The 57,671-nt window shown below is 61.1% G+C and carries 37 protein-coding genes, 1 tRNA gene and 2 pseudogenes (2 of these 40 cut by a window edge); 23 read left to right on the top strand and 17 right to left on the bottom strand.

Features of this window, described 5'->3' with window-relative positions:
- The 6 genes from NMG46_RS06950 to NMG46_RS06925 form a co-directional block, all read right to left on the bottom strand.
- On the bottom strand, positions 1-1,642 hold the 5' portion of the coding sequence (locus NMG46_RS06950; RefSeq protein WP_254816953.1) for a GspE/PulE family protein. It extends 2 nt beyond the left edge of the window; only the first 1,642 of its 1,644 coding nucleotides appear in the window; it begins with the start codon at positions 1,640-1,642; its stop codon straddles the left edge of the window (only 1 of its three bases is visible, at position 1).
- Positions 1,639-2,550, bottom strand: a complete 912-nt coding sequence (locus NMG46_RS06945; RefSeq protein ID WP_254816952.1) for a general secretion pathway protein GspK — start codon at positions 2,548-2,550, stop codon at positions 1,639-1,641. The genes NMG46_RS06950 and NMG46_RS06945 overlap by 4 nt, the downstream gene beginning before the upstream one ends.
- A complete protein-coding gene (locus NMG46_RS06940; protein ID WP_254816951.1) occupies positions 2,547-3,074 on the bottom strand; it encodes a hypothetical protein in 528 nt (175 codons plus the stop codon). Before NMG46_RS06940 ends, NMG46_RS06945 begins: the two co-directional genes overlap by 4 nt.
- 17 nt (positions 3,075-3,091) lie before the next feature.
- Positions 3,092-3,697, bottom strand: a complete 606-nt coding sequence (gene gspM, locus NMG46_RS06935) for a type II secretion system protein GspM (RefSeq protein ID WP_254816950.1) — start codon at positions 3,695-3,697, stop codon at positions 3,092-3,094.
- 2 nt (positions 3,698-3,699) lie between these two features.
- Positions 3,700-4,749, bottom strand: a complete 1,050-nt coding sequence (locus NMG46_RS06930; RefSeq protein ID WP_254816949.1) for a PilN domain-containing protein — start codon at positions 4,747-4,749, stop codon at positions 3,700-3,702.
- Between the two features lie 616 nt (positions 4,750-5,365).
- A complete protein-coding gene (locus NMG46_RS06925) occupies positions 5,366-11,524 on the bottom strand; it encodes an RHS repeat-associated core domain-containing protein (RefSeq protein ID WP_254816948.1) in 6,159 nt (2,052 codons plus the stop codon).
- Positions 11,525-11,855: 331 nt separating this feature from the next.
- Between NMG46_RS06925 and NMG46_RS06920 the strand changes: the two are divergent.
- The 4 genes and pseudogenes from NMG46_RS06920 to NMG46_RS06905 all read left to right on the top strand — a co-directional run.
- Positions 11,856-12,263, top strand: a pseudogene (locus NMG46_RS06920) (IS21 family transposase); the annotation flags it as partial.
- 16 nt (positions 12,264-12,279) lie between these two features.
- Positions 12,280-13,020, top strand: a pseudogene (gene istB, locus NMG46_RS29855) (IS21-like element helper ATPase IstB).
- A gap of 575 nt (positions 13,021-13,595) precedes the next feature.
- Positions 13,596-15,017 carry a hypothetical protein gene (locus NMG46_RS06910; protein ID WP_254816947.1) on the top strand — a complete coding sequence of 474 codons (1,422 nt, stop codon included), beginning with the start codon at positions 13,596-13,598 and terminating at the stop codon, positions 15,015-15,017.
- 55 nt (positions 15,018-15,072) lie between these two features.
- Positions 15,073-15,945 (top strand): DNA adenine methylase, encoded by an 873-nt coding sequence (locus tag NMG46_RS06905; protein ID WP_254816946.1) that lies wholly within the window; start codon positions 15,073-15,075, stop codon positions 15,943-15,945.
- A 2,221-nt stretch (positions 15,946-18,166) separates the two neighbouring features.
- Here the strand turns inward: NMG46_RS06905 and NMG46_RS06900 are convergent.
- Positions 18,167-18,466 (bottom strand): DUF1236 domain-containing protein, encoded by a 300-nt coding sequence (locus tag NMG46_RS06900; RefSeq protein ID WP_254816945.1) that lies wholly within the window; start codon positions 18,464-18,466, stop codon positions 18,167-18,169.
- 457 nt (positions 18,467-18,923) lie between these two features.
- Entirely contained in the window at positions 18,924-20,513 is a 1,590-nt protein-coding gene (locus NMG46_RS06895) for a DUF262 domain-containing protein (protein WP_254816944.1), read from the bottom strand.
- 130 nt (positions 20,514-20,643) lie between these two features.
- Here NMG46_RS06895 and NMG46_RS29850 point away from each other — a divergent pair, with 130 nt between their 5' ends.
- Positions 20,644-21,501 (top strand): RelA/SpoT domain-containing protein, encoded by an 858-nt coding sequence (locus NMG46_RS29850; RefSeq protein ID WP_368389278.1) that lies wholly within the window; start codon positions 20,644-20,646, stop codon positions 21,499-21,501.
- Between the two features lie 635 nt (positions 21,502-22,136).
- On the opposite strand, the gene NMG46_RS06890 is transcribed toward NMG46_RS29850, so the two are convergent.
- The 3 genes from NMG46_RS06890 to NMG46_RS06880 form a co-directional block, all read right to left on the bottom strand.
- Positions 22,137-22,210 (bottom strand) — tRNA-Gln (locus NMG46_RS06890).
- 83 nt (positions 22,211-22,293) lie between these two features.
- The gene (locus NMG46_RS06885; RefSeq protein WP_254816943.1) at positions 22,294-24,138 is read right to left on the bottom strand and encodes a DUF882 domain-containing protein; all 1,845 of its coding nucleotides are present in this window, start codon (positions 24,136-24,138) and stop codon (positions 22,294-22,296) included.
- A 359-nt stretch (positions 24,139-24,497) separates the two neighbouring features.
- Complete coding sequence (locus tag NMG46_RS06880) at positions 24,498-26,060, bottom strand: sigma-54 dependent transcriptional regulator (RefSeq protein ID WP_254816942.1); 1,563 nt, start codon at positions 26,058-26,060, stop codon at positions 24,498-24,500.
- A gap of 152 nt (positions 26,061-26,212) precedes the next feature.
- Between NMG46_RS06880 and NMG46_RS06875 the strand changes: the two genes are divergently transcribed.
- The 6 genes from NMG46_RS06875 to NMG46_RS06850 all read left to right on the top strand — a co-directional run bounded on the left by NMG46_RS06875 (position 26,213) and on the right by NMG46_RS06850 (position 32,380).
- Positions 26,213-28,048 carry a M3 family oligoendopeptidase gene (locus tag NMG46_RS06875; protein WP_254816941.1) on the top strand — a complete coding sequence of 612 codons (1,836 nt, stop codon included), beginning with the start codon at positions 26,213-26,215 and terminating at the stop codon, positions 28,046-28,048.
- Between the two features lie 391 nt (positions 28,049-28,439).
- On the top strand, positions 28,440-29,228 hold the full coding sequence (locus tag NMG46_RS06870; protein WP_254816940.1) for a proton-conducting membrane transporter: 789 nt from the start codon (positions 28,440-28,442) through the stop codon (positions 29,226-29,228).
- Positions 29,229-29,384: 156 nt separating this feature from the next.
- Entirely contained in the window at positions 29,385-30,530 is a 1,146-nt protein-coding gene (locus tag NMG46_RS06865; RefSeq protein ID WP_254816939.1) for an aminodeoxychorismate synthase component I, read from the top strand.
- Positions 30,479-31,141 (top strand): aminotransferase class IV family protein, encoded by a 663-nt coding sequence (locus NMG46_RS06860; protein ID WP_254816938.1) that lies wholly within the window; start codon positions 30,479-30,481, stop codon positions 31,139-31,141. Before NMG46_RS06865 ends, NMG46_RS06860 begins: the two co-directional genes overlap by 52 nt.
- Positions 31,142-31,157: 16 nt before the next feature.
- Positions 31,158-31,445, top strand: coding sequence for a YciI family protein (locus NMG46_RS06855; RefSeq protein WP_254816937.1), 288 nt, complete (start codon positions 31,158-31,160; stop codon positions 31,443-31,445).
- Positions 31,442-32,380: a DUF3445 domain-containing protein gene (locus NMG46_RS06850; RefSeq protein WP_254816936.1), complete on the top strand. Its 939-nt coding sequence runs from the start codon at positions 31,442-31,444 to the stop codon at positions 32,378-32,380. Before NMG46_RS06855 ends, NMG46_RS06850 begins: the two co-directional genes overlap by 4 nt.
- Positions 32,381-32,502: 122 nt before the next feature.
- Here NMG46_RS06850 and NMG46_RS06845 read toward each other — a convergent pair whose 3' ends face one another.
- Positions 32,503-32,946 carry a DUF6640 family protein gene (locus tag NMG46_RS06845; protein ID WP_254816935.1) on the bottom strand — a complete coding sequence of 148 codons (444 nt, stop codon included), beginning with the start codon at positions 32,944-32,946 and terminating at the stop codon, positions 32,503-32,505.
- Positions 32,947-32,960: 14 nt separating this feature from the next.
- A complete protein-coding gene (locus NMG46_RS06840) occupies positions 32,961-33,287 on the bottom strand; it encodes a hypothetical protein (RefSeq protein ID WP_254816934.1) in 327 nt (108 codons plus the stop codon).
- A gap of 193 nt (positions 33,288-33,480) precedes the next feature.
- On the opposite strand from NMG46_RS06840, the gene NMG46_RS06835 reads away from it, so the two are divergent.
- The 8 genes from NMG46_RS06835 to NMG46_RS06800 all read left to right on the top strand — a co-directional run bounded on the left by NMG46_RS06835 (position 33,481) and on the right by NMG46_RS06800 (position 43,236).
- Positions 33,481-34,530: a LacI family DNA-binding transcriptional regulator gene (locus NMG46_RS06835; protein ID WP_254816933.1), complete on the top strand. Its 1,050-nt coding sequence runs from the start codon at positions 33,481-33,483 to the stop codon at positions 34,528-34,530.
- A gap of 156 nt (positions 34,531-34,686) precedes the next feature.
- Positions 34,687-35,925, top strand: coding sequence for a hypothetical protein (locus NMG46_RS06830; protein WP_254816932.1), 1,239 nt, complete (start codon positions 34,687-34,689; stop codon positions 35,923-35,925).
- Between the two features lie 122 nt (positions 35,926-36,047).
- On the top strand, positions 36,048-37,493 hold the full coding sequence (locus tag NMG46_RS06825) for a homospermidine synthase (RefSeq protein ID WP_254816931.1): 1,446 nt from the start codon (positions 36,048-36,050) through the stop codon (positions 37,491-37,493).
- Positions 37,494-37,680: 187 nt separating this feature from the next.
- Entirely contained in the window at positions 37,681-38,055 is a 375-nt protein-coding gene (locus tag NMG46_RS06820) for a hypothetical protein (protein ID WP_254817073.1), read from the top strand.
- A gap of 291 nt (positions 38,056-38,346) precedes the next feature.
- Complete coding sequence (locus NMG46_RS06815; protein ID WP_254816930.1) at positions 38,347-40,473, top strand: 5'-nucleotidase C-terminal domain-containing protein; 2,127 nt, start codon at positions 38,347-38,349, stop codon at positions 40,471-40,473.
- A 150-nt stretch (positions 40,474-40,623) separates the two neighbouring features.
- On the top strand, positions 40,624-41,688 hold the full coding sequence (gene hemH, locus NMG46_RS06810; RefSeq protein WP_254816929.1) for a ferrochelatase: 1,065 nt from the start codon (positions 40,624-40,626) through the stop codon (positions 41,686-41,688).
- Positions 41,689-41,819: 131 nt separating this feature from the next.
- A complete protein-coding gene (locus tag NMG46_RS06805) occupies positions 41,820-42,767 on the top strand; it encodes an SPFH domain-containing protein (protein WP_254816928.1) in 948 nt (315 codons plus the stop codon).
- 4 nt (positions 42,768-42,771) lie between these two features.
- Positions 42,772-43,236 carry an NfeD family protein gene (locus NMG46_RS06800; protein ID WP_254816927.1) on the top strand — a complete coding sequence of 155 codons (465 nt, stop codon included), beginning with the start codon at positions 42,772-42,774 and terminating at the stop codon, positions 43,234-43,236.
- 13 nt (positions 43,237-43,249) lie between these two features.
- Here the strand turns inward: NMG46_RS06800 and NMG46_RS06795 are convergent, their stop codons facing one another.
- A complete protein-coding gene (locus tag NMG46_RS06795; protein ID WP_254817072.1) occupies positions 43,250-44,251 on the bottom strand; it encodes an SIS domain-containing protein in 1,002 nt (333 codons plus the stop codon).
- Between the two features lie 150 nt (positions 44,252-44,401).
- On the opposite strand from NMG46_RS06795, the gene NMG46_RS06790 reads away from it, so the two are divergent.
- Positions 44,402-46,159 (top strand): outer membrane beta-barrel protein, encoded by a 1,758-nt coding sequence (locus NMG46_RS06790; protein ID WP_254816926.1) that lies wholly within the window; start codon positions 44,402-44,404, stop codon positions 46,157-46,159.
- Positions 46,160-46,291: 132 nt separating this feature from the next.
- Here NMG46_RS06790 and galU read toward each other — a convergent pair whose 3' ends face one another.
- Positions 46,292-47,200 (bottom strand): UTP--glucose-1-phosphate uridylyltransferase GalU, encoded by a 909-nt coding sequence (gene galU / locus NMG46_RS06785; protein ID WP_254816925.1) that lies wholly within the window; start codon positions 47,198-47,200, stop codon positions 46,292-46,294.
- A 207-nt stretch (positions 47,201-47,407) separates the two neighbouring features.
- Between galU and NMG46_RS06780 the strand changes: the two genes are divergently transcribed.
- Both NMG46_RS06780 and NMG46_RS06775 read left to right on the top strand, forming a co-directional pair.
- Positions 47,408-48,634 (top strand): lytic murein transglycosylase, encoded by a 1,227-nt coding sequence (locus tag NMG46_RS06780; RefSeq protein ID WP_254816924.1) that lies wholly within the window; start codon positions 47,408-47,410, stop codon positions 48,632-48,634.
- A gap of 26 nt (positions 48,635-48,660) precedes the next feature.
- A complete protein-coding gene (locus NMG46_RS06775) occupies positions 48,661-49,908 on the top strand; it encodes a DUF459 domain-containing protein (RefSeq protein WP_254816923.1) in 1,248 nt (415 codons plus the stop codon).
- Positions 49,909-49,944: 36 nt separating this feature from the next.
- Here NMG46_RS06775 and NMG46_RS06770 read toward each other — a convergent pair whose 3' ends face one another.
- Both NMG46_RS06770 and gltB read right to left on the bottom strand, forming a co-directional pair.
- On the bottom strand, positions 49,945-51,399 hold the full coding sequence (locus NMG46_RS06770) for a glutamate synthase subunit beta (RefSeq protein ID WP_254816922.1): 1,455 nt from the start codon (positions 51,397-51,399) through the stop codon (positions 49,945-49,947).
- 143 nt (positions 51,400-51,542) lie between these two features.
- Positions 51,543-56,273 carry a glutamate synthase large subunit gene (gene gltB / locus NMG46_RS06765; RefSeq protein WP_254816921.1) on the bottom strand — a complete coding sequence of 1,577 codons (4,731 nt, stop codon included), beginning with the start codon at positions 56,271-56,273 and terminating at the stop codon, positions 51,543-51,545.
- A gap of 477 nt (positions 56,274-56,750) precedes the next feature.
- On the opposite strand from gltB, the gene NMG46_RS06760 reads away from it, so the two are divergent.
- Positions 56,751-57,671: the 5' portion of a low specificity L-threonine aldolase gene (locus NMG46_RS06760; RefSeq protein WP_254816920.1), read on the top strand. 132 nt of this gene lie beyond the right edge of the window; 921 of the gene's 1,053 nt are visible here — the first part of the coding sequence; it begins with the start codon at positions 56,751-56,753; its stop codon lies beyond the right edge, outside the window.

The following is a 57,671-nucleotide window of genomic DNA, read 5'->3' as shown; positions in this document are numbered from 1 at the left end:
AACCGCCTCCGTTGAGGTCGATGACGCGCCGGACTTCTTCCATTGTCGTCACCCGCGATTGCGCAAGCGCCTTTGCATGGACCGCCATCGGAATGAGATCGTCTTCCCCTGCAGCTCTGCCGATTTCCATTTCGCCGGCACCCTGGTCGATAAGCTCGGCGATACGCGGCGACACCTGCAGCATTTCGTAGGTGACGGTGCGCCCGCTATAGCCGGAACCATTGCAGCCTCGGCAGATCGAACCTGTCTGATCAGTCTCACGGCAAGCAGGACAGACGCGGCGCAGCAATCTTTGCGCGATAACCCCTCGGACCGTCGCCCCGAGCAGATAGCCGTCGATGCCCATGTCGCGAAGACGCGTCAGCGCGCCGGCCGCACTGTTCGTGTGAAGCGTTGAAAACACCAGATGGCCGGTCAAAGCGGCCTGGACCGCGACTTGCGCCGTCTCCCTGTCGCGGATTTCGCCAAGCAGGATGATGTCGGGATCCTGCCGCAGGATCGAACGAAGGGCTGCGGCAAAATCGAGGTCGATCGCCGGATTGACCTGCAGCTGCGTAATGCCAGCCATGCGGTATTCGACCGGGTCCTCGACCGTGAAAATCTTGACGTCCGGCCGGGAGCGTTCGGCGAGGATCGAATAGAGCGTCGTCGTCTTGCCACTGCCGGTCGGCCCGGTGATCAGCACGATGCCGTTGGCGGCTTGCGACATGCTTCTGATCTTGGCTTGCGCGGCATCGTCGAAGCCGAGTTTTCCCAGCCGCAATTCGACGCCGGCGCGGTCGAGAATTCGGAGCACGATGGCCTCGCCGTGAATGGAGGGAATGACCGAGACGCGAAGGTCGATGTCCCGGCCACGCACCGCAATTCGCATCCTTCCATCCTGCGGCAGCCGCCGCTCGGCGATATTGAGCCGCGACAGGATTTTTATGCGCGTCGAAATGCCGGACAGCATCGCGGTCGGTGCGGTATCGACGGTGGACAGCATGCCGTCGTGCCTGAACCGGATACGCACATGATCCTCGAGCGGTTCGATGTGGATGTCGGTTGCTCTCGCGTCGACCGCCTTGTGGATGGTGTCGGCGACAAAGCGGACGATCGGCGCCTCGCGGGCAAAATCCTTCAAACGTTCCAGGTCGTCGGGGCCGAAATCCGAGGAGACTGCACTGTCTGCATCCGGTGAAACAGATTCCTTGGCTGACTGCTCGATCCGGTCGATGCATTCGGTAATCATGCGCCTCGGCAGTATTCTGAGCGCCGGCGTCCGCTCATAGTGAAAGGCCAGCGCGTCGATCGTCGCCGTAGAAAACGGATCGGCCACGGCGACAACCAGTTGCTGTGCGTCCATCTCGAGGGGCAGGATCGCGTTTTCGCGCAAGTAGATCAGCGGAACGCTTGAAAACAGCTCGGGATTGAACTGCTCCGGAATGTCGACAGGCGACGGCAGATTCATGAAGCAGCTGAGGCCGTCGGCAAGCTCCTGTTCGCCAATCAGCCCGAGTTCGGTCATCACCGTGTCGAACGGATGCCCCGATGTCTTCGACGCCCCAAAAGCGCGTTGGGCCGCGTGGGCCGTGAGCACTTTCTCGCCCTCGAGAAAAGCGAGAAATGCCTCGACACCGGAGGTCCGGGCGGTCGCGTTCATGACGCCCATCCCCTCAGGATCTGCGCTGCCTCAGTCCCGAAAAGCGCGTCGCAATTTCCAGAGGATGTCGTCGCTGCCAAGTCCGGGATTTCCGCGGCGGGACTTCGTGAAAGACGCCGGAACCCTGCCGCGCTGGCCGGGAATTTCTCGATGACAAAACCCGCATGACCGGCAATTCCCGATCCATCCCGCTTTGCTGCTATTTCGACCGTATAGGCCGAAGCCTCGGTAGCCCCTTGCGTGGTCGAAGCGCCCCGCTCCGCTGCACCGGCGAGGACGGTTCGCAAGCGGCTCGGGGCGTGATCCAGGCTGAGCGTGCCGCGCTTCGAATTGACCGTGAAAACGGCGTAGAGATCATACAGCGGCGTCGAGGCAAGCGCCGAAAATTCCTGCAACTCTGACACCGATTCGAACGGCGCCTGCTTGTCCTGCGGCGGCCCAACTGAGCTTGCAGACTCCTCCTGCGCGGCGAAGGCATTGGTGCTGCCCCGAAACCGGATAGCAGCTTCAGCCAGTTCTTCGGAGATCTGCCGATTGAAACCGAGCGATGCAAAACCCAGCGACAGCAGATGAACGTCCGCGGCGTTGAGATCGATCAGACCGCTATGGTCCTGTATTCGCACATCGAAGGTGAATTTTCCCGACCGGCAGGCTGTCGGCGAGAAATCCAGCGGCAGCTTTTCTGTCCCCGAGCCATTCGCCAATTCGCTCGAAGCCACATTGGCCAGGCCTTCGGCAAGCAGCGACAGCCGCTCCTGCTCGACCTCGTTGTTGGCGATCATCAACCGTGTCTTTGCCGTGATGGCAAAGGGAACGACAATCGCCGAGACGATCAGCATGAAGACCAGGACCGCGACGAGCGAAAATCCCGCGCTTCCCCTTTCGTCGTCATCGCGCATCCGGATCATTGGCCGACACTTCCAATGGATGCTGCATCCTGGCTCGCTGGGTAAAGCGAGATGCGCGCGACTTTGCCATTCCGCTCCAGCACGGCTTGATTTTTGTCGATCGTCGAAACGGTCCAGCCATCGACTGTCTCGCCATTGCCGTACCAGAAGGCATTGTCGGCTCCCGCGATCCGCAGCAAGGCCTTTGCCGCTCCACCATGGATGCTGATCCCCAGAAGCGAGGGTGCAACTGCTGGTGCGGCATTCTGCGGCGGTGCCGGTTGCTCGACCGCCACGGCGGCCACTTCCACTGGCTGCGGCTCGATCGGTTCGGGGACGAATTTTCTGCGAGTCGGGCTGAACAACGGGCGTTCGAACGTTTCGCTGAAATCGCCCAAATCCGGAATCTCAAGCGACCCCCCGGGGGCCGACGTCATTCCTCCGTCTCGCCCCTTTGCCGAAGCGATCGGTGCAATATCGACCGGCGTATCGTAGAGCGCGACATTGACCGCGACGAGGCCGGCAATTATCGCCGCCAGGGCCAATGCCGCGAATTTACCGGTCATGGTTTCGCTCCACCGGAAGGGGGCGTCGCCTTGGTTTGCAAAGGGCCGTAAAAAACGATCTCGGCGGAAAGCTCCGGATCTCCTGTTCGGCCAGCCGCTGGTCCGATATCAGTCGCTCGCAAGGTGGCTTCGCGAATAAACAGCACCGGAAGCGAGGTTTCGATGGCGAGAATGGCGTTGTGCACGCCTTTCAGAGAGCCTGAGAAGTTTGTCCGCAACCCGATGAAATCCACGCCTGCTTCGTTCAATGCTGGCGCGTTGCCGGCCGACAGCACCGTCACCCCGTTCGCTGCCGCAATCGCATTCAACCGGGTCTGCAGCCCGCCGCGAATGACCGCTTCGCTTTCCCCGGTCAGAAATTCAGAATTTGTCGCTGCCGTCGGGTCTGACGCCGCCACACTGTCAAGGCGTTTGGCGAGTGCTACCACGGCTTGCAACTGGCCGAGCATCTCTCGTTTCTCCTCGATCCCGGCTTTGGCCGAGGCGACGCTCTCAAATGCCATGAACAACATCCAGCCAGCGATGCAGGTCACCGCTGCCGCGATGGTTAGGGCGATCAGGCGACGCACCATTGGGCGTGCATTGAGAATGCTGGAGAACATCGTCAAAGCGTTCCGATCTTTGCAGTGATGGTGAAGCGCTCGCCATCCTGACCTGGAATCTTGACGACGGGCGCAGCGAATTCAGGCGCCGCAAATAGGGGCGAACCGTCCAGCGGTTCGATCAGTTCGGCGGCGGATGTCGAAAACCCGGTGATGGTCAGATCTTCGCCTTTGGCCGACAGGTCGGTCAGCCAGGCCGTGTCGGGTAGTAGGTGCGTCAGTTCGGCCCAGACGCGAACCAGCGAGGCGGATGTCTTTTTCTCGTTACGGATCCTTTCGACCTGTTCGATATTTGCCTGGCGTTTCTGCAGCGACGATCGCGCCGCCTTCGCCTGCACCTGAGCATCGGCGATTTGCGCGTCCAGCTCAGTGCCCGCCTGCCAATACCGCCATTGCGCATGGCCGAAGGTGAAAACTGCTGTGCCAAACAAGGCCGAACACGCCACTATCCAGGCGGTCCTTTTGCGACGGTCGCGTTTTGTCGGTGGCCAAATAGCAGCCAAGCTTAACCGATCAGCCTGTCGCGTTCGGTTTCCATCCGTCACAGATAGGCTGCCAACCGTCCCGCCGAAGCGACGAACGGCTTCCAGAACGGCCGCTAGTGTCTTGGTTTTCACGACGTGGTAGGAACAGTCCTGCTCCGAGTGTTCCGCAAAGACAATATGCACCTGCGCCGGGTCGATTGGTGTCGAGGCCAGCAGGTCGAGTTCGGCCATGCTTCTCGCTTGCCGAAGCGGCAGTCTCCTCTTCGCCAGTTGCCGTGTCAGAAACAACCCCGGTTGGATCTGAATTTCGAACGTCGGCTGTTTGCGCCGAGGTCCGGTCTGGAGCAGCGCGGAGATCATCACATCCGCCGACGCGTTGAGTGCCAAAGAGCTGGATTGAAATTCGGGCGCATTTGCTTCGCGAACGCGAATGCCGTCGTCCGCTACGTTGATGCTCCAGTCACTGTAAGATCGCTTCTGCTTAGGACTACAATGTGTCCAGGTCCCTCGTAGCTCATCGAGCCACCAGTCGAAGAAATCCAGAAATTGCTCGTTGAAAGTTGCCAAGACCAGTCGCCCGCCACCCCCGCTGATTCTCGGCCGAGGTTTCAGTCGAAGATTACAGTTGCTGGTGTGACGCGGATATCAGGGAGAGCGCAGAACGTCGGTTGGCCACAGCTTTTGTCGTCTAAATATCGGTACTGGTCCAGGCATCACGCGAGATGCGGAGATCGGTGCGCAAACATAGCGAGGTCAGGATCGGGGGCCGACAGCGGGTATCCGCCCGCAATCTTTTGTTTTAAGTTAAACTATCCGATATTCTGACACCGTCGGGGCCGATTAGTTAATCCCCTTCTTCTATAGCATTGTCTACTATGATTATGTTGTCCGCGCCATCATAGACAAAGCTCTCCGGAGAAGGGCCGTGCTCAACTACTCTTGATATGCGAATTTCAGATCTGTCAGAGAATATAATGGAAACCCACTGGGGGTCGGTAACAACGTCAATAATATTGATAGACTCCGTGTATGCTCGGATAGAGCATGAAATTTTGGTGTTTACTGCGATGGAACCTCTCTCAAATGCGATCATGATACTGCCGTTTTGGTACTTAATGGATCGAAATTCTTTTCCGATGAGATTTTCCTTTAGGTAATTCATATGACCTTTACTTTCTCGCGTTCAGTTTTGAATATGCGCAAATGGATGTTCCCTTGAACTCGTCCCCCCGGAAGGTACCGAAAGTGGTCCCGCGGTGTAAGGGTTCAGAGATTGTCTGGTAGGACTTGAATAGACGTTGTACCCATTCGGATACCCTGGACTTGCGCTATTCGGGTTTGTCGCGTTCATCATTCTCAGATTCATGGGAACGTTTTGTGGAGCCGGACCAAACCCGCAAAACGCGACACCTGTCTGCTGCCCCGCAGGGTTCGTCACTGGCGTAGGGGTAGTAGACGCACCCCTCGGAACCGGCATTGCAACGCCGCGAGAGTTTACCACAAAATCTGGCGCTTTGGTACGCTCAAGCTCGCGCAATCGTGCGATGAGGTAGTCTCGAGCTAGCGGAGAGATTGACCCTCCAAGAGGATCTAAGAACGTTTCCCGTGGGTTAATTTCGTGTATCCGTCCTTGTAAGTTGGTAATTTGGTCGGCCATAGATTCTTCAGCAGGCGTTCGTGCTGGAAGTCCCCCTCGTTGTACTCCCCGCGTTTGCCCCTCTTGAATACACCCATCGCACCTTCTTTTGTCCTTCATCCCAAGCTTTGCAAGATCCTTGGCAGCTTGGTCTGCGGCCGTCTGAAGCTCCTTGGAATTGACGCTGTCGTCCGCTGCCTTGGTACCGCCTCCGTCCTCCCCTAGCGGATCCTTGCCGGCATTTGGATCGACTGCATGCCCGTTTGGATCACTTTTATTAATCGGATCGTTCTGGGCATAGGCGTATCGGTTGGTGCCGACGCCGGGCAGTGTCGGATCCCAATCATCGGGCGAGATGAACCTGCCGAGCACCGGATCCATGTACCTGGCGTTGAGGTAGAGCAGCCCGGTCTCGGGATCGAAGCGCTCGCCGATGTAGCTCTTTTGCGTCTGGAAGCCGGTGTTGAGGCGTTCTCCGTAACTGGCATAGTTGGTCTGCTCGGCGATGGCGCCTGAGGCATCGGTGACCATGCGCACCGAGGCCAGGTGGTCGCGGTGCAGGAAGGCCTTTGTGGCGCCGGTCACCTTGACGTCGGGATGGGGATAGCGGGTGTAGATCTCCGCGCCAGGCGTCGCCGGATCGATCTCGACGGAGGCATCGGGATAGAGCGTGGTGGCGAAGGAGGAGGTCTTTTTGCTGCGCGTGCCGTCGGGGCCGTAGAACAGCGAGACGGTGTTGGCGCCTAGCGTGACGGTCTTCAGCCGGTTGGCCTCGTCCCAGGCGAGCGTCCTGGTGCCGTCGGCGGTCATGTTGCCGTTGGCATCATAGGTGAGCGTCTTGGCGCCGACCGCCGTCGGGGCATGCGGACGCGGTGATGTGGCTGCGGGATAGACATAGGTGCCGGCAACGCGCGTGCGCGAGGTCAGATTGTCGTTGGCGGCATAGACGAAGGTCTCGTCGAGCGTATTGTTGCCAAGATTGTCGGAAGAAGTCAGCCGGTCGGCCTTGTCGTAGCCATAGGTCCAGCTGTCGGAAGCCGTCAGCCCGGTCGTGCCGGTGATGCGGCCGAGGAGATCGCGGGCATATTGGTCGTCGAGCAGGATCGTGGCGCCCTTGGCCGTGGTGACGCGGGTGACCCAGCGGCGGGTTGGTGAATAGATGAAGCTTGTCGTGACCCCGTTCGAATAAGCGATCGATTTGGTCTGGCCATCGGCCTCATACACAGTCGAGGTGATGAAGCCGGAGGCCGAGAGCAGCTTGTTGCCGGCGGTGTATTGCAGCGGGGCGGCCGCCGTGCCGAAGTCGAGCTGCACCGGCAGATATTGGGTGCGCAGCGTCTGGCCGGAAGCATCGCGCACGCTGGTCGTGGTGTGGGTCAGCGTCCCGATCGTGACGTCCTGGCGGGCGAGCTTGCCAAAGCCATCATATTTGATGGCTTGCGTTGCGGCAGGGTTGGTGGAGGTGGTCAGCTGGCCGACATTGTAGAAGCCGGCAGCTGCCTGGTCGTAGGTGTTTTGCGTCAGCGTCACCGCGCTGCCGCCCGACGCCATTGCCGTCTTCAAGGTCAGCCGGTCCATCTGATCATAGGCGAGAGCTGTGACGGTGGCGCGGGCATCGGTCTGGCTGGTCAGCCGGTTGGCGCCGTCATAGACATAGGACCAGGTGCCGAGATCGGGATCGGTGGCAGAAAGCCGGTTGCCGACCATGTCATAGCTGTAGTTCCAGCTCGAGCCGCCGGCATCGCTGACCCCGATCAGCCGGCCAAGCACATCGTAAGTACGGCCCTCCGTCAGATTAAGCCCGCCGAGATCGCGCACGATCTGCACGACATCGCCGCGCGTCGAGGACACGCTCTTCGACTGGCGTGTGGTCGTCGCATTGATCTGGTCGGTCTGGGTGACCGCGTAAAGCCGCGGATTGGCCCCCAGGCCGCTGTCGAGGCTGTGGGCAAAGATCGTCTGGCTGGCATCGGCATAGACGGTCTTCACCAGCCGGTCGGCCCAGTCATAGGAGTTGGTCGTCCATTGCGCGGTCTCGCCGACAAAGCGTGGGAAGGCGGCGCGCAGGACATTGCCGCGCAGGTCGTAGTCGGTGTCGGCAATACGTTTTGCACCGGCAGCCGTCTCGCCGGGCGTTTCCACCCGGTAGACACGGCCAAGTCCGTCATAATAGGAGCGGACAAAATCCTCGCCCGCCCCATTGGGCAGCGGCGTCAGCTTGGCCAGCGCCTGTGTTGCCGGATTGCCCTCGTTCTCGAAGCGCGTCTTGGCATAGGCGCCGGTGATGCTCTGCGAGACCTGGTAGGGCCGGCAGAACGGATCGTAGGTGAAGGTCTTGACCAGGCCGCTGACGTCGGTCTTCGTCGCCGGCTGCCCGCAGACGGCATTGTAGGTGGCGCTCGAGACGAAGCGGGTGTCGGCGCTCTGGCCGCCGGTGGCAAAATAGCGGGGGCTGCGCTGCGTTACGGGAAAGAGGTGATAGGTCGCGTCATAATCCCACTCGGTCTTGTGGCCGAGCCCGTTGGTCGCCGAGACCTTGTTGCCGTAGAGGTCATAGGCAAAATACTGGTTCACCTCCTTTTGCGGCGCCGAGTAGTAATCTGAGAAGCTGCGCTTGCGGGTGACGTTGCCCTTGGCCGGCGGCGTATTGTTGGCGCCGGCGTTGCCGTCATAATAGGTCTCGTCATAGCCGATATAAGGGAAGCTGGTGTCCAGCCCCGCGCGCACCGCCTGGCTGCTCGACAGCGAGACGATGTAGGCGCTGGTGTTGGGCGCAAAGCTTGCCACCGTCCAGGTCTCGTCGCCGCTGACGTCGGTGCGGCCGTAGTCCTTGATGCTGGTGACGTTGCTATAGGCGTCGAACGTGCGCTCGACCCTGAGGGTGCGCGAAAGATTCTCGGTCAGCGTCGTGTCGGTCGCGGTGTTCTGCACGGTATAAGGTTTGGTCGCGGTATTGACCGCGTAGGTCTCGGCCACCTGCTTGTGCAGGGTGCCTGCGCCGTCCTTCCACACCGTCAGCGACGGCAGGCCGTAGCTCGCCAGATCCTGCCGGTAGGTGGTCTCGACCTTGGAGGCCGCCGTCTCGCCATTCCCTAGCGGTTTTGTCTCGACGATAGAGGCAAAGCCCAAAAACTTGCGCGACGCCGGGTCGTATTTGCCACCGGCATAGGCGTAGGTGCTCACGGCAGTCTGGCCGCGGCCGTCGCCGACCGAAAGTTTTGTCACTGCATGCACCACCTGCGGCAGGTAGGTATTCACCCAGGTCGAGGACGGCGCATACTCGACAGCTACCGTTCCGCCCAGCTCCGTCATGACATTGCGAAGCAGGTTCGGATTGCCCGCGCCCGGAGTGGAGATGAACATGTGGTCTTTGTAATCGGTAAAATCGGGCAGGCCATCACCGTTGAAGTCGCCGATCACGGTGCCGGCGTCCATCGAAGCAGGAAGATAAAACCGTACTGGATTGAAGTCAGTCGACGAGGGCTGCAGGAAGAAGACTTTGATCTCGGCTGTGCCGTAGGGTCCAAGATTGGTGCCGTCCACCGTGATGAGGTCCACCCGGCCGTCATTGTCGAAGTCCCGCAATATCCCCATTCCGGCCGCGCTGTGATCGCCGTATCCCTTGAAGCCGACCCCGGTCGACAGGAAGACCCGGATCTTGTCACCACTGACGTAACGAACAATGTCACTCGCGCCGTCGCCGTTCACATCGGCCAGAACACAGGCGCCGCCCGCGCCGGAAACCGTCGCGCAACCGGTCGAAAACGAGGGGTCGGCCAGCTCCCATGCGCCGTTTGACAGGACACCTTTTTTGACGTCTCCGCCCAATAACCCCACGCCAAATAATGGCTGCTGGTGCCCGTTGCCGAGGAAATCGCCAACACCAATGACCTTGTTCAAATCACCGTTTGCATTGACATTGAGATTGTCGAGGCCATCGCCATCAGGATCGGCGACAAATGTCGGGGCGTCAGGACGCGTGGCAAAATTGGTTCCATACGGCAACGTACTGCAGACGGTTTGATAGCCGGTTGGCGCCGTCGGATTGCAGTCGGATTTGGTCATGCCCAGTTGAGCATCGGTCAGAAGAAGCGCGCCTTGGGAATACCATGCTGGCTGAGGGGGGAACCCGCTGCTGCCGGGGCCATTCGTATAATACACGAAGTCCATCGTGTTCTTGGTGGAGAGAAAGCGGCCTGGATCCGAGAAAAAGATCGGTTTGGGTGGAGGCGGTGGTGGATTTGGGTCGTTTGGGTCCGGTGGTGGCGGGGACTCTGAGGGCGACTTGACACGCAGAAATACGGTCTTGTTGTCAGCCGGAATTCCGCCGGTACCAAACTTGATGACACGCTTATAGACGTTGGTGATTATCGTCTGTCCGGACATCGCCGTTTCGGTATAGTCGCCGAAGACCTCATCGCGGCCATCGAAGTCAAGGTCGCCGACCTCGTGCGGATTGCCATAGCTCGGCGGAAAAACGCTGATCTGCGTATGTTCGTAGAGCGGTGCATTGACGGTGCTGTAGCTTCCTTCGGTGTTCTGATAGGTCATCTGGCCGAGCAGCTTTGCGGTGCCGCCCGTGATGGTGCCGTCGGTGGCAACCGTCGCATCGGTGCCGTAGCGGGTGACGGCGGTGAGACGTGAGGCGTTGGAGAACGGCGCCTGGTCATAGGTCAACTTGTAAGCGCTGCGCAGGGTGCCGCTGACCTTGACCGAGATCGTCTTGATGCGCTGGCTGGTCTCGGAGATGTCGCGGCCATTGCCCATCAGGATCAGGTCGGGCCGTGTCTCCAGATAGAATTTTACCACCGTGCCGTCGTAGCTGATCGTATCGGGGTAGCAGACCGGGCTCGCCGGACAGGTGTAGGTGTAGGCAACGCTGTTGCCGTTGGTGTCGGTGACCGAGGTCAGCAGCCAGCGATAGCTTTGGGCCAGATCATAGGCCGGCGTGCCGACAGGTGGGTTCAGGTTGGCGACGGCCGCCACCGAGCGGAACGTCGAGACGGTGCCGTCGCGATCCGTCACCTTCCATTCATTGGTGGTGCCGTTGAGCGCAACGCGGCGATAGGATTCGTTCTCCGTCGCATGGGTGCCGCCGGTCGAGCAGGACGGCGATACCATGCCGGCCACGCAGGCGACCATCGCCTGGCCGTCGAGCAAATAAATATCGCCCGCGGTGAAGGCCGGCATGCCATAGCCGGGGCTTGCCCGCTCGATGACATCGAAACCATCAAGGCCCCAGGCATAGCCAAGCCAGCCCTGGTAGAGGCCGCCCGTCTTGGTCTTGCGCGAGGAATTGTAGTTGAGTGCGATCGACGGCTCGATGCCATGGAAGTCCGAAACGTCGATGCCGATGGCATAGCCCAGATTGCCGTTGCCTGAACTCTTTGGCAGATCTACCTTCGGCGTGCCGATCGCGTCCGGATCACTGCTCTCAGTCGTCGTGGTCGTTTCTGTGTTTGCCGCTGCCGCCGATTCTTCCGGTGTCGCTTCGCTGTCGGTCGGTTGATCCGCCGTGCCGGCCGCGGCCGGTTCGGTGCCGACCGTCGCCGCCGCGTCCGGACTGTCGGCTGAAGGCGCACTGCCGGAAGCGGGCTGGTCCGATGATGAGCCATCGCTGCCGATAGAGGCACCGCCATTGCCGAAGCCGTCACTCGCGCCAGCATCTGGCGAAGTTCCTTGCGCCTCTTGCGCAAGAGCCGCCATTCCTGCGGAGTTTCTAATATAAGAAACGAAAGATGTATCCGCACCAACGACACCCGCGGCAAGAAAAGCCGCGCCAAGCAGCAACTTGTTCATGAAACCCCCGAATCCCAGTTGCTTACTTCTACTCAGCCGCCGCCAAACGAATACGACAGCGGATCGTCACGGTGGGAATATCCACAGATAATTTTACGAGGCGACCGTTATTACTCAGACCGCAAATTCGCCCAATCGAAAATACGGCCCCTTCGGCGGCGAACCTGATCGTTGAGCCGCGTCGCGGCACGCGGGGGCCAAGCAGGATGCGGCGTGTCACGTGTGGGACGTCACCCGCCAGCGTGTCGCCAGCCATGTCCGTCGCTCGCAGCGTTCCGGCCATGTCACCGTCAACGAACACATGCCCAAGGCGCACCAGCGCTACGCCAACACCACGCCGGCCAGCCTGATCAGCCGGGCGGCCAGGATCGGCCCCAATGCCGCCATCCTGGTCGAGCGCATGATGCACGACCGGCCACATCCGGAGCAGGGATACCGCTCGGCCATGGGCATCCTGTCCCTGGCGCCGCGCTATGGGCCGGAGCGTCTCGATGCCGCCTGCGAGCGGGCGCTACTGATCAACGCGATTGCCTACTCCTCCGTCACCGCCATCCTCAAAGCCGGCCTCGACCGAGCCAACTCCGCAGAACCGGCAAAGCCGACACCCCAGCACGCCAACATCCGCGGCTCCACCTATTACCAGTGAAGGAAAGGAAGAAAGAATGCTGACGAACCCCACCCTCGACCAGATGCAGGCCCTCGGTCTGGCCGGCATGGCCACCGCCTGGCGCGAACTGGCCGAACAGAACAACGCCAACGAGCTCAGCCGCGACGAGTGGCTCGGCCTGATGCTCGACCGCGAGGTCGCCATTCGGGCCGACAAGCGCGTCCGGAACCGGCTCGCCTCAGCCAGGCTGCGCTTTCCCGAAGCCTGTATCGAGGACATCGACTTTGCCGCGCCGCGCGGCTCGACCGGCGCAGCACCATGGCGCTCGCCCAGGGCGAATGGCTGAAAGCGCATGAGAACCTGATCGTCACCGGCCAGACCGGAACCGGCAAGTCGTGGCTGGCCTGCGCCTTCGGCCGGCAAGCAGCACGGCTCGATCATTCCGTGCTCTATGTGCGCGTGCCGCGCCTGTTCGAGGATTTGGCGCTCGCCTGTCTCGATGGTCGCTTCCCACGCCTCATCGACAAACTCACCCGCGCGCAACTGCTCATCCTCGATGACTTCGGAACCCACTCCCTTACCGACCAACAGCGTTTCCATCTGTTCGAAATCGTCGAGGAACGCTATCGCCGCAAATCCACCCTGATCACCACCCAGGTCCCGGTGGCCAGATGGCATGGACCTGATCGCGGACCCCACCGTCGCCGACGCCATTCTCGACAGGATCGTGCACAACGCCCACCGCATCGTGCTCCAGGGCGACAGCATGCGAAAGCAAAAGGCCGCACCCTCTTGACCGGCGTCGAAAACGGCGAAATCAATCATCCATAAACGCAACAAGGCACCCGAGGACCGTCGCCGCCAAACTGTCCCGACATTAGCGAAACCACTGTCCGGGAATTGGCGGAACCCCTGCCCGGCTTTTGCGAAATGCGCACCCGAGCAAGGACTTACGCACGGTGCGGGGAAAATTAGCCCCCTTGCTACTGCTTGGAAATTCCCTTCGGCGCCCGCACCTCATCCATGCCCCTTTTCCGCAGTGAAGGTGCCTAGGTGTTTGACGCGCGGACGGGCTCGAACCCCGCGACCTCCGGCCTGACAGGCCAGTGAAATACCGAAAAGTTTCAATGACAGTTTCGAATCCTAGTCGCCCCGAATTCAACGGAACGTGAAAAGTTGAAACCGAAAACCATGCCCTCTGAGTGGTAACGGGAGTCCGTTTCCTCGCGCCTCCCATTCCAAGTCCCTTTGTGTGGACTGAATATCCCGCGGGGGGCGAGGACGCCGTTTGTTCGCGGCACGAATTGCAACGGGTGGTCATTGGCGTGGCTTTGAACTTGCAGTACAGATTTCCCGCGGCAGGGGGAAACCATGAAAATTGATATCGCAGCTATTTCACTGGACGTGAAGAACTTCCGCCACGCCGAAGTATCAGATGAGCGGGACGCTCTGCGTATTCTGATCGGCGATGAGAGGTCCCACAAAATATCCAGGCTGGCGCAAGACATTGTCGAGCAAGGAATGCTTGATCCATCATCGCTTCTGATTGTCACAGAGGACACTGCGCATCCCGGCAAATATATCGCTCTGGAGGGCAATCGGCGCATTACCGCACTAAAGACGCTTGCCTCCCCTGAACTATCACAAGGCTTTGTATCATATCCGATTTTCAAAATGCTCAGCGGCAGGTTCTTATCCCAAGGTATAACGCAGATCGATTGCGTTGTGCTTTCCAGGAAGGAGGCTGCAGTCTGGATAAAGCGGAAGCACTATAAGGGCGTCGGTGGTGAAGGTGTCATCCAGTGGGACGCCGTGGCGACGGCGCGTAGCGATGCCGCTGAAGGCAAATACACTCGTTGGATGACCGCCTTGGCGTTCTTGGAGGAGAACGGCGTGGATGCCGAGGATATCCGCGATCGGATCCGCAGCAAGACCACAACCGTAGAGCGGGTTCTTACCTCAAGCGCGATGTCGAGCGTCTTGGGCGTAACCTTCAAGAAAAACGCCATCTCGGCCGAGACTGGGGATACCAAGGGCCTGGTATCTTTGCTTGGCGACATCATGGAGGCCATGGCCGATACTTCGTTTAAGGAACCGTTGGTCAGCACTGTTGCGCAGCAGGAGGCCTGGCTAAATGGCTTTGCTGCTGGGGGTTTGAAAAAGCCGGCCCAAACGCCTTCTCCCAGCGGTACGCCAGCAAACCCATCCACTCCCCAGTCGGGACAGGGTGCGGCTGCCGGAAAATCGACATCCGCCCAACCGCAGACCGCACAACCTCAGGGCACGACGTCATCCACCGGCAGCTCGAAGAGGCCCTCGGTGGGGAAGCCACGGCAGTACCTGGCCAAAAAAGGTTTGCGAATCCGGAACGCGAACCTCAACAAGCTGTATCAGGAGCTGGCGAAGCTTAAGGTCGACACACATCCGTTCGCCGCCGCATCGATGATCAGAGTCTTCCTCGAAAAGGCAACCGTTGTATTCCTCGAGGATATGAATGTACCGACTCTCAGCGGTCAGCAGGGTGCATGGCATAACGACTTCAGTGTGAAGCTGCGGTCAAAAGTGGAAGCCGCCCTCAAACAGATCGATCCGTCAGCGGCGGATGCCCGTCTGCAGTATGCCAGGCAGGTCGCGAAAGGCACCGCTGACGCGCTCCATGGCCTCGATCAGCTTAACCGCGCAATACATGACAACACTGCCCTGCCAGCTCCCAGTGAATCCATCCTGATATGGGACCGATATCACGATTATTTCGCAGCGATGTTCGATGTGCTTGAAAACGCAGGCAAATAATGCTGGCCGAGAGTGGTACTCTAAGGTATGCAACCTCCATGCAATGGAGGTAGCGATGTCGAGTTTTTCGCCTTTAAGGTACCCGGGTGGCAAAGGGACGCTTGCCCCATATGTCCGGGAGTTGCTTCATCTAAATGGCCTGGCTGGCGGCGAGTACGCCGAGCCTTTTGCTGGCGGCGCTGGCGTAGCCCTAGATTTGCTCTACTCCGGATACATCTGCCACATCCACATCAACGATATAGATCCCTTCATTCACGCCTTTTGGCACGCAGCGATCTATGAGACGGAACGCTTCGTTGAGAGAATTCGATCCGTCGAGTTGAGTGTCGAGACGTGGCTGGAGGCCCGAGAAAAAAAGCGGTTCCCAGACCTTCACGAAACATTCGAACTCGGCTTTGCAGCCTTCTTGATGAATCGCACGAACCGTTCCGGTATTTTGAACGGCGGACTGATCGGGGGACTTGCGCAATCCGGGGCGTGGAAACTCGACTGCCGGTTCAATCGCGATGACCTCGCCGACCGAGTTCAGCGTCTGGGCTTCTTCCGATCTTGCATCTCCTTGTCAAGGCAGGACGCAATCGAGTTTCTCTTAGAAAAATCCGCAGCTTTAGGGTCGCGCGCGCTGTTTTACATCGATCCCCCGTATTACGTGAAAGGTGCCTATCTCTACGAGAACCACTATTCGCATCATGATCACGTCGCTCTTTCGAAGGTGATCGCTGAGATCCGACAACCTTGGCTTGTCAGCTACGACAACGCACCGCAGATACGCAACATTTACCGCGGCATGCGGCAGGAACAATTTGATATAGGCTATAGCGCCCGCAACCACGGTCTTGGCGCCGAAGTAATGGTTTTCTCCCCTGGTTTGGAAACCCCCGCTCGCGTCTATTCCAGCCTCAAAAAGAAAAGGGAGCTAGCCGCGTAGCTCCGCAGCAGGTTGAAAAACCATCGGCATTGTCAGCTTGGGAAGCTGACAAGCTACCATTACATCATACCCGCATAGCGCAACATACTGTCCCGCTATCAGCCTCAAAGCCTTGCGCAGCAAGGGATCAAGGGTGCATAGTTATTCACAGACGCGCACCCAAGCACATAAGAAAGGGGTGCAATTTCTGTGAAAAAAATGTTCACCGACTTAGCCGTGCGCTCTCTTCCCCGAAGGGACGTACTTTGACACAAAGACACTCGGCTTCGCCATCCGGGTGGGAACGAACCGCAAAACGTAGCTGGTAGTCAAGGGGCCGCGTGAGAAACGCGTACAGGAGATTATCGGCAATTACCCCGACCTTGGCCTCGCAGACGCCCGTAAGAAGGCGCCGGTGGCCCTGGGAAGCCCGCCGGCACCCAAAGAAGCCCCGACGTTCCCCGAAGCCCTCAAGAGCTTCCTAGCGGCCGGCAAATGGCGACCGCGCACCAAGATCGTGATGGAGAGTATCCGTCACTTCTCCTGGACCAGAGCGATCGACAAAATCACTGAGAACGCCCTTGCTGCAATTGAGGCACCGAGCGCCAGGGCTCACACACTCAAAGACCTCGCGCGTTCTTCAACTGGACAGTACCGGCTATCTCAAATTCTCGCCTTGCCAGGGAATGAAAACTAGGCGGCCCGCGCGAGTCCTGTGCGTGTGCGGTGTTTGCAACGATCTCCACGCTGAACAGCGAGGCGGCCATGGTAAGCACAAGAAACTCGTCAATTAACATGAAGTTGAGAATCCCCAGTCAAATTGACTGGGGATTCTTATGGCGTAGTCTAATCAGTTCCACCCAATTCCTCTCTAGCAAATGCTATCGAAAGCTTCTTATTGGGAGTGAGGTCTAACACGCCCTCATTGTTGCTGTAGACTCGCATAAATCCCACGCCGACCATGTCATCAACGTGCTGCCCTGATACCTCCAAACGAGCGTCCGGCTCATTGCCTGTCAGGAAAATGTATGCGACAAACTTGTTAGGTCCTCCTGACACACGTAGCGCCGTCTCAATCTCTCCCACAAACCAGGGACCCCGAATTTCCATCGTTATTAGCTCCTAGCCCAGTTGACTAAGTAATTTTGCATACTTTACTTGAGACCGCAAGACTGTCCACTCAAAAAGAATTGAACTATTAAAGACACAAGCGGCCACCTTTTCTTGCAAGCAGAAACCCCGACGCGGGGGGGGGCATGCTATGCTTTTAATGTTATCTTTCACCAACAGTCTGCAAGCTCTGCGGCGTCGAGATCGTATTGATCTATGAACACGGTGGCATTCTTTAGCTCGCATTCATTCTTCAGATGATAGCGGGCTGACTTGTTTGGTTGTGAAGTAGGCTTCCGCCTCGAGTCACCCCCCAGGTGTAGTGAAACCTTTTCATATTTCGATGTACGCGCTCTGTCGGGACTAATCGACCTCCGCTACTAAATGAATTTGCTTGACACGCTGTAGAGCAGCTAATCGGCTGACATTTGACAGAACGTGGCGAAATATTCGGCCGTGTTGAGCCATAAACAACGTTTGCGTTCAGCTTGGGAATCTAGCCCTTTCGGGCCGATTCCAATGACTTGCCCCGTAAAACAAGCGAAAAGTCGCTTGTATGATGTCAAAGGGTTACGGTCGAATTGTAAAACCGTCGCGGCATCACCACAGGTACTTTTCAGTCTCGGCAATGAACCGCGTGAACTCACGTTCGAGCTCAAAGACCGCCTCGCCTCTCGTGCCGGCCGTTCCTTGCTGCCCGCCGTGAAGGCGTAAGCGCGGATCGGAGGTCGAGATCGACCACGACCAGGTTCCTTCGCGAGAACCCCACTGGTTCTTCAAGATGCGCCCGACGGAAGACTGCAGAAAACTCGCGGTAAAGTCGTATGGCGCCGTTTCCCCGCCTATGACGGTTCGGTCCCAATCCAACCAGACACGAGCGCCTCGCTCTCGGATGAATTTGAACGCCTCGACAGGGTCCTCGAAAGTAGCAAGCTCAGTGTTGCCGTCGACCACTTCGAATTGTGGGAAGCCAGCCCGGCGAATGCCCTAATCTTCGGCGAGTTCCAATCGCCCGACCTGGCGGCACGGTGCTGCTTGATCGAACCATGGTCGCAGGCGAGTGTTCCACCAAGAACAACAAAAAAGCCCGCCGCACCTCTCGGTGCGGCGGGCTTCGCGTGCAGAGTTCGTGTCAGTCGTAGACCTTGACGATCTTGCGCGTACCCGGATCGACCAAGACGGTTCGTCCGTCGACGACGACATAGCGGTATTTGACGTTGGGGACTTCATGAAGCTCGACTGTGTCCGGAAGGGGCGAGCCGATGTTGAGCTCCACTCCAGGAATCTTCACCGAAGCGAGCGGCTGCTTCTTCACGTATTCCTTGATGACCGTTTCCTGCTGCGGTTCGATGATCACGTCCTGCGCGGCAGCGGCACCGATGCCGGCCAGCAGCAGAAATCCCGCGGCTGCGGTGGAAAGATGCATTCTCATAGCCGTCTCCTTGTTGAGATTTTGCCAGGACGCAGCTTCATCGCGCCAAGCTCACCTAAACGCGAGCCAACCAAGGAACGTTCCTCGATGCGGCTTAGACAACTAGACCGTCAGACTTAAGTCTGGCCTGCCTGCGCAATGGTCCGGTGCACAGGACGCGGCGGGAACAGCCGCAGCCTCTTTGTAGTTGGTAGCGTCATCTCCGGGAGGAGATTCGGCGCATAAATAGTCCCTTCATGCGCTGAAAGGGTCCGCTGGCCATTGCTGGATTTGGCAGGCGGACCCTTAGTTTCCCGAACGCTCCGGATCGTCGCCGAAGCCCAGCAGTGGGAGTACATAGGAGATTAAGCTGGGCGTCCTGCTATGGCTCAAATTACTTCGATCGACGAGGGAGCCTTGACTTGGTGGCCCATGGGAGCGGCTGGGAGAAGTAACGGAAGACAAAAAAGGGCGTAGGTTAGCTTTTGACAGAGTCGCATATCGGGTGGGCAATTTGGGCATTATCAAATGCATTGCCTCCGCCCTCACGAACCCGGTGCTTATGGTCAATGTGCATTGAGTTTCTGTGAACCATCGCACCACACAGCCCGCACTTCGGCGCGCCGGCGACGGCGGTATTGATGAACGCGGCCGATTTGGTGCCCTTGTTGAAACCGCTCTTTTTCTCCGACGCTTCGTTTGGGCCTCGAAGCAATGGCGGCTTGGCCGGTAGCACGTACTGAAAGTTCGGGTCTTCCGAAAACTGGGCAAGGATCTCCTCCCCGGTTTTCCCGGTCTGAAAGGCAAGCAGTACGGTCGACAAGTAGAGCACCAGCTGCGGGACGCTTCGCTCACCGGCACCGAACTTGTGAACGGTAAGACTGACGTGCTCCTTGTGGTGAAGCAGGAAAGCTTCGAACTTGGCCCGCGAAGCTAGGAATTCCCGAACCCTCCCCGAGCTAATGATGCCGTCGATGAAGCGAGACGTTGCGAAGAACGCAGACGGTTGAAAGGCGCCGGTGCGGGTGTAGAAATAAACGACCGGGTGGAGCCCGTAAGAGCTGGACTGGTCGCCAGTGATCCGCTCGATGAGCTTATTGGTTTTCTCCAGGTAATGAATGGTCTCGGCCCCGTCCGTCTCTTCTGGTAAGCTGGGCTCGGATTTCCGTTTCCCATCTGGGACTGCGACCTTGTTGACCTGGTTGATGAGGTCAAAAACGAACGGCAAGGCGTTGTAGCCCTTCCCTGCCACTGGCAAATCCAGCGTCCGTACCGGGCCTTCATCGATTGGCGGCTCATACAACGCTTGATAGATGCTCTTCCCCAGCTCCTTGATACGGGTTTGCTTAATTGGATTGAATGGCGACCAATACTGATGCCCAGTGCCGGCACGAGTCACTGCTCTTGCCGCGATGGCGCTGGCCGATTTTCTTGACCGGAGTATCCTTTTCTCAGTCGGATTAATGGGTGTTGCCGCCTCATTGATTTTGAAGAACGATTTTTCGGCCACCTCGCGATCGACAGTGGGCACCCACTGCGCGGTGACATATTGTTTGGCGAGGTTGTTGTAACGGATTTGCATAGGTGGTGGCAGGGCGCCGGGGTTGTTCCGCGCGCCGACGTACTCGCCATAGCTGCCCACAGAAGCCTTGACGAGCTTGCGGGTGCGGTCGGCAATGCGCCTTTGGTCGTCCGAAACACGTCCGCCGAAGTAATCAAGCGATTTGCGGCTATCGCCGTAATCATCCAACACCCAAGCAAGAAGGGCGCTCAGACGATGAGCGCCATCGATCACAAATGAAAAGTTTCCCGCCGACCACAGGATGACCGCAGGAATCAGCTCGGCGTCTACGAATGACCTGATGAGGTCGACAACCTTGTCCGGCGTCCAGTCCGCCGTCTCCCGCTGGAAGTCAGGTTTCCGGAGCCGCGTGGCAAAAAAGTGGTTGTCGAGGTGGTGGATGTCGATGCGTTCCTGGCCACTTCCTCCGGGTCGATCGCCGCCACCTTCAATGAAAAAGTCCTCGCGCGGAATAAGTGCGTCGAGATTTACTACGTTCGTGGCCATCGTTCCCCCGGTAGGCCTCTTCTGGCGCCTATGCTGTCCTCATATCATAAATACCTGCCGTGTCTTTGCTTTCCGCCAGCTTTTTGAAACGCTAAAGGACGCCACCGCCGGCTCAATGTGATTCGCTTTGATGGCCTATGAAAAACCGCTCCATTCACTAAATCGTGTCGACAAGGCCGGCAGGAGTCTGACCTCGGGTTTTTCAGGGGCAACAGACGACCTGGCAGCCGCTGTAGGTGAATCGTTTTCAGTAATGCTGAACCATCGAGCTTCCCACAGCTATCCGCTGAACGCACTTCACATGACGCTCCGCAACCGTGCTCGCTCGATAGATCCAGTCGCATCGACGGGCCAGAGGCTTAAACGGCTCGACTCGATACTTCGGAAGTTGCGAAGAAATTCGTCTATGCAACTCTCTCAAATGCAGGATGTCGGCGGTTGCCGTGCAATTGTCGACAGCATCGAAAGCCTTCACGATCTGGTGGATCATTATGGCCGGAACCCACTACAGCACGAGCTAAGCCACTCAAAGAATTATGTTGATTTGCCAAAGGGGGACGGCTACCGCGGAGTGCACCTTATGTATCGCTACCATGGCAGGGCATCTTCATCGCCCTGGGATAAGCTGCGAATTGAGTTGCAGCTGCGAACCAGGCTTCAGCACGCTTGGGCGACTGCCGTCGAAACTGTCGACGCATTCACGGGCGAGATGTTAAAGTTTGGAGGCGGACGAGAAAACTGGCGCCGCTTCTTTCTCCTCGCGCGTCAGCGTCACACTCGTTTCTTGAGGGTACCCCGCTACCAACAAACGTCTCCCACGACCTATTTACGATTCGCGACGAGCTCAAGTCTCTCGCGAAGTCGCTGGATGTGGTCGCGAAGCTACAATCGTTTTCGCGTGTTACAAGCTACCTGCAAGGAGATCAACACGGTGAGAACCTTTGGTACGTACTCGAACTCAAGCCCGACAATGCAGAAGTGGTCGTAACCACCTTCGAGCGGGAGAACTTCGCCGAGGCGAGACGAATTGTAGCCAGTCGTGAAAGAGAATTTGAGAATACCAATAACCAGGTGGTGCTGGTGTCGGCGTACTCAGTTTCGGAGTTGCACAAAGCCTACCCGAACTATTTTGCGGACACACGGTTTTTCTTACGACACCTTGAGAGGTTCACAGCGGAGGCGTCCGACCGCAGGAAGCCGGCTACTTGGACGACTGGGTCGTAGGCGTACTCGTCCCGACCCCACACCCGCCACTTTTAGCCCCAGCAACGCAACCATACCCCAGGCGGTGATCTCGACCAGCCGGCGCCTGACGCTCTTCCCTGGCTCCGCACTGATGTCAATCGACGGGACATGCTTCAGATAGAGGTTCGCTTCCGGCGCGGTGTCCTCCGGACCAGGATCAATTCCGCTCGCCTCCATCATGCGCCGCATGAGCGCGCGGCCCGCGGCGTTCTCGTCCAGACCAGCATGGTATTTCTTCCTCAGGGGTGTCGACTCAAGCAGCGGACGCATTGCCAGTCGCGCGACGGAACAACCGCCTGTATTTAAGGTAATGTTATGTTGAAGTTGGACGGCGGAAATTGGCAGACATGTAAGATTTTGATTCTAAACGGTAATTTCTGGTTCCCGCTCATGGGCTCGAACCACGATTCACGCCTTCAAAGGGCGCTGTCCTACCATTAGACGAAGCGGGAGAACGCTGACCGCTGGTTAGCATCCCGGGATGAAGGAAGCCAGTGTCGGCGTGGAGGCAGCCGCGCGAGGTGCCGAGCGCGGCCTACTCGGTCTTGAAGCGTGCCACCGACATGAACTTGACGGCCTTGCCGGTGAACCGGTTGGCGTCGGCCATCTCGTTGCCCGGCTGGAAGCCTACCGTATAGACCTCGCTTGGCGCCGTACGGACGAAGTCGTAGGCGTAGCGCGGCGCCGTTGTCGCATCTGAAACGGTTGCTACATACTCACCGCTGTGCAGCGCCCAACGGGCGGCCTGCGGCGCGGCGGCGACCACCACCGGCTTGGGGCCGGGTTTCAGGTCGCGGGCGGTTGCCCTGGGTTCCTTGCGTGTGGTCTTCACGCCTGCACCGATGACGGCAGCCGGATCGGAGCCGGCCGGGCGGGCAACGATGGCCTCGCGCGGCGATGCCCCGTCGTTCGATGCCCGGTCGTCGCTAGCCGGTTCCTCGAACACCGATGCTTGCTCGGAAAGCGATGCGACCTTGTATTCGTCGGTCGCGCTGACCCTTTCCAGAACGGCCTTGACCTCGTCGGGCTGGGAAGTGTCGGGCCGCGCCGACGGCAATACCGAGAATGCGTCGGTGGCGGTGTTGCTCCGCTCTGCCGCACTCGCCAGCGCCAGCAACACTTGCTTGTCCTGCGGCGCAAGACCCGCCGGCGACAGGTCGGCCGGCAGCGAATGATCGGGCCGCCAGCTCGGCACGGGAATGTTGTTTGCCGCGACCTGCACCGAGCCGGCCGCAGCAGACGCGTCTGCCATGCCGAACGGAACATTTGCCGGCGCCACGCTTGCCGGCGCTTGCGCGGTCGCCACCGCCTGTTCAGTCGATCCAGCCGCATCCGCCACGCCGAACGGAACGTTTTCGGGCGGCTGAGCGCCGACGTCGGTCTTCGGACGCGGAGCAAAATCCGGCAGCGGAATGCTGCGCGCCGGCAATGCCGCGATGATCGTCTCCGGCGTGTCGTTCTCCGGTTCAGGCGCCGGAGCATCGGCGACTTCCGGAATCTCGGCGCGCTTGGCATCCTGAGGCGCCACGATGGCAATACCAGGCAGGTTGCTGCTCTTGGCGGACGGCGCCGGCTTCACGTTACGGGGCTTTGGTGCCGGCTCGGCCATCGCCACATCGGCGCTGTCGTCCGCCTCGTCGTCGCCACCGCCGAACAAGGCTGCCAGGAACCCGTGGGATTTTTTGCCGCCGCTTGCGCTGGCCAGTTCAATGGCAGGCGCGCCGGCGCCCTTGCGGGCTTTGTAGGAGGCGAGCGCCTGTTGATAACCCGGCAGCGGCTTGCCGTCGCTCGGCACATGCAGCGTCTTGCCGTTGGGGAACACGCGCGCCAGTTCCTGGCGGCTGATGCCGGGCCAGTGGCGCACATTGCCGACATCCATATGCACGAAGGGCGAGCCGGAGCTGGGATAGTAGCCGACGCCGCCGCCCTGCATCCTGAGGCCGATATCACGCAGCTTCTTCAATGGGACACCGGGAATGTAGAAATCCATCGCCCTGCCGAGCATGTGCTGGCTCTTCTCGGCGACGCCCCTGCTGCGGCTGCGCAGCATCGAATTCGTGGCCGGCGAACGATAGCCGCAGACGACCTGGATGTAATCGGTGGCGCCGCTCTCCCGGTACGCTTCCCAGACCAGATCCAGCAGGCGCGGATCCATCTTGGTCGGCTCGTTGCGACGCCAGTCGCGCAGGATGATGTTGATCTTTCGCAAGCCCGCCTGATCGTAGCGGCCGTTGCGCTTGTAGACGATCTCCGCCTTTTCATGCGTGTGGAGATGATAGAGCTTCAGCGAACGTGTCTCGGCGCTGGCGCCGGTTGCCGCCGCTGCAAGGAACCCCACGGCAACAATCACCGCTGCCAGCCATCTCGGCCAGACGCTCATGTGATAATGCCGCCCGTTTTCGTGTCGTTCGATTCTGTTCAAATCAAAAGGCCTTGCAGGCTGCCGTTTTGTCCCCGGATTTGACCAAACGGATGCGTGGTGTGTGCATCCGAATATCGATCCTAATGGTTAATCATCGCTTATTGAAGCCGAAATGCGGTAACACGGTGGCGATATCCCGCCAAAAATATTGCGCCGGATATCTTGGTAAACCGCTGGTTTAGATCATGTTTTGGCGCCAGCTCGAAACACGATCTGTTACCGTCCGCCTTAATACGTGAACACTGTGGCGAACACATCATTTCGAGGCGCAGTTGCGTGGAATGATGTCCGGATGCGAACCGGCTTGGCCCTGTAACTCACGAAGCGAGCCGTTCGACGCGGCCGGTTTCCGGGTCGATGCCGTATTCCTTGAGCTTGCGGTAGAGCGTCGACCGACCGATGCCGAGGCGGCGGGCGACTTCGCTCATCTGGCCGTTGTAGTGATCGATGGCGAGCTTGATCATTTCGAGTTCGACGTCGGCCAGCGCACGCACATTGCCGCGCTCGTCGAGCGCCCGCAGCGTGCCGAAACGAGGCTCGGCCGGTGCATCGGCGTCGGCGGCTGCGATGCCGCCAGCGGCCGATATGTTATCACGCGGCAGGCTTCCCGAAGCCAACCCGGAAACTGGCCACCCTGAAGCTGGCCCCACTGAATTGGGCAAGGCGATACCCGAATCGAGATTGACCGTGCCCTCGACCTGCGCCCGGATCTGCGGGAATTCCTCTTCGGTCAGCATGTCGCCGTCGGCGAGCACCGAGGCCCGGAAGACGGCGTTTTCGAGCTGCCTTATGTTGCCCGGCCAGTCATAGGCCTGCAGCATGGCAAGCGCCGCAGCCGAGATGCCTCGCAGGCGGCGGCGCGGATCGGCGGGCGCCACCTTCTCCATGAAGTGCTCCACCAGATAGGGGATGTCGTCGCGACGGTCGCGCAATGGCGGCACGAAGATTGGATAGACGTTCAGCCGATAGAATAGGTCCTCGCGGAACTTGCCGTCCTTGACCTGCTGCAGCAGGTTGCGATGGGTTGCCGAGATCAGCCTGATGTCGACCCTGACGGTCGCGCGCCCGCCAACCGGATCGACCTCGCCGTCCTGTACCGCGCGCAACAGCTTGACCTGCACGTCGAGCGGCAGGTCGCCGATTTCGTCAAGGAACAGCGTGCCGGTGTGCGCTTCGACGAACTTGCCGGTATGTTTTTCGGTGGCGCCGGTGAACGAACCCTTCTCGTGCCCGAACAGAATCGATTCGACCAGATTGTCGGGGATGGCGCCGCAATTGACGGTGACGAAAGGTTTCGAGCGGCGGTCGCCGCTGCCCTGGATGGCGCGCGCCACCAGTTCCTTGCCGACGCCGGATTCACCTTCGATCAGGATCGGAATGTTGGACGCCGCCGCCTTGCGGCCGAGCCGAATCACCCGATCCATCGCCGGACTGTGGGTGATCATGTCCTTGAACGTCAGATGGCCGCCGCGATGTCGTGACGAGCGCTTCACCTCGCCTTCGAGCGCTTCGACCTTGAGGGCGTTGCCGATCGACGCCTGCAGCCTGTCGGGGGAGGCCGGCTTGACGACGAAGTCGAAGGCGCCGTGACGCATTGCCGAAACGACGGTTTCGATGCCGCCCTGCGCGGTCTGCACGATGACGGGGATGTGGATGCCGCGCTCGCGCATCGCCTTCAGCACGCCGATGCCGTCGAGCCCGGGCATCATCAGGTCGAGGATGACCACCGACACGTCGCGCGCATTGGGTCCGTCGACAAACTCGAGACCCGCCTCGCCGCCATCGGCGACGATCGCGGTGTGGCCGAATTTCGTCACCGCCGCCTCGAGCAGCCTGCGCTGCACGGGATCGTCATCGACTATGAGTATGGAAGCTGCCATGACTGATCCGACCGTGCCCGCCCGAGAATGCGCCCTATGGATCATCTTGGCACAGGGTTCTAAATAAGCTTTCAAAAAACCCGGTGAATGAATTCCTTAGGATTTGACCGGCTTCTCGTTTCCTCGAATTTTTGTGTCTGGAAGGATCGGCAATGCGCATGGTTTTTGCTCGAAAGCTGGCGGCGGCGCCCGGTCAGGGCGTGGCGGAGCTTGGCGATCTGCCGGAATGGAATCTGGCCGATCTCTATTCGGGCATGGAAGCGCCCGAGTTGAAGCGCGACATCGCCAAGGCCGCCGCCGATGCCGTCGCCTTCGAGAGTCGTTGGAAAGGCACGCTCGCCGCCGAGGCCGGGCGTGGCAGCGCCGGCAGGCTTGGCGCGGCGCTTCAGGCCTATGAAGCGCTGGAGGAGCTGATCGGCCGCATCGTCTCCTATGCCGGGCTTGTCTATGCCGGCGACACGTCGGATCCGCAGCGCGCTAAGCTCTATGGCGACATCCAGGAAAAGATGACCGATGCCAGCGCCCACCTGCTGTTTTTCGCGCTCGAGCTGAACCTCATCGACGATGGCGCGATCGAAAACGCCCTCGCCACCGATCCGGCCTTCGCCCATTACCGGCCCTGGGTGGTCGATCTGCGCAAGGACAAGCCCTATCAGCTCGAAGACCGCATCGAGCAGCTCTTCCATGAAAAATCGATCACCGGGCGCGGGGCCTGGAACCGCCTGTTCGACGAGACGATGACCGATTTGCGCTTCGACGTCGACGGCGAGGAGCTGACGCTGGAGCCGGCGCTCAATCGCCTGCAGGACGCGGACAGCGAGGTGCGCCGCCGGGCGTCCGAGGCGCTGGCCACTACCTTCCGCAAGAATTTGCGCGTTTTCACGCTGGTCACCAATACGCTGGCCAAGGACAAGGAGATCTCCGACCGCTGGCGCGGCTTCGAGGATATTGCCGATTCCCGCCATCTCGCCAACCGAGTCGAACGCAGCGTGGTGGATGCACTCGCCGCCGCGGTTCGCGACGCCTATCCGCGCCTGTCGCATCGCTATTATGCGATGAAGGCGCGCTGGCTCGGCATGGAGGTGATGAACCACTGGGACCGCAATGCGCCCCTGCCGGAGACCCCGCAGGCGGTCATCGGCTGGGACGAGGCCAAGAACACCGTGCTTTCCGCCTACCAGCGCTTTTCGCCCGACATGGCGGAGATCGCCAGAACTTTCTTCGACCGCAACTGGATCGATGCACCGGTGAGACCCGGCAAGTCGCCTGGCGCCTTCGCGCATCCGACCGTGCCTTCGGCGCATCCCTATGTGCTGCTCAACTACATGGGCAAGCCGCGCGACGTGATGACGCTGGCGCACGAGCTCGGCCACGGCGTGCACCAGGTGCTGGCCGGCGGCCAGGGCGCCTTGATGGCGTCGACGCCGCTGACGCTGGCCGAAACGGCATCGGTGTTCGGCGAGATGCTGACCTTCCGCTCGCTGCTCGAGCAGACCACCGACAAGCGCGAACGCAAGGCCATGCTCGCCCAGAAGGTCGAGGACATGATCAACACCGTCGTGCGCCAGATCGCCTTCTACGAGTTCGAGCGCAAGGTGCATGCCGAGCGCAAGAGCGGCGAATTGACCTCCGACAAGCTCGGCCAGTTCTGGCTGGAAGTGCAGGCGGAAAGCCTCGGGCCGGCGATCAAGCTGCGCGAGGGGTACGAAGTTTTCTGGACCTATATTCCGCATTTCATCCACTCGCCTTTCTACGTCTATGCCTATGCATTCGGCGATTGCCTGGTGAACTCGCTCTACGCGGTCTACCAGAACGCCGAGCGCGGTTTTCAGGAGAAATATTTTGCCATGCTGCGCGCCGGCGGCACCAAGCATCATTCCGAGCTTCTGGCGCCGTTCGGCCTCGACGCGGCCGACCCTGCCTTCTGGCAAATCGGGCTTGGCGTGATCAGCGGACTGATCGACGAGCTGGAAGCACTGGACAATTGATGCGCAACACCGGGTGATGCGCAACACCGGATGACCGGGTTTTCCAGAACAGTTTAGCTGCAATGCATATTGGCGGTGGTTCTATTCTTGTCTTGGTTATTTGTTCTTAAATAACTTTCCATGGAAGTTTTCCGTTAGATTCCCGTAAGCTGTATGATAGCGTCCGCCCTCAAGCTCAGCCGGGCACGAATGGGCCTGGTCGGAAAGTCCCGACCGGTCATGGCGTGTCGGCGGATGCGACAATGGCTGTTGGCCAGGGGCAAACCGGTCGCCGACAGCTCGATCGAAGCCGGCTGTTCTGCAAATTGCGGAACCACCATCGAATGGTCCTTCGCCGAGGTCATGGCTCTACAGGCCAGGGCGGACGGATGGGACTGGAGAGAGAAAGACAATGGGCACTTTTTTCTACATGCTCCTGGCGTTCCTGGTAGGTGTGTTGGTTGGCTGGTTCATTTGGGGACGCCTGCGTGGCGAGCTCGACAGTTTGCGCGGCGATCTAGACCGCACGCGCAGCGAACGTGACAGATTGCGGGCCGATAGCGACCGTCTGACCGGTGAGTTGGATGCATGCGGCCGCGCCCGCGCCGATCTCGAACGCCGGCTGGGCGAGGCGAAAACCACCCAGGCGCCAACCGCGAAGGCGGCAACAGCCAAGGCGCCAGCCGCCAAGACCGGCGCGACCAAAGCCGCGATGCAGGCGCCGTCAACCCTGATGTCGACATCCGCACCGGCCAAACCGGCGCCGAAGAAATCTGCAACGGCGAAGGCCGCCACCGCGCCACGCGCAAGTGCCGCGAAAACGGCAACGCAGAAACCGCCTGTATCGAAGGCGAGCGCCGCGCCCAGGACCGCGCCGGCGGCAAGCAAGGCTGCGCCAATTGCAAAGAAAGCCGCGACCGGCAAGGCAACAGCCACCGCGGCAGGCAAAGCCAACGATCTGCGTCGCCTGATCGGCATCGGCCCGACCAACGAGCGGCTGCTCAAAGGGCTTGGCGTCACGACCTATGCCCAGATCGCCGCCTGGACGCCCGACGATGTCAAGCGGATCGAGGCGACGTTGAATTTCGACGGCCGCATCGAACGTGAACGCTGGATCGAGCAGGCGAAACTGCTTGCCGCCGGTGACGAGAAGGAATTTGCGCGCCGCTTCCCGACCGCGGGGGAAGCCAGCAACACCTGACCCATCGCGAGGTGGCATTTTGGAACAAGGCGGCGCCCACTGGCGCCGCATTTGTTTTTGCCTCGCGCCTTTGCGTCTTGAGACGCCGCTCCCTCGATTGCACACGGTCGAGCCCCCATATAGATCGATCGCTGGTGACCGCAGCATTCGAGCCTTATGCCCCTGCCCTTTGCAATTTTCCGGAACGACGAGACCGCGCGTCAGCTCGTTTTCGACCGGCCGGCCGAGATAATCGCAGCGCATGGCGAGGCGGACTTTTTGCCGGCCCTGGAAGCCGCGCAGGCAGCACATGACGGCGGCAAATGGCTGGCCGGCTATTTCTCCTACGAGGCCGGTTACCTGCTCGAACCCAAGCTCGTTCCGCTGCTGCCGGCCGGCCGCCGCGCCCCGCTTTTCTGCCTCGGCGTGTTCGACGCGCCAGTCGAAGAGACGGTCGCGCCAGGCGATCTGCCGGTTAGCAACGGCCCAATCTTTGACGCCAAGGCAGCCTGGTCTTCGGACGACTACGCCAAACGCTTTGCCAGGCTGCATGACCATATCCGCAAGGGCGACTGCTACCAGGGCAATCTGACCTTTCCGGTCCACGCACAATGGTCGGGCGATCCACTGGTCGCCTTCAACGCGCTGACCGAACGCCAGCCGGTGAAGTATGGGGCGCTGGTCGCGCTCGGCGATCCGATCGTCTTGTCGCGTTCGCCCGAACTGTTCTTCGAGGTGGACGCGGAAGGCATGATCGAGACGCATCCGATGAAGGGCACCGCGCCGCGCGGCGCAACAAAAGCCGAGGACGATCGCCTGAAAGCATTCTTGCGCAACGACGAGAAGAACCAGGCCGAGAACCGGATGATTGTCGATCTCCTGCGCAACGACATCTCACTGATCAGCGAGGTTGGCACGCTCGATGTGCCGGAGCTTTTCCGCATCGAGAGCTACCCGACCGTCCACCAGATGGTGAGCCGCGTGCGGGCGAAACTCTTGCCCGGCCTCACCATCCGCCAGATTTTCGCCGCGCTGTTCCCCTGCGGCTCGATTACCGGCGCACCGAAGATCCGCGCCATGGAGATCCTGCGCGAGCTGGAAGGTGGCCCGCGCGATGTCTACTGCGGCGCCATAGGCTGGATCGCGCCCGGCGGCCGGATGCGCTTTTCGGTGGCGATCCGCACCATCTCGCTCTTTGCCAATGGCGAGGCGGTCTACAATGTCGGCGGTGGCGTCGTCTTCGATTCGACAGCCGAAGAGGAGTACCAGGAGTGTCTGCTGAAAGCCCGTTTCGCGACGGGAACACTGCCGATTTCGAACTGATCGAAACAATGCGCTGGGAACCCGGCCCAGGTTTCCTCCGTTTAGACCGCCATCTCGCGCGGCTCTACGGCTCGGCAAACGAACTCGGCTTCGCCTGCGATCCGCAACGGGTCGGCGAAGCGCTGATGAATGCGGTCGGCCGCCACCACATCGCGTTGCGCACCCGCCTCGTCCTGTCGCGCAATGGCGAAGCAGCGGTTTCGGTGCAGCCCTACGAGCCGCTCGCCGCAGACAAGGTCTGGACCCTGCAGCTGGCACGGGTGCGGCTTGATTCGAGCGACACGCTGCTGCGTCACAAGACCAGCCGCCGACAAACCTATACGCGCGCCCGCGCCGAATATCTGGCCGGCCGGGCCGACGAGGTGCTGCTCGCCAATGAGCGCGGCGAAATCTGCGAGGGCACGATCACCAACGTCTTTGCCGATTTCGGCGACGGCGTGCTGGCCACGCCGCGGCTCGATTGCGGCCTGCTGGCTGGCGTCCTGCGCGGCGAACTGCTGGATCAAGGCCGCGCCGGTGAAGCGGTCTACACGTGGAACGAACTGAAATCGGCCAAGGCGCTGTTCGTCGGCAACTCGCTGCGCGGATTGATCCCGGCGCGGCTGGGCTGAAGCATCGGAGACAACAATGTTCGTGGTTTCGCTGAACTACAAGGTGCCGCTGACCGAGATCGACCGCCTGCAGCAAGCGCATGTCGAGTGGCTGAAGGCCTGCTATACGCAAGGTATCTTTCTCGCCTCCGGGCCAAAGCGGCCAAGGACCGGCGGCATCATCATTGCGCGCGGTTCACGCGAAGTGCTCGATGCCAGACTGGCGGACGATCCCTTCGCCAAGGCAGGTGCCGCCGATTATGAAATCACCGAATTCACGGCGAGAATGGCCGCTGCCGCACTGGAAGCCTACAAAGAAGCATGAGTTTCCGCCCACCGACTCACACACCCTATGACGGCTCCTCGAAATTGTTCACCATCGGGTTGAAGCCGCTCAGTCTCGATAGATGGATCGAGGTCGACGAATATCTGCTGCCCTATCTTGCCGAGAAACGCCGGCTTTACACGGAAATTCCAGACAAGGTTTTTGTCGAGGAGCAAGCAACGCGCGACGCCCAGCGCGAAGTGCTCGATCTGCTCGGTGTGCATCTGGCGGCGAACTTTCCTGAGACCCACAGGCGTGCCGACAATGCGATCGAGGTGATCGGCAGCACCGACAATCTCGAAGGCTCGGGCGCCGCAGCTTCTTGCAGCGATGCGCCGCTTGTCGCGGCCTCGTTGCTCGTCCAGGAGGATTTGATCCTGATGCGCCGCGACGAGAGCGGCTGGCGTCTGGCGGCCGGCTCGCTCTGCTTCCCGTCGTCATGGTCGCTGATCGAAAAATTCGGCAAGCCGCTGCAGCAGATCCACGCGCCGGTACCGGGTTTCGGTCCAGGCACACGCCCGGCCGATCTCATCAACCGCATGTTCGATGGCCTCCAGGGCCAAGCCGTCGAGCGCTACAACTGGTCGATCCAGGCGGGCGACGCACTCTACCATCCGCTCTCCAACATCGAACGCATCGACCGCGCCAGCAATCGCCCGTCGAGATTCCCGGACGGCGACATCGACGCTCATGCTTTCATCCGCGTCGAGCGTCAGACGCTGAGAAAGCTCCCGGTCTCGGGCGACATACTCTTCACCATCCGCATTCATCTCGACCCGTTCGCCGTGCTGGAGCGCCACCGCGACCGCGTGGCGCTCGCAGCGTCCTTTGCCGAACAACTTCTGGCGCTGGACGAGGCACAGCTCGACTACAAGGGGATGACCACCGACCGTGACAGGTTGGTCGAGCGGCTCGGGGCGCTGGCGCTGTCCTAGTACTACAGTTGCTAGAGCAGTTCGTCGTTTCACGGAAGCGCCGAACCGCTCTATCTCTTTGTCCTTGCTTGTTCTTGCGCAATTCCGGACGGAAAACCGTTTCACACTTTTCCTGGGATTCCCTAAATCGCAGCCACGCCCAGCAGCAGGATCGCGGACATCGCGGTAAAGACGGTGACGTTGACATCCCACCGCCAGCCCGCCGGTCCAAACGGCGGCCGGAACGGCAGATAGCCGTTCTCATCATACAGCACGCCGCCATACATCGGCCGCGAGAGCATGGCCGCGAAGAATGCTCCATACATGGCCGCGGCCAATCCGCCCGCGAGATAGAGCCGCTCGGCTTCGAGTTGCCCCTTGATCCAGATAAGTCCGAGCGCAATCAGCGCCACTCCGGTATAGCTCAACACCTGCCAGACGACGTGAAACCGGGCGTGGGGAGTCCAGAGCGGATTGGTGGCGTGGGTGGCGTTCAAGTCGGCTTTGATCGTCACCACACCGTAGCCCACGGTCGCGACGCTCAGCAGAATTCGAGCAAGCAAATGACTGTCGTAAGCGAGTTCCATCGCATTTTCCTCCCTTATGCAGGAACGACTTGAATGGCGCCCTGGGCACAGAAGAGCTGCCCATCGGCCAGCCGCGCATAATTATGAACGATCCCCTCCTCGTGGTCCTGCAACTGCACAATGAAGTTGCCGCTCTGCTCCGTCCAGCTCGCGAGCACGAGATTCGGGCGCACGCTGATCAGGCCGACGTTGACCACCTCATCGATTTCGGTGGTCCCGATCGACGCCTGGATATGCAATTCCTGAGGCGAGAGAAACGTCAACCGCGGTACGAAGGGGCCGAAAACGCAGTCGAAAGTCTTGCCGACGAGCGAGGCTGGAAAACCATCCGTTTCTGCCATCATCCTCTCCTTGGGCATGGCCGCTGCGGCCACGCCATTTGACGATCTTCAATGTCTAGTCGCAAAAATCCTCAGAATAAATGTTCTTGGAGCGCTCCAAGAGACACGATCCGCCAATTCCGATTTTGAGTCAATAAAATTCTTGGAGCGCTCCAAAAAATGGTCTACCTCAGGGAAAACGAGTGAATCGCCAATGCCCACCCTAGCCGATGTCGGCAAGGCTGCCGGAGTTTCCCGGGGGACTGTCTCCAACGTCTTCAACCGGCCGGAGCTGGTCAGGCCTGAATTGCGCGAGCGCGTCGAAGCGGCCGCGCGAGCGCTCGGGTTTGGCGGCCCCGATCCGAAAGGACGATTGCTGCGGGACGGCAAGTTCAATGCCATCGGGTTCATGCCGCCTGGCGCCTATGCCATCTCCGAAGTGATGAGAAGTCCATACGGCCGCGAGCTGGTGCTCGGCGTTTCGCTCGCCTGCGACGAGGCTGGAACGACGCTCAGCCTTGTAAACGGCACCGACAACACGCGCTTCGCCAGCATCCGCGATGCCCTGGTTGACGGCTTTATCCTTGGTCACAGCGCCGACATTGGTCTCATAGTTTCGGTCCAGAGACGCCGTCTGCCCTTCGTCATTCTCGAAAGCGACGCAGGTCCCGATATCAACTCGATAAAGATCGACGGCCGGAGCGGCGCGGTTGCTGCAGTCCGGCATTTGACCGGGCTGGGGCACCGGCATTTTGCCATCCTTTCGGTGCGCCGGACTCCCGGCCCCCCGATTGTCCACATGCCAGGCCAGGCAACGCGCCGGCTTCTGGCCGGCTTCCCGCTCGACGATGAAAGGCTCGACGGTTTCAAACAGGGTTTGGCGGAGGCGAATTTGTCAATCGATAATGTCCCGATCATCGAGACGATCCCAGGCGAGCCATCTGCCGGAGCAGTGGTGTTCGACAGGGTGCCTGAAGCAACCGCGATCCTGACCATGTCGGATTGGCAGGCGATCACGATATTGGACGAGGCGGTTCGCCGCGGCATAGACGTGCCGGGCCACGTATCGGTCGTCGGCTTTGACGGCACCGCTGAATCCGCACGCACCACGCCTCCGATGACTACTGTCGCGCAAGACGTGATCGGAAAAGGCAGGCTTGCCGCCCGAATGGTTCTTGACAATGAAGCCCCCCGCCAGGTCGTTCTGCCGGTAGAACTGGTGGTTCGAGCCTCCACAGCCGCGCCGAGGACAAAAATCCGCTGAAACGGGCGGATGCGGCATCCGCACCAGGGGCGGCGTCGCAGCTTTTTTTCGCTGAGCAGCGTCTGGTGCTGGACGAGGCACAACTTGACTAAAAGGGCCTGACAGCCGACCGTGACTGCTGGCGGACGACAACTCTAACTTGTGGCTTGGGGAGCAATGATCCAGCATCTTAGCAGGCCGGTCACGTTCATGGCCGCGATCCTGGTACTGTCGACAGCAGCCGAGGCAGAGCCGGTGACTTATGCCGGCAAGCTTGGAAAGAGCGATATCGTCGTCGAATTCACCGACGACCCCGCGGCGCCCGGCAGCCCGCTGGCCGGCCGCTATTTCTACCGCTCGAAGGGCGTCGACATCCCGCTGCAGGCCCGGTCCCAAAAGGGCAGCAGGTTCGAACTGGCCGAGGAGGAGGCATGCGGCGCCGATAATTGCAATGGCGGAAAGGCCGCGCCGATCGCCGCCGTGTGGCGCCTGGCCTCATCCAGTAACGGCAAGACACTTGAAGGCAGCTGGAACGGAAAGAGGGCGCTGCCGCTCAGATTGGAGCGGGTCGCAAGTCGGCAGGTGACCGGGAACGAGCCCGGCAGCCCGCTCGATCTCTACGATTTCAGCTTCATGAAGTTCTTCGCCAATGACACGCCGATCACCATGGAGACGTCCCCGTATGACTATCTGCGGCTGAACACTCAGCTTGATAACGGCAAGACGACTGGCTGGCCGGACGCCACCTACCGTTATGTCGTCGACCCCCCCACCAAATTCGCCACGCCGCGCATTGTCGAACTGTCCGGCAACGTTCCGATCGAGGCCGCGAATGCTCTGCTGCAAGACAGGCACTGGCGCGCAAACATCGGCGCACTGGGCTGCGTGGCGGCGCAATATGCCGGTTTCAACGAAGGCGGGCCGATTGACGGCGTGAACGACGGCACGCTCGGAGGCTATGCGGACAGCACATTCGAAGTGAGCTCGCTGACGCCGCTGCTGATGAGCTGGCGGGAGTCCGGCAGCATCTTCTGCGGCGGAGCGCATCCGACCAACTATTCGGACGCCTACATCATGGATGTGCGGCGCGGCGTCCTGCTTGGCCTTCAGGACATTTTCTCGGATACGGTGGATGGCAAGCCCGGTCCTTCCCTCGTCTCCTTGGTCAAGCAGCGGCGCAAGAAACCGACCGACCAGACCGATATTGATCACGAAGCCGAATGCGGTATGGACGATCTCATCGGCGAATATTTGACGGTCAGCCTCTGGCGTGAGGGCGACAAGCAGGTTCTAGTGTTCGGGCTCCAGACCCTGCCGCATGCCATCCAGGCCTGCGCCGACGATCTGCTGGAACTGCCGGTCTCCGAGGCACATGCCCTCTTCAAGCCTGAATTCGCAAGACTGGTCGAGCCGTAGCCGGGATGGCGCGGCGTGAGGCCGGCCGTCCGCTTTTCGCTTTATTGTGACAATGATCTATGGTTTGTCGCGCCGCGGCCAAGCCGCTGTTCCGAAGCGTTTTTTGAGGGAGTAATCGATAAATGGCGAATGAAAACTGGCCCGTTTACGGTGAGATCACCGGCCCTGTCGTGATGATCGGCTTCGGCTCGATCGGACGGGGAACGCTGCCGCTGATCGAGCGCCATTTCAAATTCGACAAGTCGCGCATGACCGTCATCGACCCGCGCGACGCCGACCGCAAATTGCTCGACGAGCGCGGCATCACTTTCATGCAGGATGCAGTGACCAAGAAGAACTACAAGAAGCTGCTGACGCCGCTTTTGACCAATGGCGGCGGCCAGGGCTTCTGTGTCAACCTGTCGGTCGACACTTCCTCGCTCGAGTTGATGAAGCTCTGCCGCAAGCTTGGCGTCCTCTATATCGACACGGTGGTCGAGCCCTGGCTCGGCTTTTATTTCGACGAAAAGGCCGACAACGCCTCACGCACCAATTATGCGCTGCGCGAAACGGTGCGTACTGAAATCGCGAAGAACCCGGGCGGGACCACGGCGATCTCATGCTGCGGCGCCAATCCCGGCATGGTCTCGTGGTTCGTCAAGCAGGCACTGGTCAACCTCGCCACAGATCTTGGCCTCGACTTCGCGGAACCCGCGCAGCACGATCGCGAAGGCTGGGCCAAGCTGATGAAGAGGGCCGGCGTCAAGGGCATCCATATCGCCGAGCGCGACACCCAGCGCACCAAGAAGCCCAAGCCGATGAACGTGTTCTGGAACACCTGGTCGGTCGAAGGCTTCATTTCGGAAGGCCTGCAGCCGGCCGAGCTCGGTTGGGGCACGCACGAGGCGTGGATGCCGAAGAACGCCAAAAAGCACAAGAACGGCTCGAAGGCCGCTATCTTTCTGGAGCAGCCCGGCGCCAACACGCGCGTGCGCACATGGTGCCCGACGGCCGGTCCGCAATACGGCTTCCTGGTGACACATAATGAGGCGATTTCGATTGCCGATTTCTTCACCTTGCATGGCAAGAAGGGCAAGGTGCAGTACCGGCCGACCTGCCATTACGCCTATCATCCCTGCAACGACGCCGTTCTGTCGCTGCACGAGATGTTCGGTGCCGCCGGCAAGGCTCAGCCCGTGCATCACGTACTCGACGAAAACGAATTGGCCGATGGCATCGACGAACTCGGCGTGCTGCTCTACGGCCACGCCAAGAACGCCTACTGGTACGGCTCGCAGCTGTCGCTAGCCGAGGCGCGCAAGCTGGCGCCCTATCAGAACGCCACCGGCATGCAGGTCACGTCGGCGGTGCTGGCGGGCATGGTCTGGGCGCTGGAAAATCCGGAGGCCGGCATCGTCGAAGCCGACGAGATGGATTACAAGCGCTGCCTCGACGTGCAGAACCCCTATCTGGGGCCGGTCAGGAGCTATTATACGGACTGGACACCGCTCGACAATCGGCCTGGTCTGTTTCCCGAGGACCTCGACACCAAAGACCCGTGGCAATTCCGCAACATCCTCGTTCGATAGCAGCGTTGCCTCGACACTCCGCCAGCTTGCAATCGCCCGGAAATCGGGCGATTGAAGAGGGGCGGCCTAGAGCGACGTGCGTCCATTTGGACGCACAAAGTACGCTCCAGCACTTTGAATATGCGCATCGTGCTTTCCGAAAATCGGATCGATTTTCGAGCCGATGCGAGAGGAGAGGATCTTGATGATGACGATTGCGCAAAGACTGCTTTCGGCTGGCATTGCCGCGGCCGCTGCCGTCACGTTGGCGGCCTGCACCACCACCGGCCCGGGCGAGCCACCGGTGATCACCGCCAAAGGGGTCGAAGGCTCCTGGATCGACGCGCAGGGCACCGGCTTATCCACCTTCAAGGGCGGCAGCTTCGCGACCGTCGCCACCGACACCGGCCAGAAGCTTGCCGATGGCAGCTACACCATGACCGGCGGCACCTCGGTCGAGATCCATGGCACTTCGCTGATCCGCCAGACGCCGATCAGCTTCAACTGCTTGATGGTCTCCACCAGCCAGCTCAATTGCACCAGCGCGAGCGGACAGAATTTTGTGCTGACCAGGCGCACCTGAAGTTCGATTCCGAATTGACTTTGCACTAGGCGGCGGCTTCAAGCCGCCGTTTTCTTGCGCCGGCAAAGCTGATGCCGATTTCCGCTTGCATCGACTGAAACGCGATGTGAACATGGCCCGAGAGGGCTGTTACATCCAAGTCAAACAAGAGCGTTAAACGCGTCTGCGCATGACCCCGAAAATCGGAGTCGATTTTCGGAAAGGATCATGCGCAAAATAAAAATGGTACAGCGTCCTTTGCGCGTCCCAAATGACGCGCGGCGCTGTACTCGAGTCATCCGGGAGACGAGAATGAAGAAGATCGCTGCCATCGCCGCGCTGTCGGCATCGGCACTTGGCCTGTCGGCAGGGGTATCCTTTGCCGACTACACGCTGAACATCCTGCACATCAACGACTGGCACAGCCGCATCGAGAGCAACAACAAGTACGAATCGACCTGCTCGGCCGAGGAAGAGACCAAGGGTGAATGCGTCGGCGGCGCCGCCCGCCTCGTCACAGCGATCGCGCAGGAGCGCAAGAAGCTGGAAGGCCAGAACGTGCTGCTGCTCAGCGCTGGCGACAATTTCCAGGGCTCGCTCTTCTACACGACCTACAAGGGCAAGACAGAAGGCGAATTCCTCAACCAGATGAAGTTCGATGCCGAGGCTCTCGGCAATCATGAGTTCGACGATGGCGAGTCGGCGCTGGCGCCGTTTCTCGACATGATCCAGTTTCCGGTGCTCGGCGCCAACGTGAAGGCCAATGCGCAATCCAAGCTCGGCGACCGCGTCAAGCCATCGATCGTGGTCGAGGTCGGCGGCCAGAAGATCGGCATCGTCGGCGCGGTCACCAACGACACGCCGGAGCTTGCCTCGCCTGGCCCGAACATCGCCATCGAAGACGACGTCAAGTCGATCACCGCCGAGGTCGAGAAACTGAAGGGAGAGGGCGTCAACAAAATCATCGCGGTCACCCATATCGGCTACAAGCGCGAGCGCGACGTGATCGCCAAGATCCCGGGCGTCGACGTGGTGGTCGGCGGCCACAGCCATTCGCTGCTCTCCAACACCGACCCCAAGGCGGAAGGCCCTTATCCGACGATGGTCGACAATCCGGACGGCTACAAAGTGCCGGTCGTTCAGGCGGCGTCCTATTCGAAATATCTCGGCGAGTTCAAGGTCGTGTTCGACGACAACGGCGTCGTAAAAGAGGCCAGCGGCGATCCCATCCATCTCGACAAATCGATCACGCCCGACCCCGCCGTGCTTGCCCGCATCAAGGAACTCGGCGCGCCGATCGAGGCTTTGAAGAACAAGGAAGTCGCCGAGACCACCAAGGCGATCGACGGCAGTCGGGAAAACTGCCGCGCCCGCGAATGCGAGATGGGCAATCTGGTCTCCGACGCCGTCCTCGACCGGGTCAAGGGCCAGGGTGTCGAGATTGTCATCTCGAATGGCGGCGGCTTGCGCGCCTCGATCGACCAGGGCACCGTCACCATGGGTGAGATTCTCACCGTTCTGCCGTTTCAGAACACGCTGGCGACCTTCCAGATCTCCGGCAAGGATCTGGTTGCCGGCCTCGAAAGCGGCCTCAGCCAGGTCGAGGACGGCGCCGGGCGCTTCCCACAGGTTGCCGGCCTGAAATATGCGTTCGACAAATCGGCGCCGCCTAACGGACGCGTCAAATCGGTCGAGGTCATGGAAGGCGGCGTCTGGACGCCGATCAAGCCGGACAAGGATTACCTGGTCGCCACCAACAACTATGTCCGCCAGGGCGGCGACGGCTACAAGGTGTTCGCCGAGAAGGCCAAGAACGCTTATGATTACGGCCCGGGGCTGGAACAAGTCGTCGCCGATTACCTCGGCGCGCACCGGCCCTATACGCCCAAGCTCGACGGCCGCATCACCGAGATCGCCGCGACCGTGGCCCCGGCCGCGGAACCGGCCAAGCCTGCCGAACCGCCAAAACCTGCTGAGGCTGCGCCGGTAAAGCCTGCTGAACCGGCAATGCCCGAAATGCCGGCCGGCTCAGGCGACATTTCCAAGACGCCGCCGGCCGTCCCGGCGGAAACCGCGCCGGCGGCACCCGCACCCGCCGAGCCGGCCCAGCCGGCGGCACCTGCGGCTCCCGTCACACCGGCTCCGGCGACCCCTGCTCCGGCCAAGCCCGCCGAGACAGCGCCTGCTCCGAGTCAGCCGGCCCCAAGTGAACCGGCGCCAACCGAGCCGGCAAAACCTGCCGAGCCCGCCAAGCCGGCTGAGCCGGCACCGGCCGAAAGCAGCCATGTAATCGTCACCGGCGATACCTATTGGGATCTCGCGGTGAAGGCCTATGGCGACGGCACCAAATGGAAAATGATCTCCGATGCCAACAAAGCCTACGAGCCACGCCGGCTGCCGGTCGGCGCGACTTTGACGATCCCGGCGGCGTCGAAGTAATCCGGCCGCAGGACCGCAAAGCACCCGCCCGGCAGACCGGGCGGGTGTTGCATTTCTGGGACAAGGTGCGGCCAGACGCGGCATTTGAAAACCGGCGCGGCATCGCTACTTTCGCCGCGGCACCGTGGTTTCGCGGTGTTGGAGAACCTCATGACGCTTGCCAACCCTGCTGAAATCAAAGCCGAGAAGACCACCGCCTCGTCGTCGGCAGGGCGCCATCCGGTCAGGACCGGCAAGGTCGGTGTCATGCTGATCAATCTCGGCACCCCCGACGGCACCGGCTTCAAGCCGATGTGGCGCTACCTCCGGGAGTTCCTGTCCGATCCACGCGTCATCGAGCTAAACAAGGCGATCTGGTATCCGATCCTCTACGGCCTGGTCCTCACCACCCGGCCGAAGAAGTCGGGCGCCAACTATGCCAGGATATGGAACCGGGAGCGCAACGAGTCGCCGCTGCGCACCTACACCCGCGGCCAGGCCGAGAAGCTCGGGCTCGCGCTCGGCGACCTCCCCAATGTCGTTGTCGACTGGGCGATGCGCTACGGCAACCCTTCGACCGCGAGCGTGGCCAAGAGACTGGTCGAGCAAGGCTGCGAGCGCATCCTGTCTTTCCCGCTCTATCCGCAATATTCGGCGACGACGACTGCGACTGCCAACGACCAGCTGTTTCGCGCGCTGATGAAGATGCGCCGCGCCCCGGCCATTCGCAGCGTGCCGCCCTATTACAACGAGCCGGCCTATATTGAGGCGCTCGCCCGTTCGATCGAAAAGCATCTGGCGAACCTCGACTTCGAACCGGAAATTGTCATCGCTTCCTATCACGGCATTCCGAAACCCTATTCCGACAAGGGCGATCCCTACCAAGCCCATTGCCTCGAGACGACGCGGCTGCTGCGCGAAAAGCTCGGCTGGGGGGAAAACAAGCTGATCACCACCTTTCAGTCGCGCTTCGGCGCCCAGGAATGGCTGCAGCCCTACACCGACAAGACGGTCGAAAGACTAGGGCGCGAAGGCGTGAAATCGATCGCCATCGTCAACCCCGGCTTTTCCGTCGACTGCATCGAGACGCTGGACGAGATCGGCAGGGAAGCGGCCGAGACCTTCCACCATGCCGGCGGTGAAAAGTTCGCACACATCCCTTGCCTCAACGACAGTACCGAGGGCATGGCGGTGATCGAGGCAATGGTGCGGCGCGAGCTGTCCGGCTGGGCCTGAACAGATCACCCGTCTATTCACCGGCAATCCATGATCACCTGATTGTAACGTTGCTGAAACACACTTAAGTGTTTGATCAAGCCGGTCGCGTGGAACTGTCCGGCATGGCCGGCCTTTGAGGGGAGAGCCAAATGGGTTTCAGTGGTTTCGATATCGCGCTTCTTGTTCTTGTCGCCCTTGTCGTGCTGGTGCTTTTCAAAGGCATCCGGACAATTCCGCAAGGCTATAATTATACCGTCGAACGCTTCGGCCGTTACACCAAGACATTGAGCCCGGGCCTCAACCTCATCATGCCCTTCGTCGATCGTATCGGCGCCAAGATGAACATGATGGAGCAGGTGCTCGACGTCCCGACGCAGGAGATCATCACGCGCGACAACGCCACTGTTGCCGTCGATGGCGTCGCCTTCTATCAGGTGCTCAACGCGGCGCAGGCCGCCTACCAGGTCGCCGGCCTGCAGAACGCTATCCTCAATTTGACGATGACCAACATCCGCACCGTCATGGGCTCGATGGACCTCGACGAGCTGTTGTCGAACCGCGACGCCATTAACGAGCGCCTGCTGCGCGTCGTCGACGAGGCGGCGCATCCCTGGGGCATCAAGATCACCCGTGTCGAGATCAAGGACATCAACCCGCCGGCCAATCTCGTCGAATCGATGGGCCGCCAGATGATGGCCGAGCGCAATAAGCGCGCCCAGATCCTCGCCGCCGAGGGCCTCAAGCAGTCGCAGATTCTGGAGGCCGAGGGGCGCAAGGAAGCCGCCTTCCGCGACGCCGAGGCGCGCGAGCGATCGGCCGAGGCTGAAGCACGCGCCACGCAGGTGGTGTCGGAGGCGATTTCCAAGGGTGACGTGCAGGCGCTCAACTACTTCGTCGCGCTGAAATACACCGAAGCGCTGACCAGGATCGGCTCCGCGACAAACAGTAAACTCGTGCTAATGCCGATAGAGGCTTCCTCACTGATCGGCACGCTTGGCGGCATTGGCGAAATCGCCAGGGAAGTTTTCAAGGGCGAAGGCACCGCCGGTCCAGCACGACAGGCCCGCCCGCCCGTGGTTCGTCCCAGCGAGACCTGAGGCCATGTTCGACCGCATTGTTTCCGAACTCGGCCCGTGGAGCTGGATGGTCCTCGGCCTCATCCTGCTGGTGATGGAGGTCATCGCGCCCGGCATTTTCATGCTGTGGATCGGCATTGCCGCGCTGTTGATCGGCGTCGTCTCGCTGCTCATCTGGGACGCCGGTTTCTGGACCTGGCAGGTCCAGGTCGTCGCCTTCCTCGTGCTGTCGCTGGTCTCGGCTTATGTCGGCAAGCGGCTGGTGGGCGGACGCCACGATGAGACCGACCAGCCCCTGCTCAACCGCCGCGGCGCACAGATGGTCGGCCGGACGGCGACCCTTGCCGAGCCGATCAAGGACGGGCGCGGGCGCATCAAGCTGGGCGACACGTTGTGGCGTGTCTCCGGCCCCGACCTCCCGGCCGGCACGCAGGTGCGCGTGACGGGTGCGGCTGATACCGATCTGGAACTGACGGTCGAGGCGGTCTAGAAAACTCGCCAGACTAGGCAGCACCGATACGCAGCAGGTCGTGCAGATGGACGAGCCCGATCGGCCGCCTGCCTTCGACCACCATCAGGCTGGTAATGGCCGAGTCGTTGATCGTCTGCAGCGCCGTCGCCACCAGCGTGTCGGGCGCGGCCATTTTTGGCTCTCTGGTCATCACCTGATCGACGCTCATGGCCAAGAGATCGCTGCCGATATGGCGCCTGATGTCGCCATCGGTGATGATGCCGATCAGCTTGCCGTCCGCCGCAGTCACTGCCACGCAGCCAAACCCCTTGCGCGACAATTCGAGGATTGCCTCGCGCATGCCGGTGCCGGACGACACCAGCGGCAGCCTGTCGCCGACATGCATGATCTCGCGGATCTGCGTCAGGTTGGCTCCGAGCTGGCCGCCGGGATGGAACGTGCGGAAATGGTCCGGGGTGAAGCCGCGTGCCTCGAGCAGCGCGATGGCCAGCGCATCGCCCATCACCATTTGCAGCAGCGTCGAGGTCGTCGGCGCAAGGCCGTGCGGGCAGGCTTCCGGTGCTCGCGGCAGCAGAAGCACCACGTCGGCCGCACGCGCCAGCGCCGATTTTTCGCCCGCGGTGACCGCGACCAGCGGGATCGAGAAGCGCCTCGAATAGGCGATGATGCCCTTGAGCTCGAGGCTTTCCCCCGACCACGACAGCGCGATGATGGCGTCGTTCCTGGCGATCATGCCGAGGTCGCCGTGATTGGCTTCGGCAGGGTGAACGAAGAAGGCCGGCGTGCCGGTCGAGGCGAGCGTTGCGGCAATCTTCGAGCCGATATGGCCGCTTTTGCCGACCCCGGTGACGATGACGCGGCCATCGATCTGCGACACCATGTCGACGGCCCGTGCGAACGGCTCGGCCAGCCCGTTTTCGAGCGCGTCGGCCAATGCCGCGACACCGGCCTGCTCTGTCGCCACGGTTCTCAGCGCCGAAGCAATCGCGGCCTGCCCGTCGTGCCGCTTCCTGTCTGGGGATTTCACGTCCATGGACGATGCGATTAGCGCTTCGGCGCGCGCCTGTCCAACGGAATTGCCGCCCCGAACACCCTGGCGGGCCATCCCTCAACGCTCCGTTAACCATCCCCATTTACGGTTTCGTAAGTATGGCGCGCGTGCGCCGCGCAAGCAGTGGTGCCGATGTCCGGGTTTCAGCCTCAAAACAAAATGGGACGAAAGGGCAAGGCGGTCTGCGCATTGCTGCTGGTAACCACTGTCTTTGCGTTGTCGCGCCCGACACCGCTTTGCGCCCAGGAAACCGAGCTGCGCGGCGAGGTTTCGGATTCGCCAATCCTGGACGACCAGCAGTACAAGATCAGGCAAACGAGCATGGCTGGAACCCAAGCCGCCCAGGCGGCTGCAATCCCCAACGACACTACGCCGCTGCCTACCTATCGTCCGGCCAGCCAGGGGGCGTTGCCTGACGACGGCACGGGCGAAGCGGCCGCAACCGGCGGCACTTTCGATCCGCCGGCGGCCAGCGGCGACCCATTTCCCGACAACCCTGCTCCGCCGCCGCGACGGCGGCCCAGCGCAACGCGCGCCGCCAACGCGGCCAACGCCGAAGCCGAGACCACGGACAGCCATACGAGCAAGAGAACCGCGACTGCAGCGACGACCAAGGACACCTATACCGCCGCCATAGACGAGCAGGATACGGCCAACCGCCGTGCGGTGACCATCGATTCCGCCGAAAGGCTCAGGCTCGACCCCGGCGCCGAGCGCACCGAAGCCATCGAAGGCCAGAGCAAAAAGAACGAGGACGACCCGTTCGCCGCCACCGGCATCAAGCTCGGCTCGTTCGTGATCCGGCCGACGCTCGAGCAAGGCCTGACGTCTTCGACAAACGCTGATTCGAGCAGCCTCGGCAAGCCGGCCCTGCTGTCGGAAACGACGCTGCGCTTCAACGCCGTCTCCGATTGGCGGGAGAATTCGGCGACGGTCGAGGGCTATGGCATCTTCCGCGAGACCCTGTCCGGCTATGACATTCACGAAGCGCAAGGCCGCGTCGACAGCACACTCAACATCGATCTCGACAATGATCTGCGCGCTATCGCCAAGCTGGGCTATGAGGCCGTGCCCGAATCGGCCTCGGCGCCGGACGCAGTCGTCGGCGCCGTTGGCCAGCCGGTGCGCCAGACAGTGAACGGCAGTCTCGCCGTCGAGAAGGATGCCGGCAAGATGCGCTTCGCGCTGACCGGCGCGGTCGAGCACGACATCTTTGGCGACGCCAAGCTTTCGTCGGGCGGATCACTGTCGCAGAAGGGCCGCGACTCGACGCTCTACACGGCCATTTTGCGCACCGGTTACGAGATGTCGCCTGCCATCACGCCGTTCACCGAAATCGAGATCGGCCGGCGCGCTTATGATTTGCGCGTCGATCCAAACGGCTTCCAGCGCTCCTCGACCAGGCTTGGCACACGGGCCGGCGTCGAGCTCGATCTCCGCGAGAAGCTAACCGGCGAGTTCTCGGTCGGCTGGCTGCGCGAAGCTATCGACGACGACGCCCTGCCGGCGATTTCGGGCGCGACGGTCAATGCCGATCTCAAATGGTCGCCGGAACGCGGCACCACGATCGGGCTCACCGCACAGACGACCGCCGAGAACACGACGAATGCGGGCGAAAGCGGCTCCATGCTCTATTCCGGCAGCCTCACCGGCGAGCGGCAGATCCGCGCCAACCTGACCGGAAATGCCGCGCTCGGCCTTGAATGGCGCGACTATACCGGCTCCGACGATCATGATTTGACGCTGAGCGCCGAGGCAGGGCTGACGTGGTGGCTGAACCGCTACACCGGGCTCACCACCCGCGCCAGGACTGAAAAACTGACCAGCAACCTGGTTGGGCGCGACTACACGGCCAATAGCATTTTCGTTGGCGTGAAGTTGCAGCGCTAAATGCATGTCGCGCAAAGGTGTGCAGCGGTTTTGCGATAACGACTTGCATAAAAACAAGAACCTAGGTGCGTCGCATGAGGCCCGTCGAACGCGGCGCGCTTTCGCCGACCAGCGCGGCAACCGGTGCTGACACTATAAGGCTAGGCCGCCGCGGCGCTCTGACGGCGCGAGTTCGTCGAGAAGTGTGCGAATGACACCGGCCATGCTTCCATTCATGTCGCTGCGCCACAGCGCGAAGGCAACGTTGGCCTCGACGAAGCCTTCGGGCGAGCCGCAGTCGAACGTGCGCCCCCGATAATGATAGCCGTAGAAGGGCTGTTGTTTCTGCAGCTTCAGCATTGCATCGGTGAGCTGTATCTCGTTGCCGGCGCCTTTTTCCTGGCCTTCGAGTATCTTAAATATCTCAGGCTGCAGGATGTAGCGCCCGTTGATGTAGAGGTTCGACGGCGCCGTGCCGGTCTTCGGCTTCTCCACCATGCCGGTGATGCGGAAACCGTGATGCGCGTCCTCGCCGCGGCCGACAATGCCGTATTTGTGCGCCTCGGCCGGATCGCATTCCTGCACGGCGACGATGTTGTTGCCGGTCTCGGCGTAAAGCTCGACCATATCCTTCATGCAGCTTTTTTCCGACTGCATGATCATGTCGGGTAACAGCAGCGCGAAGGGCTCGTCGCCGACAAGCTCGCGCGCGCACCAGACGGCGTGACCAAGGCCGAGTGGTACCTGCTGGCGGGTGAAGCTGGTCTGCCCCGGCGCCGGCTGCAGCCGCTGCAGGCGGGCGAGCTGGTCGTCCTTGCCGCGCTGCGCAAGCGTGTCGTAGAGCTCGAACTGGACATCGAAGTGATCCTCGATGACCGCCTTGTTGCGGCCGGTCACGAAGATGAAATGCTCGATCCCGGCATCGCGCGCCTCATCGACCACATACTGGATGACCGGCCTGTCGACGACCGTCAGCATTTCCTTGGGAATGGCCTTGGTAGCAGGGAGAAAGCGCGTGCCGAGACCGGCAACCGGGAACACTGCCTTGCGAACTCTCTTCATGTGCCAATTATCCATTTGCATGCCTGTTCGGCAATCCCGATTCGAGACATTTTCATGCCGAAATCGAGGATTACTGAACGGCGGGTCATAAATCTCAGCTGGTAAAGCATTGACGCATCTTTTCACCCCGCACGGCACCTATGGTAAACCAAATGCTAACCGGGTTCGGCGATGAATAGTCTTCCTGAGATGAAGAAGGAGGAAAAGATGTCCGTTCGCAACGCCGCAAGGCGCTTCACCAGCGTCCTGACGGCCGCCAGCCTCTCGCTTGCTTTGCTCATGCCCAGCGGGCCGGCTTTTGCCGATGCCGGCTTCCGCCAATGGGTCGCCAGCTTCCGTGCTACCGCCGTGGCGAGCGGCGTTTCCGGCTCCGTCTACGACCAGGCATTCAAGGGCATCAACGATGCTGACCCGGTGGTGCTGGAAAAGGCTCGTACTCAGCCCGAATTCACCGCACCCGCCTGGGATTATTTCGACAACCGCGTCCATGACCAGTCGGTCGCCGTCGGCCAGCAAATGGCAAGGAAATGGAAGCCTTGGCTGGACAGGATCGAGGCAAGATACGGCGTCGACCGCTACATCCTGCTGGCCATCTGGTCGATGGAATCGAACTACGGCGAAACCCTCAAGCGCGATGATATCATGCGCAATGTCGTGCGCTCGCTGGCGACGCTTGGTTATGCCGACCCCAAGCGAGCGAAATTTGCCCGCACCCAGCTGATCGCGGCGCTGAAGATCCTGCAGACCGGCGACATCGACGAAAGCCATCTCAGCGGCTCATGGGCCGGCGCGATGGGCCATACCCAGTTCATCCCTACCAGCTACCTGTCCTATGCGGTCGATATGGACGGCAACGGCAAGCGCGACATCTGGAATTCGATTCCCGACGCACTGGCGACAGCCGCCAATTTGCTGCGGAAGAACGGCTGGCAGGCAGGCAAGACCTGGGGTTATGAAGTCAGCCTTCCGGACGGCAAGAAGCTGCCCGGAGGCTCGAAGTCGCTGTCGCAATGGCAGGCGCTGGGCGTGACCCGTGCCAACGGTAAGCCGTTCAAGAACGGTGCCGACAAGGCGACGTTGAAGCTGCCCGGCGGCCGCGGCGGGCCGGCTTTCCTGATGATCACGAATTTCTCGGTCATCAAGCGTTACAACAATGCCGACAAATATGCGCTCGCCGTGGGCCTTCTTGCCGACGAAATCGCCGGCTATGGCGGGCTTGTGCAGGACTGGAAGCGACCGTTTACCAAGCTCTCCTTCGAGGAAAGGCAGGAGCTTCAGAAGCGACTTTCCGAGCACGGCTTTTACGACGGCAAGTTCGACGGCAAGATCGGTGACGGATCGAAAACCGCCATCATGGCCTTCCAGGCAAAGGCCGGCTTGACCCAGGACGGGTATCCGAGCAAGGAAGTGCTCAAATGGCTCAGGCAGAACTAGAGCCGGTTACGGGATGGAGAGGGTGATTGGTTTCGGCTGCGCGCATCCGGTTAATTGTTCGTCGCGTGCCGATTCTGGTTCTGGCGATCGCCGTTCTGGCAGTCTGCGCCCCCTGTGCCTTTCATACCTCGGCCATGGCGCAGGAGCCGGAAAGTCGTGGCTGGTCGCTGCGCGACCTGTTGTTTCCGCGCAGAAGCGAGCGGTTTGAGCAGCCGCCGCCCGAATTCCAGAGAGAATTCCAAAGAACAAAGCCTAGGCCCAAGCTGAGAAAGCCCCGGTCAGTTCGCCGGCCGCCGCCGGCCGAGCCAACAACCCCGGTGACCGAGAAGGCGCCGGATGCACGCGTCGTTCTGGTAGTCGGCGATTTCATGGCGTCTGGGCTGGCTGAAGGGCTCGACGCCGCCTTTGCCGAAAACACCGGCGTCAGGATCGTCGTCCGTGCCAACGGATCGTCCGGCTTCGTGCGTGACGATGTCTACAACTGGCCAGAACAGGTCAAGTCGCTGATCGCTGCCGAAAAACCGGCAGCCGTCGTCGTCATGCTCGGATCCAACGACCGGCAGCAGATGCGCGTCGGCGATGTGCGCGAGCAGCCGCGATCCGAGAACTGGACCAAGGAATACGAGCGCCGGACCGATGCGTTCGGCAAGGCCATCGCCGCAACCAAGGTGCCGTATTTGTGGGTTGGCATGCCGGCCTTCCGGGTCTCGAAAATGACTTCCGACATGCTGGCCTTCAACGATATCTTCCGCTCGTCCGCCGAAAGCCACGGCGGCGAATTCGTCGACGTCTGGGACGGGTTTGTCGACGAGAACGGCGCCTTCATCACCAGCGGACCGGACATCAACGGCCAATCGGTGCGCCTGCGCTCCGACGACGGCATCAACATGTCGAAGGCCGGCAAGCGCAAGCTCGCCTTCTATACCGAAAAGCCGCTGATGAAGATCCTGGGGCTGGCCGCGCCGGGAAGCGTGGTGACGGCTTCTGCCCCGGCCGGCGCTCCCGTCGAGGCGCCGGCACCTGCTGCCGCGCCGATAGCTGTCGATCGCACCGTGCCGATGCTGCTCAGCGATCCGGCGCTGGACGGCGGTTCGGAACTTCTCGGCGCCGCCCCGCCGGCAAAAGCTGACAAGAATTTGCCGGGCGAAAGGCTGATCGTCGAGGGCAAGGCGCCCGACGCCTCACCGGGCCGCGCTGACGATTTCTCCTGGCCGCCCAAGACACAGCCTGCGACGGCGGCCGCATCCGATACGACGACGGCGATCCGGCAGTAAAGCTGGCGCCTCTTTCTGGAGAGTTTCGGAACAGGCTCAGCGCGGCAGCACGCTCGATCCCATCAGCGCCTCGTCGATTGCACGCGCCGCCTGGCGGCCCTCGCGGATCGCCCAGACGACCAGCGACTGGCCGCGCCGCACGTCGCCCGCCGCATAGAGCTTTTCGACGCTGGTCCTGTAGTCCCGGTCATTGGCCTCGACATTCTTCGAGCGGCGGCTGTCGGTGACGATCTTCATCTGCCCGTCGAGTTCCGAGACCGGCCCGCGAGCGGCTGGCCCGGCAAAGCCGATGGCGATGAACGCGAGATCGGCGCGGATGACGAATTCCGTGCCCGCGATCGGCTTGCGCTTTTCGTCGACTTCGCAGCATTTTACCCCGGTCAGCTGGCCGTCTTCGCCGATGAATTCAAGCGTCGCCACCTGGAATTCGCGCTCGGCGCCTTCGGCCTGCGAGGATGACGTGCGCATCTTGGTCGCCCAGTAGGGCCAGACCGACAGCTTGTCCTCCTTTTCCGGCGGCTGCGGCCGGATGTCGAGCTGGGTGACGCGCACCGCGCCCTGGCGGAAGGCGGTACCGACGCAGTCGGAGGCAGTGTCGCCGCCGCCGACGACGACGACGTGCTGGCCGCCGGCGACGATCGGGCGCGACGGCCATGCCACCGACTGGATCGGCTCGCCGCCGATCCGCTTGTTCTGCTGAACCAGATACGGCATCGCGTCGTGCACGCCGTCGAGATCGTCGCCAGGGATGTTGGCCGGACGCGGTGTTTCGGAACCGCCGCAATAGAGGACCGCGTCATATTCGGCAAGCAGTTCGGCGACCGGCTTGTCGACGCCGACATTGACGCCACAATGGAAGCTGACACCCTCGCCCTGCATCTGCTCGATGCGCCGGTCGATATAATGCTTCTCGATCTTGAAGTCGGGGATACCGTAGCGCATCAGCCCGCCCGGCCGGCTCTCGCGCTCATAGACATGAACATCATGGCCGGCGCGGCCGAGTTGCTGGGCAGCCGCCATTCCCGCCGGCCCCGAGCCGATGATCGCGACGCGCTTGCCGGTCTTCCGTTCCGGCGGATAGGGCCGGATATGGCCGGTTTCATAGGCTTTGTCGGCAATCGCCTGCTCGATCGTCTTGATGGCGACCGGAATATCCTCGAGGTTCAGCGTGCAGGCTTCCTCGCAAGGTGCGGGGCAGATGCGGCCGGTAAATTCCGGAAAATTGTTGGTGGAATGCAGGTTGCGGATCGCATTTTCCCAGTCGCCATTGTAGACGAGGTCGTTCCAGTCGGGGATCTGGTTGTGGATCGGGCAGCCGGTCGGTCCATGGCAATACGGAATGCCGCAATCCATGCAGCGCGCGGCCTGTTTCTCGACCTCCTTGTCCGACATCGGCAGCGTGAACTCGCGGAAATGCCGGATGCGGTCGGAAGCCGGCTGGTACTTGTGCACCTGCCGGTCGATCTCGAGAAACCCTGTTACCTTGCCCATAGTCCAGTCCCTGCTGTCCGGAAGGCACGCCTGGCGACGCACCCGTTAACCTCATAAGGCAGCCATGGCAACCTTCAGTCCGAGGTCAGGATTGTTGATGAAGATGGTTGCCGGGACGCACGGCCTCCTGGCAATTTCCAAATCTATTCCGCCGCCACGTTCATGCGCATCCGCTCCATCTCGATCAGCGCGCGGCGGTATTCGACCGGCATGATCTTCCGGAATTTCGGCCGGAAAGTCGCCCAATCGTCGAGGATTTCGCGACCTCGTACCGAGCCCGTGTAGTGGACGTGGTTGGAGATCAGCTGATAGAGCCGCTCCTCGTCGTGGCTGGTCATATCGCCCGATACGTCGACACGGCCCTTATGGTCGAGATCGCCGCCATGGTGGAGCAGCTTTTCCATCAGGTCGTCCTCTTCCGGAACCGGCTCCAGCTCGACCATCGCCATGTTGCAGCGTTCGGCGAAATCGCCCGCCTCGTCGAGCACATAGGCGACGCCGCCCGACATGCCGGCGGCGAAGTTGCGGCCGGTCTGGCCGATGACGACGACGATACCGCCGGTCATGTATTCGCAACCGTGGTCGCCGACGCCTTCAACGACCGCGGCGACACCCGAATTGCGCACGGCAAAACGCTCTCCGGCAACGCCGCAGAAATAGGCCTCGCCCTCGGTTGCGCCGTAGAGCACGGTATTGCCGACAATAATGGACTCGGCAGCAACGATTTTCGTGTTCTCCGGCGGGCGGATGACGATGCGGCCGCCCGACAGACCCTTGCCGACATAGTCATTGGCAGCGCCCACCAGTTCGAACGAAATCCCGCGCGCCAGAAAGGCCCCAAAGGATTGGCCGGCCGTGCCGGTGAGCTTCACCGAGATCGTGTCCTCGCGCAGGCCCTTGTGCTTGAAGCGCTTTGCCACCTCGCCCGACAGCATGGCGCCGGTCGAACGGTCGACGTTGCGGATCGGCAGTTCGATGCCGACCGGCTGCCTGGCTTCAAGCGCCGGCTTTGCCAGTTCGATCAGCTTGCGATCGAGCACGTCGTCGATCGGATGCTTCTGCCGCTCGGTCCAGTGCACCGCCTCGTGTGGCGCATCGGGCTTGTAGAACATCTTGCTGAAGTCGAGTCCGCGCGCCTTCCAGTGCTGGATCAGCTCGCGCTTTTCCAGAAGGTCGGTGTCGCCGATGATCTGGTCGAGATGGGTGTAGCCCATCTCGGCAAGCAGCGCCCGCACCTCTTCCGCCACATAGAAGAAGAAGTTGATGACGTGCTCGGGCGTGCCCTTGAAGCGCTTGCGCAGCACCGGGTCCTGCGTCGCGACGCCGACCGGGCAGGTGTTGAGATGGCACTTGCGCATCATGATGCAGCCGGCCGCGATCAGTGGCGCGGTCGAGAAGCCGAACTCGTCGGCGCCGAGCAGCGCGCCGATGATGACGTCACGCCCTGTGCGCAGGCCGCCATCGACCTGCAGCGCGACGCGCGACCTGAGGCCGTTGAGCACCAGCGTCTGGTGCGTCTCGGCAAGGCCCATCTCCCACGGGCTGCCGGCATGCTTGAGCGAGGTCAGCGGCGAAGCGCCGGTGCCGCCGTCATAGCCTGATATGGTGATGTGGTCGGCACGCGCCTTGGCGACGCCGGCCGCAACCGTGCCGACGCCGACTTCCGAGACCAGCTTGACCGATACGTCGGCCGCCGGATTGACGTTCTTCAGGTCGTAGATGAGCTGCGCCAGATCCTCGATCGAATAGATGTCATGATGCGGCGGCGGCGAGATCAGGCCGACGCCCGGCGTCGAATGCCTGACCTTGGCTATGGTTGCGTCGACCTTGTGGCCCGGCAGCTGGCCGCCCTCGCCGGGCTTTGCCCCTTGCGCGACCTTGATCTGCATCATGTCGGAATTGACCAGATATTCGGCAGTGACGCCAAAGCGCCCCGAAGCGACCTGCTTGATCGCCGAGCGTTCGGGGTTCTTGCCGCCGCCCGGTAGTGGCAGATAGCGGTCGGCCTCTTCGCCGCCCTCGCCGGTATTCGACTTGCCGCCGATGGCGTTCATGGCGCGCGCCAGCGTCGTATGCGCTTCCCTGGAGATCGAGCCGAAGGACATCGCCCCGGTCGAGAAGCGCTTGACGATATCGGCCGCCGGCATCACCTCGTCGAGTTCGACCTTCTTGCGCCCGGTCTCTTGCGCAAGCTTGATCTTGAACATGCCGCGAATGGTCTGCGCCTGCGCCGTCTCGCTGTCGATCTGGGCGGAATAGTCCTTGAACGTCTCCCACGAACCCTGGCGCACAGCGTGCTGCAAGGTCGCCACTGCGTCGGGCGACCAGATATGGGCCTCGCCGCGCATGCGGAACATGTATTCGCCGCCGACCTCGAGGCTGTTGCGCAGGACCGGGTCGTTGCCGAAGCCGTCGGTGTGACGGCTGACCGTTTCGGCGGCGATCTCGTCCAGCCCGACGCCTTCGATCAGCGTCGCCGTACCGGTGAAGTATTTGTGCACGAACTCCGACTTCAGCCCGATGGCATCGAAGATCTGCGCGCCGCAATAGGACTGATAAGTCGAGATGCCCATCTTGGACATCACCTTCAGGATGCCCTTGCCAATCGACTTGATGTAGCGGGAGACGACCTCGTAGGCATCGACCTCCGCCGGCAATTCGCCACGCTTGTGCATGTCGAGCAGCGTGTCGAAAGCGAGATAGGGATTGATCGCCTCGGCGCCGTAGCCGGCGAGACAGCAGAAATGATGCACCTCGCGCGGCTCGCCGGATTCCACGACGAGCCCAACCGAGGTGCGCAATCCCTTGCGGATCAAATGATGATGCACGGCCGCCGTTGCCAGCAGCGCCGGAATGGCGATGCGGTCCGGGCCGAGCTGACGGTCCGACAGTATGATGATGTTGTAGCCGCCGGCGACCGCCGCCTCGGCGCGCTCGCATAGCCGGTCTATAGCACCCTGCATGCCGGCCGCGCCTTCATTCGAAGCATAGGTGATGTCGATCGTCTTGGTGTCGAAACGGTCCTCGGTGTGACCGATGGAGCGGATCTTTTCGAGATCGCCATTGGTCAGGATTGGCTGGCGCACTTCGAGCCGCTTGCGGCGCGAATTGCCGACCAGGTCGAAGATGTTGGGCCGCGGCCCGATGAAGGACACCAGGCTCATCACCAGTTCCTCGCGGATCGGGTCGATCGGCGGGTTGGTGACCTGGGCGAAATTCTGCTTGAAATAGGTGTAGAGCAGCTTCGATCTGTCCGACATCGCCGAAATCGGCGTGTCGGTGCCCATCGAGCCGACTGCTTCCTGGCCGGTGGTCGCCATCGGCGACATCAGCAGCTTGGTGTCTTCCTGGGTGTAGCCGAACGCCTGCTGGCGGTCGAGCAGGCTGACGTCCCTGCGCAGGGCGCGCGGCTCGACCGGCTTCAAATCTTCGAGGATGAGCTGGGTGTTGGCGAGCCAGCTCTTGTAGGGGTGCCTGGTCGCGATCTCCGACTTGATCTCCTCGTCGGAAACGATGCGGCCCTTGTCCAGGTCGATCAGCAGCATGCGGCCGGGCTGCAGCCGCCACTTCTTGACGATCCTTTCCTCCGGCACCGGCAGCACGCCGGCTTCCGAGGCCATGATGACGCGGTCGTCATCGGTAACGATGTAGCGCGCCGGCCGCAGCCCGTTGCGGTCGAGCGTGGCACCGATCTGGCGGCCGTCGGTGAAGGCAACCGCCGCCGGCCCGTCCCACGGCTCCATCAGGGCTGCGTGATACTCATAGAAGGCTTTGCGGTCCTGACCCATCAGCTTGTTGCCGGCCCAGGCTTCCGGGATCAGCATCATCATGGCGTGGGCGAGCGAATAGCCGCCCTGCGTCAGGAATTCGAGCGCATTGTCGAAGCAGGCGGTGTCCGACTGCCCTTCGTAGGAGATCGGCCACAGTTTCGAGATGTCGTTGCCGAACAGTTCGGAATCGACCGAAGCTTGGCGCGCCGCCATCCAGTTGACGTTGCCGCGCAACGTGTTGATCTCGCCATTGTGGGCGACCATGCGGTAGGGATGCGCCAGCTTCCACGACGGGAACGTGTTGGTCGAGAAGCGTTGGTGGACCAGGATCAGCGCCGTCTCGAAGCGCGGGTCGGTGAGGTCCTTGTAGTAGGCTCCGACCTGATAGGCCAGGAACATGCCCTTGTAGACGATGGTCCGCGACGACATCGAGACGACATAGAAGCCGTTGTCGACGCCTTTGGTCTCCTCGTGGATACGGCCGGAAATGACCTTGCGCAGGATGTAGAGCCGCCGCTCGTAATCGTCGTCGTTCTCGATCTCGGCGCCGCGGCCCAGGAACACCTGCCGGTGCACCGGCTCGGAAGCGGCGATGTCGGGCGCCTTGGACAGCGACGAATTGTCGACCGGCACGTTGCGAAAGCCGAGCAGCGGCTGGCCCTCGAGTTGTGCCACCTCGGCGATGATGCCTTCGATATGCGCCTGCAGCTCCGGGTCGCGCGGCATGAACACCTGGCCGACGGCATAGTGGCCGGGCTTCGGCAGTTCGACCCCTTGCTTGGCCATCTCCTCGCGGAAGAAGCGGTCCGGCAGTTGCACCAGCACGCCGGCGCCGTCGCCCATCAGCGGATCGGCGCCGACCGCGCCGCGATGCGTCAGGTTTTCGAGCACGGCAAGGCCGTCCTCGACGATCTGGTGCGACTTCACGCCCTTCATGTTGACGATGAAGCCGACGCCGCAGGCATCATGCTCGTTGCGCGGATCGTAGAGGCCGGGCGCGGCATAGCCGGTGTTGGTTCGCCGAATATTGGTCAGAGACGGATTTTTGACGGCTGCCGCTTTCGTCTGCGCGGCCTTCGTCGCAGATGGCGTCATGTCCGTCATCGTCCTGTCCTCCGTTCCGTCCCCTTCGGGCGCTGGTTTCCGTCGGGAAGCGCGTGGCTCCCCTTTCAATCTTGCGGCACGTCTTGCGAAATTCTTGCCGACCGTGCGGCTTTCCGCATCGTTCGCATATGGTATTCGTACAGGCCAGAGCCAGGCTGTCTAGCTGTCGCTCGCGACAATGGCCGCAGAGGCGCAATCATAATGCCAATGCGGCCAGTTTTGTGCGACAAAATAAGACAGCACTACTGTCCTAAATTTTTATGACAGAAATTTTGGATGCACACAAGACCGATTCACAAAATTCTTGAAGCTTTCGCGACAGAAAATTGCGCGGAACGCGATATCAGCGTAACCTTTCGTCGCTGCATGTACGCTCATGCGTTTCGCTGGCTTTAGCGGATTTTCGGTGTCTGCCCCTTGCGGCCGGCATGCGAAAGCGGCCAAGCTCGCCCCGATTTCCCCAGCATAGGCAGACGCATGATTTTCGCTTCCGACAATTGGGCAGGCGCCCATCCCCGTATCGCTGCCGGCCTCTCGGCCCATGCCGAGGGCTTCTCCACCGCTTATGGCGACGGCGTCCTCGACAAGGCAGTTTACCAGCGCTTCAATGAGATCTTCGAATGCGAAGTCGCGGTGTTTTTCGTCGCCACCGGCACCGCTGCCAATTCGCTGTCGCTGACTACCTATAACAAGCCAGGCGGCATTTCCTTCTGCCATCGCGAATCGCACGTCATCGAGGACGAATGCGGTGCACCGGAATATTTCACCGGCGGTTCGCGGCTTTATACAGTCGAAGGCGCGCTCGGCAAAATCGATGCCGGCAATCTGGAACGGGCGGTGGACCGTTTCGCACCCGAAAACGTCCATTCCGGGCGGCCGGTTGCCGTTTCGATCACTCAGTCGACCGAGGTCGGAACCGTCTACACGCTGAACGAAATCGCCAGGATTTCGGCGATCGCAAAGCAGCATGGACTGCCGCTGCACATGGACGGGGCCCGCTTTGCCAATGCGCTCGTCGCGCTGGAAACGACGCCGGCCGAAATGACCTGGAAGCACGGTATCGACATCCTCTCCTTCGGCGGCACCAAGAATGGCTGTTGGTGCGCCGAGGCGATCGTGCTGTTCGACCTCGAGCGAGCCAAGGAATTGGCCTTTTTGCGCAAGCGCGCGGCCCAGCTGTTCTCGAAATCGCGTTTCATCGCCGCGCAATTCGATGCTTATTTCAGGGGTGGGCTATGGCTCGATACGGCACGGCACGCCAATGCGATGGCGGCACGGCTTGCCGCGGCGATAGAAGATTCCCCTTCCGCCCGGCTGGCCTGGCTGCCGCAGGCGAACGAGGTCTTCGCGGTCATGAAAAAGGCCGAGGCCGAAAGCATGCAAGCGGCAGGCGCGGCC

Source organism: Mesorhizobium sp. LMG 17147 (assembly GCF_024297145.1).
Taxonomy (GTDB): Bacteria; Pseudomonadota; Alphaproteobacteria; order Rhizobiales; family Rhizobiaceae; genus Mesorhizobium.
This window is presented reverse-complemented; position numbering and strand designations above follow the sequence as displayed.

Coding starts and splice junctions, on each gene's coding strand:
- NMG46_RS06945 (WP_254816952.1), bottom strand. CDS start 2,550: ATGATCCGGATGCGCGATGACGACGAAAGGGGAAGCGCGGGATTTTCG.
- gspM (WP_254816950.1), bottom strand. CDS start 3,697: ATGTTCTCCAGCATTCTCAATGCACGCCCAATGGTGCGTCGCCTGATC.
- NMG46_RS06925 (WP_254816948.1), bottom strand. CDS start 11,524: ATGGCGGCTCTTGCGCAAGAGGCGCAAGGAACTTCGCCAGATGCTGGC.
- NMG46_RS06910 (WP_254816947.1), top strand. CDS start 13,596: ATGAAAATTGATATCGCAGCTATTTCACTGGACGTGAAGAACTTCCGC.
- NMG46_RS06905 (WP_254816946.1), top strand. CDS start 15,073: ATGTCGAGTTTTTCGCCTTTAAGGTACCCGGGTGGCAAAGGGACGCTT.
- NMG46_RS06900 (WP_254816945.1), bottom strand. CDS start 18,466: ATGAGAATGCATCTTTCCACCGCAGCCGCGGGATTTCTGCTGCTGGCC.
- NMG46_RS06895 (WP_254816944.1), bottom strand. CDS start 20,513: ATGGCCACGAACGTAGTAAATCTCGACGCACTTATTCCGCGCGAGGAC.
- NMG46_RS29850 (WP_368389278.1), top strand. CDS start 20,644: ATGGCCTATGAAAAACCGCTCCATTCACTAAATCGTGTCGACAAGGCC.
- NMG46_RS06885 (WP_254816943.1), bottom strand. CDS start 24,138: ATGAGCGTCTGGCCGAGATGGCTGGCAGCGGTGATTGTTGCCGTGGGG.
- NMG46_RS06880 (WP_254816942.1), bottom strand. CDS start 26,060: ATGGCAGCTTCCATACTCATAGTCGATGACGATCCCGTGCAGCGCAGG.
- NMG46_RS06875 (WP_254816941.1), top strand. CDS start 26,213: ATGCGCATGGTTTTTGCTCGAAAGCTGGCGGCGGCGCCCGGTCAGGGC.
- NMG46_RS06870 (WP_254816940.1), top strand. CDS start 28,440: ATGGGCACTTTTTTCTACATGCTCCTGGCGTTCCTGGTAGGTGTGTTG.
- NMG46_RS06865 (WP_254816939.1), top strand. CDS start 29,385: ATGCCCCTGCCCTTTGCAATTTTCCGGAACGACGAGACCGCGCGTCAG.
- NMG46_RS06855 (WP_254816937.1), top strand. CDS start 31,158: ATGTTCGTGGTTTCGCTGAACTACAAGGTGCCGCTGACCGAGATCGAC.
- NMG46_RS06850 (WP_254816936.1), top strand. CDS start 31,442: ATGAGTTTCCGCCCACCGACTCACACACCCTATGACGGCTCCTCGAAA.
- NMG46_RS06845 (WP_254816935.1), bottom strand. CDS start 32,946: ATGGAACTCGCTTACGACAGTCATTTGCTTGCTCGAATTCTGCTGAGC.
- NMG46_RS06840 (WP_254816934.1), bottom strand. CDS start 33,287: ATGGCAGAAACGGATGGTTTTCCAGCCTCGCTCGTCGGCAAGACTTTC.
- NMG46_RS06835 (WP_254816933.1), top strand. CDS start 33,481: ATGCCCACCCTAGCCGATGTCGGCAAGGCTGCCGGAGTTTCCCGGGGG.
- NMG46_RS06830 (WP_254816932.1), top strand. CDS start 34,687: ATGATCCAGCATCTTAGCAGGCCGGTCACGTTCATGGCCGCGATCCTG.
- NMG46_RS06825 (WP_254816931.1), top strand. CDS start 36,048: ATGGCGAATGAAAACTGGCCCGTTTACGGTGAGATCACCGGCCCTGTC.
- NMG46_RS06820 (WP_254817073.1), top strand. CDS start 37,681: ATGACGATTGCGCAAAGACTGCTTTCGGCTGGCATTGCCGCGGCCGCT.
- NMG46_RS06815 (WP_254816930.1), top strand. CDS start 38,347: ATGAAGAAGATCGCTGCCATCGCCGCGCTGTCGGCATCGGCACTTGGC.
- hemH (WP_254816929.1), top strand. CDS start 40,624: ATGACGCTTGCCAACCCTGCTGAAATCAAAGCCGAGAAGACCACCGCC.
- NMG46_RS06805 (WP_254816928.1), top strand. CDS start 41,820: ATGGGTTTCAGTGGTTTCGATATCGCGCTTCTTGTTCTTGTCGCCCTT.
- NMG46_RS06800 (WP_254816927.1), top strand. CDS start 42,772: ATGTTCGACCGCATTGTTTCCGAACTCGGCCCGTGGAGCTGGATGGTC.
- NMG46_RS06795 (WP_254817072.1), bottom strand. CDS start 44,251: ATGGACGTGAAATCCCCAGACAGGAAGCGGCACGACGGGCAGGCCGCG.
- NMG46_RS06790 (WP_254816926.1), top strand. CDS start 44,402: ATGTCCGGGTTTCAGCCTCAAAACAAAATGGGACGAAAGGGCAAGGCG.
- galU (WP_254816925.1), bottom strand. CDS start 47,200: ATGAAGAGAGTTCGCAAGGCAGTGTTCCCGGTTGCCGGTCTCGGCACG.
- NMG46_RS06780 (WP_254816924.1), top strand. CDS start 47,408: ATGTCCGTTCGCAACGCCGCAAGGCGCTTCACCAGCGTCCTGACGGCC.
- NMG46_RS06770 (WP_254816922.1), bottom strand. CDS start 51,399: ATGGGCAAGGTAACAGGGTTTCTCGAGATCGACCGGCAGGTGCACAAG.
- gltB (WP_254816921.1), bottom strand. CDS start 56,273: ATGACGGACATGACGCCATCTGCGACGAAGGCCGCGCAGACGAAAGCG.